The following is a 57,211-nucleotide window of genomic DNA, read 5'->3' on the forward strand; positions in this document are numbered from 1 at the left end:
AAGATTTGAGCGAGCAAAAGAAAGAAAAAACCTCCCAAGACTCACAAATAATAGAAGAGTTAGGATATCCAGCAGAAGTGATACAATTAATAGGCAGAACTGGGGTAGCTGGAGAAGTTACTCAGGTTAGAGTTAGAATTCTTGAAGGCAAAGATAAAGGTAGGATAATAACAAGAAATGTAATGGGCGCAGTAAGAATAGGAGATATAATAATTTTAAGAGAAACGGAAAGAGAGGCGAGAAAATTAACAAGAAAGAGGTAAAAATAAGTAATGAATTTTTACTTTTTATACATTATTCTATTATCAATTATTATTGCAACTATTATTAGTACTTTCATCACATATATTTTAAATAAAAGTTATTTTAATAAATTATCAAAAAACTTTATAATAATACCAAAAAAGTCCAAGATAAAAAAATCAAGAAAAAGATATTTAGTTTTTGAAATAGCTACATCGAAACAAATAGACCCTGGTTTATTAGAAAATGCCATTAGGGAAAAATATAAAGAGTTATTTGGAGCAACAAATCTTGCAGATTCCTATTTAAAATTAATATATTTTAATAACGTGACAAATAGAGGTATAATAAGAATCAAACACATATATGTTGACTATCTTCTGTCTTCGTTATCTCTATTAAGAAAAATAGATAATAATGATATATTAATAATACCAATAAAGACGAGCGGTACTATTAACAAAGCAAAAAAGTTACTCTCTTAGCCTTTACCTGCCGTTGCAACTATTTTTATGACATCATTTTCATTTAATAAATAACCTGCACCTATTCTTTGTTTATTCTTAGCATTTATTGCATAAAGAAAAGTTTTAGCTAAATCGCTATGAATTTTACTAGCTAAATCTTTTGCTGTAGAACCTTTGCGTATTAATATTACATCTGGCAAAATCCTATTCTTTTTATCTGTATATTTATTTATGTCCTCAACAGGATATACTGGTATCAATTTTAAAGAATTAAATAAGGCCTCGTTTATTGCTTGTACTACCCCTGTTCCTTTATACTTTTCCATAATATTCTGTTTAATTAATTCTAACGCACTTTTAGTTTTACTATCAATTTCTGTCTGGTTTATCTTAAAATCTTGATCTCCTGGTATATACTCTATAGCCTTCTTTTTTCTTAGCTTTCTTAACAATAATTCAGCTGCTGCGCTAGCTGGAATTACAGGATATTCCTTAAAAGTATTTTTAATTTTCTCAAAATTTTTTTCACTACCAGGTATGTCAATTTTGTTCGCAACTATTACCATAGGTTTAGTAAGTCTTCTAATTTCTTTTAACAGATTTTTTAAGTCTTGTTTATTTATTTTAAATAGCTCATTAGAAGATATCTTTAAGTGATCCAAAGCAACTTCTATTTGCTCTTTTAAAATTCCAAAGCCAGATAACCTTTGCGAAAATTCTTCCAGTGGATCTTTTATCGCACCAATAGCATACTGCTTTAAAAACTTATCCCAGTCTTTTTCTACAGATTGATATATCCATTCATCAATTTCATCCACAACAAATTTTATTTCATCTACAGGATCATATGTTCCAGGTCTTGACACTACTCCTTCAGGACTTGTTGAACCACTTGAATCAACAATTAATAGAAAAACATCTGCTCTTCTTAAATCATCAAGAAATTTATTTCCTAAACCCCTGCCTTGATGGGCTCCAGGAACTAAACCAGCCACGTCCATCATTTTTACTGGTATAAGCCTCTCCCCATTTTCACATACGCTATTAGATGCATCGCATTTAGGTAAACCTAGCTCTATATGTACGCATTTTCTTCTCGCATATCCAATACCTACATTTGGTTCTATTGTAACAAAGGGTCTATTTTCTATAGGAACCTCAATTTCTGTTGCAGCACTAAAGAAAGTTGATTTCCCGACATTAGTCTTACCAACAACCCCTATTAACGAATCAGTTGGCTCCAAACCTTTCATCCTATTTATAAATATTTTATAAATATTTTAAATCTCATCTTTTAGTAAAGATGATTTTGCTTTTTTGCTCAAAAGAATAAATATTCCATTGCAGTAAATTATAAAAATCTTAGTATTATTATATTTCCTTTATCTTATTAGTTCTTGCCATTATTGTATCTAAGTTTTGGGCTTTACCTTCCTTGCAAACAATATAAGAAAGGGAGCCATTTGCTACTATAATTCTAACTGTTACATTACCATCTTTAAATGAAACCTCATTTTCCATAATTTCAGGTTGATAACCATATAATTTAAGGGAATTAATAATAGAATCTAAACTTATGTTTTCCTTTTTTTCTTGGCTAAAGTTAAAAGATTCTGAAAGTTTTTTTGCATATTCGGCAACATTACTGCAGCTGTCCTTATACTCATTATATAATTTTTCTAAAATTGTCTTTAAAACATCTTCTATGTGGAGAGACCTTGTATAAGAAACTAAATCACCCCATTCTTCACTTTGTAAATAATTAATTATTTTCTGGGGATCTCCACCATAGATGCTAAATTTATACTTCGTCTCAGCATAACCTATTTTCTTTTTAATTTCTTCTATAATATTTGATGATATTTTACTAGAATAATCTGAAACAACATTATTAACTATATTCCTCATAAAATCTTTGCTTGGCTTGCACTCATTATTACTCAACTATTCCTCTCCTCCACTTGCTCTACTGTTCCAATTATAGTATTTCCTTTGATTGATTCTATTCTTACATTGACTTTATCTCCAGGATACACTTCGCCTTTAACAAAAACCTTGTAATTTTTGTATAAAGCTAAACCTCTACCGTTTTCGTCCATATTCCCTATAGTTACCTTTATTAAATCTCCTTGGTTTAGCATTATTTTTTCGTTTGTATCCCTGTATGTAGGATATGAACTAAGTCTGTGAAAATCTGTTCTATACAGATCTTCTTTCTCTGATTGTTTACGTCTCCTGTTCACCATATACACCCATAGTTTCCAAATGTAAATGTTAAGTCTATCGCTTATATATTCTTTTTCTTACTTTTTTATAGAAATTTCATGTTCTATTATTATATAATAAAAACCTTAATAAAAGAATTTAATTAAGTTTCAAGCATGATACAATAGGTGAAAGGATTGAAACTGTTTGAGTTCGAAGCGAAAGAAATAATAAAAAATTATGGTTTTGAGGTACCTCAAAGCGTTTTAATAAAAAAAGGTGATGATATAGAAAAAAAGATTAAGGAGGCAAATATAGAGCCTCCATTAGTTGTTAAAGCCCAAGTATTAGTTGCAGGAAGAGGCAAATCAGGAGGGATTAAATTAGTTAAATCAATCGATGAAGCTGTAAAAACTGCTCAAATATTATTTGAAACTCCTATAAAAGGAATAAAACCATCTTTCATTTTAATAGAAAAAGCTATACCTCATGAAAATGAGCTATACGTTGGCATAGTTATTGACAGATCATTAAGAATGCCTTTAGTATTAGCATCAAAATATGGAGGAGTTGATATAGAAGAAATTGCAAGAACTAAACCTGAAAGCATAATAAGATATCCAATTAATACAGTTATAGGATTAAGAAGCTATGAAGCAAGAATCATAGGTAAGAGTATTGGAGTTACAGGCAAGGCATTAAATAGTTTTGAAAAATTCTTGACGACTCTCTACAAAGCCTTTATAGAATATGATGCGGAATTAGCCGAGAGTAATCCATTAGCTTATCTAAACGATAAAGTTTTGCCACTAGACCTTAGAATAACAATAGATGATAATTCATTATTTAGACATGAAAACTATGCAAAGACTGAGGAAGAAAGACTTGGAGAAAATACTGAATATGAAATTAAAGCTCATGAACTTGATCTAGCTTTCGTTGAACTTGATGGAGACATAGGAGTTTTAGGTAATGGAGCAGGTCTTACAATGACAACTATGGATCTGATCTACGAATATGGCGGGAAACCTGCAAACTTCTTGGATATGGGTGGAGGAGCAGATGCAGAGCACGTAAAGACCTGTGTCAAATTCTTGCTTGATTATCCAAAGGCTAAAAAAATATTCATAAACATGTTTGGAGGAATAACAAGGGCTGATGAGGTAGCAAAAGGTGTAGTAATGGCATTAAATGAGTCAAAAGTTAAAAAACCTATAGTAATTAGATTAACTGGTACCAATGAGGAGCAAGGAAGAGAAATATTAAAGAAAGCTGGTATAGAAGCTTTTAATGATCCAATAGAAGCTGTTAAAGTTGTAGTTAGTAAATAAGGGTGATAAAAAATGGGTATATTAGTTAATGAAAATACAAGATTAATTGTACAAGGAATAACTGGAAATGAGGGTTCATTCCACACTAAACTTATGCTGGACTATGGAACAAAAATAGTTGCAGGTGTTACTCCTGGAAAAGGAGGTATGAATGTACACGGAGTACCAGTTTACGATACAGTAGTAGAAGCTGTTAAAGAACATCCAGAAGCAAATTCCTCAATAATATTTGTACCAGCTAAATTCGCAGCAGATGCTGTTTATGAATCAGTAGATGCAGGCCTAAAACTAGTTGTAGTTATAACTGAGCATATTCCTGTTCATGATTCGCTTGAATTCATAAATTATGCAAAGTCCAAGGGAGTTAATGTAATTGGACCTAATTGCCCAGGCGCAATAACTCCAGGGAAGGCTAAGGTTGGTATAATGCCAGCTCATGTATTTACTCCAGGTCCAGTAGGTATTGCTTCTAGAAGCGGAACACTAACATATGAAGTCAGCTATGCGTTATCAAGAGCCGGTATTGGGCAATCAACAGTTATTGGAATTGGAGGAGATCCAGTCATAGGGTTAACTTTCACAGAGGTTATGGAATACTATGAAAAAGACCCTCAAACCAAAGCGTTAATAATAGTAGGTGAAATTGGAGGAGACGCAGAAGAAAGAGCTGCCAAGATGGTTGAAGAAAAGAGATTCACTAAGCCTGTAGTGGCATTTATTGCAGGTAGAACTGCTCCAGAAGGCAAAAGAATGGGGCATGCAGGAGCTATAATAATGCTTGGCTCTGGAACATATAAAGACAAAGTTGAGAGACTTGAAAGCGTTGGTATAAAAGTCGCTAAGACTCCTTTCGAACTACCAAAATTAGTTAGCGATGCCATGAAATCTCTCTAATCTTTTCTTCCCTAATAAGCTAGTTTTCTTAAGTTATAATAAAAAATTAGATTCCGCTTCTCCTTTTTTTAGATTGTGCTTCTTCACTAGTCCTGCTTGCAATTATTTCATATAAAACTGATTTTTTCCCTGGTATAGGCCTTAAAAGCCTTCCAAGCCTTTGTATGAACTGTCTCCTCGAACCAGTTCCAGAAACAAATATACCAACATTTGCATCAGGTATGTCAAGACCTTCATCTCCAACTGTTGTGATTACTAATATACCTGATTTAGAACTCTTAAAATTATATAAGGTTTCTATTCTGTTTTTTTCATCTATGCCTCCATGAATTAAATATGCATTTAATTTACTAGCAAGTTCTTCGGCCTGATCCCTATACTGAGTAAATATTATTATTTTAGAGCCTTTACTTAATTCATTTTTGGCAATTTCAATAACTTTTTCTATTTTAGAACTGCTCTTTTGTATGATTTGTTGCATTTGTGATTTTATTTTCAATGCCCTTATTGCATTCGTTTCTCCCCTTCTGGCTGCTTCTAATATCTCATTGAAGCTTCTACCCTTGCTATAATTAATGTATAGCTTTCTTAGCTCATCATATTTATTCATATCTTCTTTATTTAGCTCGACTCTTATTCTCCTTATAATAAAAGGCGCTAAATAACCCTCTTCTGATAATTCACTTGGAGATTTTTGATAAATTATGCCCCCAATTAAAGGAAATATTTCTTCATGTTTTCCATCTTCTCTTACTGCAGTTGCAGAAAGTCCCATTCTATATGGAGAGGGCATTTTTGTAGCTATTGCCTTAAATTTCTCAGCTGGTAAATGATGAGCTTCATCAAATATTAATAGCATGAACTTTTTAGAAAATATATCAATATTTCTAAAAGCGCTTTGATACGTTGTAATAGTTATTGGAAGAATTGTTTTTTCATCACCATAAAATGAACCTATCATGCCTCCTGCATCGGTGAACTTCTTTATAGAATCTTCCCATTGCCTTATGTGTTCTTTTGTATAAACAACAATAAGGGTAGGTACATTTAGCTTTGTCATAGCATTTATAGCTACAATAGTTTTCCCAGAGCCTGTAGGTAAAACTATTACCCCTTTACTCTTATTAGATTCCCATGCCTTTACTGCCTCCTCTTGATAATCTCTCAATTCCCCATTGAACTTTAATTGCCTAGGTAATTTATTATCAATAAATATACCTGTTTTATCGTCAACTATCAATCCTTTAGAAATTAAATGTTCCTTCAAATCAAAATATAAAAAAGGCTCAAACTGATAATATTTGTGGGTACTATTATATTTTCCTCTAAATTGAAAATCTTCTAAATAGGGCTTTAAAAAAAGCTTAGACTTTAATATAATAAATTTTCCATCATATTCTAATTTAACTCCTATTGAATCTTTAAAAAAATTTTCTATATTAATTATATCGTTCTTATCTATTACATCTTCGAGTTCTTTTAATTTCTCAATAACATCTATTGGAGTATATTTGTTATTTTTCATCTTTTCTTCGTTTATCTCAAATATAGATATTCCTTCTTTCCTCGTTATAAAATCAGAAAAATTTAGCAACTCCTTATACACGTCTTTGCTTAGCCAAGAATTAACTTTGAAACGTAGACTCATTAAGTTCTTCACCTTGCTCTGAAAATCTGTAAGCTATTATTTCTTTTGAATTTATTTTTGCTTTTTCCATAATTTTATATATTCTTAATAACGGAATAGCAGGAATTATAAGCTTAACGCATTTTCCTTGAACTATTATTTTATACACCTCCGGCTCATCTGCAAGTTTTATCAAAAAATCTTTCTCTTCCTCTTCACAAGATTCTATAACACCATACATTATATGAAGGCAATCAATCCCATTGAAAAGCTTTAAATAAAATGAAATTTTATTGTAATAGAGCAATACATCTACATAATCATTTTCTCTGTTTTTGCTGACGCTATTAATTTCTTGTATATCATCATTGTTACCAAAAAATTCCTCAATGCAGGGCCCAGCTCCAGGCGTGGGTTCGAAATCATTTATATCCTCTTCACTTAAAACCCTCTTCATTGCTAGGCCCCAATATTGTATTTAAAATAAACCCAATAAATCTTTCCTAGCATACTTTAGAGCCAGGGTTTACAGGCTCTAAGGGTGTTAATATAACAGGTTTTTGATCTTCTCCGCATGGAACGGCGAGTATCATACCCTGGCTTTCTAGACCTCCCATAACCTTTGGCTTAAGGTTAGCAACCACTATAACTAACTTACCAACAAGCTCTTCAGGCTTGTACCATTTTTGTAAGCCTGCTAGTATTTGTCTCTGTTCAGTTCCAAGATCAACCATCAATTTAAGAAGTTTCCTACTATTTGGTACCAATTCTACGCTTAATATTTTACCAACTCTTAAATCTATCTTAGAAAATTCACTATAATCTACTGCCTCCCCCAAAATTTACACCCCTTAAAATTTTATAATTAAATAAATTTATTGCTTTTGCTCTTTATCTTCCTCTATTTTTGTTTCCTTATACCATTCTTTCTTTCCCAAATAAGGTTGCCTCATAGTTAACCCTATTCTAAATAAGCCAGATCTTTTGGATGCTTTGCTTATTTGTGTTATCCTAACATTAACTATGTCTCCTGCTTCAATAAGCCTACCGGTCTCTTTTCCCTTAAACCCTCTTCTTTCCTGTATATATTCTACATCTTCATCCATTATTTGGCTTCTATGAACAAAACCATCTATTGGGCCCAAACTAACGAAAAGACCGAAATCTCTTGCGTCTCTAACCACTCCTTTAGCTACTTCTAACTGCATGGGTTCATAGGATATTAATGTATATTTAACAGGAAAATAAACATTTGGATCTTCGGATAACAGAATTCCATCACCTTCTATTTCAGCATCTAATACGGCAATAATTATTCCTAAATCGGGGTCTGCTTGACCTTCAAGCTCATTTCTTAAAGTATTTATTACAGCTTTCTTTAGATTTTCTGTAAAGGCAATATCGGGTGGCACTCCAACCCATTCGTGCAACGTGTATTGAACATACATACTTTTCTCCCTATCAGTTGGTATATTACTTAAATTATAAATTTATAAAAATTACGCAGGAAACAAAAATTACAAACATTGTAATCATTATTAACCTGGGATTAACAATAAAAGTTATTGTTGCTTAAATTATAAATTATTAAATCTATAGCACATAAAAGAAATATATTTAATGCTTGCAATAATAAACAAACCTAAATTAAAAATTAAATATTCCTGCAAACAACAATTCATTTTTGTGATAAGTATGTATACAGAAAAAATGGTTAGAGTAAGTGGATTGAAAATAAATTATTATGATGATGGAGATGGATATCCTGTTTTACTTGTACCTGGAATAAGATATAATGCAAAAACATGGATAGATGTAGGAACTTATGATACAATATACAATGAAGGATTTAAAGTAATATCAATAGATCCACCAGGCCAAGGAAAATCAGATAAAGGTATATATGATGAAGACAGTGAATATAAATTCATTAACGATTTTATGAACTCTATAGGACTAAAAGACGCTGTAATCATAGGAGCAAGCTCTGGAGGATACGCAGCTGCTGGAGTGGGAGCAAATTATCCTGAAAAAATTAAAGGGGCTGTAATCATAGGAGGGGTTAGAATAATTAATTATAAGGATAAGCTAAAAAATATGGAAGGGAAGCCAATATTACTAATATGGGGAACTAAAGACGACATAGCACCAATAAGTAACGCACAATTAATTTTAGATAATGTAAAAAGCTCGAGGCTGGTATATCTAGGAACACAACATGCATGCTATTTAGAAAAACCGAAAGAGTTTAACGAAATAATAAGGGATTACCTAAGAAATGAAATAAAACCAATAATATAAATAAGCTTTATAACATATTAATTCATAGATCAAAAATGATTTGGAAAAACCCAAAAATAGAATACATAGGAGATATAGCTATAATTAAAGTACCATTTAATGATGTAAATGAAGAAGAGCTCAAAAAATTAGCTAACGAAATTTTAGAGAAAAATAAATTCGTTAAAAGTGTCTGGCATGCAGCAACTCCTGTAATGGGGGAATTGAAAATACGCAATTATAAATATCTTGCAGGAGAAAAAAGGTCTGAAACTATATACAAAGAGCATAACTGCATGTTTAAGGTTGATATAAAAAAGGTATTCATTACACCAAGGCTAAGTTATGAACATCTAAGGATAGCAAATCTTGTAAAGGAAGGAGAAAGAATAATAAACATGTTTGCAGGTGCAGGTTTATTTTCAATTATAATTGCAAAAAAATCAAATCCCAAGGTTGTTCACAGTATAGACATAAATCCCGATGCATATAAATATATGATAGAAAACATCGAACTTAACAAAGTTAAAGATATCGTTGTTCCTTATCTAGGTGATGCAAAGGAAATTATAGAAGAAAAATTACTAAATTCTTCTGACAGAGTACTAATGCCTTTACCAGATAAAGCTTTGGATTATGTCAAATATGCAATATCATCAATAGATAAAATGGGGTATATTCACTTGTATTTACACGTAAGCGCAAGAAAAGATGAATATCTAAGTAAAGCAGAAGAATTAACAAAAAAAGAACTAGAAAAGCATAATATAACATATAAAATAATCAACTCAAAAGAGGTCAGGCCTGTTGGACCAAGATTATACCAGGTGGTAGTAGATGTCTATGTTGAAAAAAATTGACGAAATATTAAAACAAGAAAGAATAATAGGATATTTAGACCCACATGCTGAAGAATTCATATTAGAATTAAATGGAGAAAAATTTGGTACATCTAGCAGCTGCCTAGGTAGAATAACTATAATAGAAGGTAAATGGCCATGGGAAAGAGATAAATCAAGAGTTGTTTATAAGTCTCATGAAAAAATATCTATATATAATATAGCTAATGTAATATCAAGGCCATTTAATGATCTATGGCTCAAAGTTACAGGGCCTATAATACATATAAGAACAGAAAGAATTGATTGCGCTTTAAACATATTAAACATAGCAAGAATTTCTGGGTTTAAACACAGTGGAATAATATCTAGCTCAGACAATGTTTTTACTGTTGAGTTAATGAGTGCTGTACAAATAACTATGCCATTAAAAATAAATGATACTTTTGTTTTTAGCAAAGAATCATTAAATGAAATAATAAACAAAGCCAACGATGCTTTAGATGAAGGGCATAGAAGGTTGAGAAAATTAACAAATATGGTTAAAGAAGATCTTATTTGTTAGAATTTTCCTTAACATTTCTCTTATAAACAAGAACTGGATGCTTACCTCCACAATCTTGAGGGCAAAGACCTTTCTTCTTCATTATATCACACCTATAAGGACTTATATTTTCTACGCTTAAGAAACCTTTAGCAATCTTTCTTGACAAATTAGGAGAAATACCTAATGAATTAGCTATTACATTACTTAACTCATCTTCATCGATTCCTATTGATATTAAGAAGGCTATATATTGGTAAAGGCTTTCATCTTCTATTTTACCTTTATCAATTAAATTTTTAAAACTTTTCATGCAAGGTGGGAAAGCATCATAATTAATTTTACCTAATGGGATCTTGTTTTCTGCTAATTTTAAATATCTTAACACTTCATTTGAAAAAAATGAGAATTCTTCTCCAACCTCTAAATCTTTTGCAATGTTTTTAATTTTTACTTCTACACCAACCTCTAGAAGGCCTTTAAGGATTTTCATATCTAAATAAACTTTCCCATCTAATAAAAAAGAATTTACTAATCTGAACTGGTTTTCTTGAGCATTAATTGCTATCTTTAAATAATCATTAATTCTAACATAATAAGGTAAAGTTCTATATATAATCTTTCCATTATTATTAATTAACCAAGGCATCTTTATTAGCTCTTTCTCTATTTTTAATCCCATAAATTCACCTAAAGCTATTAGGTTTTCTTCATTATCAGACTCAATAAAATAGCTAGCTCTATTTGATTCAGCCTTAGCATATATATCCAAAGCGATCATAGAATTTGTTGCTTTTACTGCAGCTAGAGAAAGGTAAAATGAATAAACTTCATCGTCTGTTGAATCGCCATTCTTTAGAGGACTGACTTTTTTTGTTATTGCTTCCTCTAACCTTTTCCTTGCTAATTTAACTATTTTGCTGTTTTCAAGTAAAGATTCTATATTAATCCTATAGCCATAGTTGATTTTACTATAATCATCTAAAGATATGGCAAATGGATACTTACTGTAAGTTAGCAAACTTCTCCCCAATTATAGATAACTGATAGCGACAAATATTAATAAGAGATTTGGTTCATATAATAGCGGTGAGAATAGGTGGCTTCCTATAAGGATCTATCAGAAAGAATAGCAGATTGGGCAGTTAACCTTTCATATAAAAATATTCCAAATAATGTAATAGAAGAAGCAAAGAAAAGAATTTTAGATACTTTTGGTGTCGCTATAGGAGCATTTAATGAAGAGCCTGTTACTATAGCTAGATGGGTAGCCGAGTCTTCTTCAAGTTCAAGGCTTTCTGCCACAATATGGGGCACTGATAGAACAGGTCCAGCAGATCATGTTGATTTCGCTAATGGTTGCGCTTCTAGATTCTTTGATTTCATGGACACATACCTCTCTAAGGAAGCATTACATCCCAGCGATAACCTACCAGCAATTATAGCAGCAGCAGAAATTGCAAAAGCAGATGGCAAAAAAATATTAGAAGGTATGGTCGCAGCATATGAAGTTACAGCAAGGCTCGCAGATGCATATAGTGTAAGAAGCAAAGGATGGGACCACGTTGTGTATATAGCTATAGCATCATCGGTTGGGGCAGGAAAAGTACTTGGATTGGATAGAGATCAAATGTTGCAAGCTATAAACCTTGCTACAGTAAATTCTTTAGCTTTAAGGCAAACAAGAGCTGGAGAGCTTAGCATGTGGAAAGGATGTGCCGCGGCAAATGCATCTAGAAATGGATTATTTGCCGCTATATTAGCGTATAGAGGTATGAGGGGACCATCGCCAATATTTAGTGGGGAATATGGATTTTTCAAAGTAGCATTAAATGGAGATAAGTTTGATATACCAAAAATGGGAGGAGAGGAAAACGAGCCATTTAAACTGCTAGAAACCAGCATAAAATATTGGCCTGTTGAATATCATGCAATGAGCGCAGTAGATGCTGCTCTAAAAATTAGAGAAAAAACAGGTTCATTAAAGCCTGATGATATAAAAGAAGTTAATGTTAAGACTTTCCAAGTCTCATATAACATAATCGCTAAGGATCCAGAAAAATGGGATCCTAAAACTAGAGAAACTGCAGACCACAGCCTGCCATATATAGTTGCTGCTGCCCTACTTGATGGTAAAGTTTGGCTTGATACTTTCTATGAAAACAGATATCTAGCCGATGATGTAAGACAAGTTTTAAAGAAAATGAAAGTAGAAGTTGATCCAGAACATGATAAGTTATATCCAACAGGAATTAAAAACACAATATCAATAAAGCTATCAGATGGAAGAACCATAGAAGAAAGCAGCACATATCCACCTGGTCACTTTAAGAATCCATTAAGCAGAGAAGGAGTTGTAGATAAGTTCTTAAAGGTAACTGAAGGGAAATTATATAAAAGAAATGCAAAGCAGTTCATAGATACTGTATGGAGTATAGAAAAGTGTATGAATATAAGTAAAGCATTAGCCCTTTTAAAAACAAAGTAATAAATTATTTCTTTTTTGTTTCTTTCTTCTGTTGTTTAACAGGAATGGTTTCTGATGGTTTAGGCTTTAAGAAATATGCTCCCCCTACAACACCTATTACAAGACCTATTATGAAGAGCCCTATAGAAACTTCACCGCTTTTATGTAATCTATAGGAATAGCTTCCAGCTAATTGATTTGTTTCATTATATCTAACCTGCCAATAACTTACTAAGCCTTGCAACTCCCCAACTTTTGTAGTCAAGGAATTCACGCTCTGGTTTAATGAGGTTATTTCACTTAAATAGGAATTTACCACTTTATTATAGTTAATCAGATTTGTTATATTACCACTTATATTATATACTTGAGAAACCATATCTAATGAGTCTGTTAAACTTATCAGTTCTGGATTAAATTGAGAATCATATAAGTTAAAACTTATTTCATAACTGTTTCCTCTAGCTAAGCTAATATTTTTGATATCAATTATAGTATATGCAACACCATTACTTGCTGGCGTTCCATTGAGATATCCTTTTAAAAATTGTACGCTTGCATAAGTTGGAGTAACAAAGTTAAGTCCAACCATTGATTTATAGCTGTTGTTTGAACTTGACAACATTAATACTTTTAAAAAGTTTCCAGTATAGCTATTTGAAGCATTTCCAATAAAATATTTAGGTATTCCATTTACCAATTCTGACCCAATAAAAGACCAATTATTTCCTAAATAAATACCTCCTATACCTAAATAAAGATCTTTAATATATGAATTGTTGCTTGTTGCATTTACAATTATGTTATAACTTATATATGGATAATAAGTACTTACTGTAACAAACTCATAAATTGATATGTTTCCTGAATTTGTTGGAGTAAATAATATTTTAACATAGTTTGCTCCTTTATTTATTAAAGTCGCTTTCCATTGTTGATTATATAGACTTCCCGGCAGAGTCTGATTAATAGACAGCACCATTGATGGGACTTCTAAGCTGTTTAATTGAACTGTTTGCGGAACTAATGTATTATAACTAACTATTGATGCTCCTTTAGTTAAATTAAAGGTTACTTGATAGTATTGGTTTTGTATATTTACACTTGTATTTGATATGCTGTAAACAAGAGAAGCTCCCTGAGCTATGTCTATTATATACATTGAAGATACTAATAGCAAAGCAATCAATATCAATGCCTTCCTATTCATACCTTTAGCCCTCCTTCTAAGAGATTTTTAATTACTAATTTAAGCTTAATTGAGTGAAAGGGGAGTAAATTGTGCAATAAAACGTTTAAAGCTGAAGTTTTCAGCGGAAAAAATGAAGGAGAATTTTTTGTTAGCATTTACTCAAAAAACATTAAAAAGGCATTAGGGTTTACCCCTTTTCCTGGAACATTAAATGCAAGGTTAATATCTGATGTTGAAGAGTTCAATAACTGTCTGTCAAAATCTAAAGCCATTATTATTGATCCTCCCAACATTCCTAATACTAAATATGCTAGAGTAATCGCATATCCCATTTTGTTATTTAATTCATTAAACGCCTATATCTTAAGACCCGAAATAACTATTTATAAAAAAGATGTAGTAGAAATCATATTTGAAAGAAGGTTAAGAGATGTATTAAATATTGACGATGGTTCTATAATAGATATTAATGTAATATTGGAATAAATATTTTAAGCGGAACTGTATTTAAGTTTATTGGTGAATAAGCTTGGATTTTGATTTATCGCAAGATGAAAAATTATTCAAGGAATCTGTTCACGAATTTCTATCCAAAGAGCTTAATCCTATATGGATAAAGATGGATAGCGAGAAGAAGATACCAACAGATGTTATTCATAAGATGGGAGAACAAGGACTTTTTGGTATAGCAGTTCCTGAAGAATATGGTGGCCAAGGGGGAAGCTTCTTATTAGCTGCACTAGCTGTAGAAGAGGTTGCCTACAATGATCCAGCTGTTGCAACAGCTGTTTTTACTTTATTAAACAATAGCTGGCCTTATATTTTGTATTTGTATGGTAAAGAAGAAGCAAAGCAAGAAATACTTCCTTTAGTAGGAAGAGGTAGAGGATTTTTTGGAATAGCTTCTACAGAAACAAGCGGAGGAAGCGATGTTGCTGGAGAAAAAACAACTGCTAAAAGAGAGGGAAATATATATAAAATTAATGGAGAAAAAATTTACATAAGTGGAGTCAGAGAAGCTTTAGAACAATTGGAATTAGGAAGCTGGTTCTTAATTGCAAGGACAGGAAGGCAAGAGGACAAACACAGAGGATTATCCAGCTTTGCCTTTATAGGAAACAAAAATGGTAAAATAACTCAAGGTTTAGAATATTCTATATTAAACACTATAGGAAGGCATGCAATTTCTACGGGTTTGCTTCATTTTAGTGATGCAATAACTGATTCGAATCATTTAATAGGAGAAGAAAATAAGGGTTACTACTTGGCAATGCAAGGATTTTCTATAGCAAGAGTTTTAGTTAGTGCAGCAAATATAGGTGCTGCCCAATGGGCATTAGAACAAGGAGTCAAGTATGCAAGAGATAGGAGAATGTTTGATGACAAACCGATAGCCTCTTTCCAAGGTGTTAGCTTTCCAATAGCAGAAGTAGCATCAAAAATTGAGGCCACAAGATTATTAATATATAAATCAGCTCAACTTGCCGACAAAATATTCATTAAAAAAGAGCCAGGATTTAAACCACAAGATCTAAATTACTGGGCCTCCTCTTCAAAAATTATGGCCATAGAAACCGCATTTCAAGCGATAGAAACTACAATGAAAACCTACGGAGGTTATGCTTATACAGAAGAAGCAAATGTGTTTAGAAACCTATTGGGAGTTCTTTCCTATCTGGTAGGTGCTGAAGGCTCTCAAAACATAATGCGTTATATAGTTGCGAGGGAGTTAATTGGAAGAGAATATGTTAAAGGAGATTAATCAAAATTATTTTTGTTTACAATAATTTATTAATTCTCCAATTAATTCCGCGCAATTATTTACTTTTTCTTTTGCATAGATTGAGCTATGGTTTGACGCATCAAGTAAAGCATTTATTGTAGAGCATAACATGTCTTTCATTGATATTTTAAACAAATCCAAATCTCTTTCTTTTATTTTTAAATCTCTTGTTTGAACAAAAGGTAAAAAATCATCTAAAGAATACGTTCTTAGAAATATACCATCAGAGTTTATAATAAGTTTTCTATTGCTACCTAAATCTATTTGAGCTTCATATTCTCCTGCTGGAGGAGCCAAGCATGATATAAGCTCCATCTTTGATTTTTCTTCACAGCTACATTTCGACATATTAACCCTCTTATCTTATTATAGCAAAAAAATAAAAACAGTAGTACTTATAAAACCCAATTGCTTAAGAACTATAAGGAAAAGGTGAAAAAAGGTGCCAGCATCACAATTAATAAACAGGTTAGAATCAATATCGAAATCTATGTCAAGAAAAGGGAGCCTAAGCGCTATAGGTTCGACTTCTCTTGTAAATATATTAACATTAGTTAACAAAATGAATGAAATAAGTAAATATGTGGAATGTCTAAGCTCAAATAAAAACTCTTGTACGAAAACAAATAAAGGTGTTCTATGCACAAGTGATTGCTCTAATACATTTAAGCTTGATAATGATGTTGAGACGAAATTATGGAAAATGGGAAGCAATGCTTTTGGATTTGCATTATCACCAGATTATATAGAGTTAGGAATTAAAGACACGAAAATAGAAGTAACTCAAGATAAAATAAATATAAAAATAGAAAATAGCTCGATATCAGTTCCCCTTGACGAAAAAAGTATAATAGAAAATAGCTCGATTATAATTAATGCAGCGAATAGAATTGATGAAGTTATTAGACACGCATTTAATGGCATATCAAGTTGTGCAAGAAACTCTGGAATAAAATGTTAATTAAATAATACCAATATTTCTTGCATATAATAATATTAATATTGTCTTAGCATCCTCAATATTGCCATTATTTATTAATTCTAAAGCCTTATCTGCTTTAATTCTAAAAGTTTCAATTATTTCTGTCTCATCAAGATTTTGCTTTTCCTGTTTAGGATCAATTGCAACAAAGAAATACATATATTCAGTAGAATATCCTGGAGAAAGATAGGCTTTTGTAATCAATTTTAAATTATCAGCAATTAAACCCGTTTCTTCTTTTAATTCCCTTATAGCTACTTCTTCAGGGGTTTCATCTTTTTCAGCCGTTCCAGCTGGAACTTCAATAATATATTTGTTTATAGCAGGTCTGTATTGCTTTAATAAAACTACTTCTTTTGTATCGCTAAAGACTGGTAATATTGAAACAGTAATTGGCATAAATCTGACTTTAAATAAAAACATCTTCCTATTGTTAGGAAGAATTAAATCCTCAGATTCTACTATTATTTTGTTTCTAAAGTTATAAATTTCGTTTCTAGCCATATTATTATCCCCCAGAAATTTTAGATTTTTCTATTTATTAATAACTTTGCTTTAACTATAAACAATTAAGCCATTGTTAACCGGGGGGTTAACAATAAAAAACAAATTAAAATAAAATTCTACTTTTTAGTTCTTCCCAACTTTTCGTGAGCAGACGCTAATTCTCCCGCTGCCTGTGCAGCCAACAAGTTAAGCTCTCCTGCTAAAGCAGTTGAAGCAATAATTTCTGCTAGCTTTAATGCATTAGACCCCTGAGGATTTCCGCCTCCTGCTATACCTAATAATTGTAATGCTTCTTTCTGAGTAGGAAGCCATGTACCCCCTCCTACAGTCCCTACTTCCAAGCTAGTTAATGTAACTGAAATATACAAGTCCTCTCCTCTTGTTTCAGTCCAAACGTAACCTAAGCTGCTTTCTACTACTTGAGCTAAATCCTGACCTGTAGCAAGAAATATAGCAGCAATAATATTAGCAAATTGCGCATTATAACTTAAACTACCAGAAACAGCGTTACCTAACAAATTCTTTGACTTATTTATGTAATCGATTTCATAAGAAGTTAACCTCATCACATCCTTAAGGATTTCTTTTTTTATGATCGATTCTGCTATAACATACTTACCTCTCCCTAACAACTTATCTAAATAACTAGGCTTTTTATCAACACACAAATTACCGCTTAAGCTAACGCATTTATGAGGCCCTTCATAGCTATCGTCTATATACTTGCATATTCTATCGCTAGCTATAGTTGCCATATTCATTCCCATGGCATCTGCTGTATTAAAAACAAATCTAGGCCAAACCATATTGCCTACAACAAAAACTTGCATATCCTTAAGTTCTCCATGGCTAGTAACTTGTTTTGTTAATTCTTTAAATTGTGAAAAGTTAGATTTTAACCATAAAGACAGTTTACTTGCTTCTTCTACATTAGGAGTCCATATTAATGGTGCTCGGGCCATTCCATCATATAAAATTTTTGTCTTTACACCTCCACTTAATGTTAACGTCTTTACACCTCTATTAACTCCTGCAACTAAAGCCCCTTCAGTTGTAGCCATAGGTACAAAAAATTCTCCTTTTGCATAATCTCCATTAATCTTTAAAGGACCTACAATACCTATAGGTACCTGAACTGCACCAATCGGATTCTCAATATTATGTCCAACTAAATCTTCAAAATCTAGTAAAGTAGATGCTATGGCAGATAGTTTTACATTATACTTCCTTTCTAAATAAAGTCTCCTAACTAGAGCTGCTAAATTGGAACTTTTTAATGTTTGATCTAGTCTGCTTATACTTATTTCTCCTTTTTCAAGTTTTTCTAATATCTCGTCTACATTCATTTACTTTTGCACCAATACAGGTCTGAACTTTAGCACATAATAAATTAGACCTGCGTCCCTATCTTCTTGCGTTTTTCTTAAAGTAGCTTCAACTTCCATATCTTTTTTCAATGAATTAGCGTTAACTATATCTGTTAATTCAGCAGTTATTTTAGTAACTCCTAAATCTATTAATCCATAATATATAGGCGATTGATGTCTCGCCCCTTCCGGTATTGCGTATATTGTTGTATAGGATATTAATTTCCCTCTCCTTGGTAATTCTACTAATTCTAGTTCCCTGCTTCCACAATATGGACATGCATTTTTTGGCGGGTAATGAACCTTGCCACAGCTCTTACATTTAGCTCCATTTAATTTATATATTATCTCTTTTTTCCTCCAAAATCTAGATATAGATAAATCCATTGACATAGCCTACACCCCCTCAACTAAGGCTACATAAGAACTAGAACCTAATCCATTAAGAGAAACTACTAAACCCTTCTTAGCATTATTGGCTTTAACCCCTGGGAACTTGTTAGCTACTTGCAATGATGATTCTGCAATTTGATAAACACCGGTTGCACCTAATGGATGCCCTCTTGCCTTTAATCCTCCACTTGGATTTGCCAGAGGTCCCTTTCCTCCTGGAGAGAAATAACCTGTAGAAACTAGTTCAGCAGCCTTTCCACGATTAGCCAATCCAAGCGTTTCCAATATAATCATAGCAGTTATTGTAAAGGAATCGTGGATTTCTATAAAATCTAAATTAGATGTATCTGCTATATTTGATATCCTTCTAAAGGCCTCTGATAAAGAATCAAATAATAATGGATCTTCAGATAATTCTATAGAACCGTAACCAGTTGATGACTCTATTGCAGAAATTTTAGCTAAAGGCGAACTTGACATATCTTTATTAGATAAAACGATCGCTGCTGCTCCATCTCCTAATGGATATGAATCTAATAGTGTAATAGGATCTGCTAATATTTGTGATTTTGCTACCTTATCAGGCTTTATTGCAAAATTTAGCATAGCATATGGATTTTCCTTTGCGTTAGAATGCATCAATGCGGGCCAATAAGACATTAATTCTCTATCTACATTATATGTATCCATATATAGTCTCATTAATATAGCAGCATCACCTGCAAAACCTATGTTATAGAACGATTTTGTATCACCATCATATAGCATTTGTAATTGCTTGTAAACTTTAGAGCTTACAAACTCATTTAATTTTTCAGCACCTATTACCAAGACTTTATCAGCTTGATGAGATTCTAATAATGATTTTGCAACTGAGATAGCTGCTAAACCACTTGCTTCTCCAGCTTCAACGTTTAGGGCCTTTATTCCTCTTAAGCCTAAAGATGTTGCCAAATAACTGGCAGTATCTAATTGATTATCCTGAAGAGACGATAGACTACTTGAAAATACAAGGTAATCTATACCATCAACTCCTCCTGCTTGTTCTATTGCAGCAAATGCTGCATTTGCCGCTAAATCTTTTAAGCTATAATCATAATGCCTATCTATCTTAGTCATTCCAACTCCTTCAACATAAACTACCATTTATATCACCTCATTTAATTACATGAATTATAGACCTGCTTTTTGCGTATGAAGCATAATCTATCAAAACCTTTCTATTTAAATAATCTTCAACCGTTGGAGCCAAGGGTTTTCTATTTTCAACTTCATCCGTGACTGTAATAAGATACGCATCACTACCGGCTCCGCTGCCAAAAGGAGCTAAGAGAATCTTTTGGCCTGGCTTTGCTTTATCTAAAACTCTTGCTAAACCCATTAATGCGCTTGCATTATAAGTATTTCCAATCATTGGAGTTACTAAACCATCTTTCATTTGATCCATATTGAACCCTAGGTCCTGACCAACCTTAACAGGGAATTTTCCATTTGGTTGGTGAAATATAGCATAATCAAAATCACTTGGTTTTAGTCCATTTCTTTCCAACAATGCTTTAACAGCATTTTCTATATGGTAAAAATATGCAGGTTCTCCAGTAAATCCTTCACCGTGCAATGGATATGGTTGTGATGCTCTTCTCCAAAAATCTGGTGTATCTGTAACAAATGTAACAGAATCTTCAATTATTGCAGATGCATTGCTTGTTCTACCTATAACAAACGCTGCAGCCCCACTTGCAGCAGTAAATTCTAACACATCTCCAGGATTTGCTTGGGCAGTATCACTTCCTATAGCTAAACCATAATCAATTAGTCCTGATGCTGCCATACCTATTAATGATCTCATACCTTCGCTAGCAGCCCTGCAAGCAAATTCGAGATCACTGGCCATAGTGAAAGGCGTAATTCCTAATGCCTCACCAATTATTGTTGCGCTAGGTTTAACAGCATATGGTTTTGATTCTGTACCAAAAAATATGGCGCTTATTTTTTTAGGCTCTATTTTAGATCTCTTAATAGCATTATAAGCTGCTTCATATCCCATAGTTAGTGAGTCTTCATCAGGACCTGCAATTGCCTTAGATTCAACTGCTAATCCTTTATATTGATCTGGATGCCATCCCCAAATTTTTGCAATATCTGACAATGGGAGCCTATAAATTGGTATATAGGCGCCCCAACCATGTATTCCAGCTTTTGGAGTTGCCAAATTATCAACACCTTATTTGTTTTTAGGTTATGTTACCCCTATAAAAATCTTCGCCAAATGACTAACCAATTATAGACAAAAGACGAATTAGCATCTATATTAATTTACGGAAAGAACTATTTTAAGAAATTCGTAACATTCTTTAATCAATATTATTTTAACTTCCTTTGCAAACTCTAAATTATTTTTACCAATATTTAAGCTTATGTTTTATAAAAATGTGATTTAATTGTCTTTATAAACTACATTTTAAACAGAACAAAAGCATAAAGTTATTAAGCAGATAGATGTTCTTAGAAATAAATGCTGGATGGGCCCGTAGCTCAGCCAGGTAGAGCGGCGGGCTCTAATCCCGGCGGGCCCGCCACACCCATTAAGGGCTCCACAATTTTCTTGCATCCTATAGAAAAACGTTATTACAGCAATCAAAGTGATATTGTTCCCACCAATTTTATAGAAATCCTTTAATAATACGTTTAAAGGTGTTTAATCATTAACCATAAAAATTTCTCATTTATACCAATAACATTTAATAGCTTAGAATTAAAATATCAGTCATAGAAAATATGAGGTGAAGATGTATGCCTGAAAAATTCCCACCTGTTAAGGTAAAGGATCCATCGTCTGGTAAGGAAGTTGAGTTATCTCCCGTAAAGGTTTGGACACTAGCTCCAAAAAGCAGAAAGGGAGTTAAAATAGGGCTTTTCAAGAGCCCTGAAACAGGTAAGTTCTTCAGGGCAAAGGTACCTGAAAACTACCCGTAAATCTAAAGCAAAAAGATTTTAAATTTTTTTATAATTATTTTTATGTATTTAAATTAAGAAATTAAAATCACTTAATAATGTTATAGATAAAAATTAAAAATTTACTTTTCGGCTGCTTGAGGACCTTTTCCTAATACGGCATTCATAACGTTAGTTATAACTTGAGCTAGATGTTGAGGCTTTGTATAATATTTATCGTATTGATATCTTTGACCTTTATATGAAATTTCTACCTGTTCATCGGAATCCCTAACAATCATGAAGTCAGCACCTTCCTTAGTTAATGCAAACGAATTTTTGCCTCTCGACTCTATTTTAAAGCCGTTTTTTGTTACCTCACTCCTTATAGCATCTTTTACTTGATCCAAATAGTCGCTCATACCTCTATCACCTACTTCTAAAGTTTAAAAGGTACCCTTTAAATAAATTTATTAATGGTAACAATATTTTTCCTTAACGGTGGGCATTTAGTGATTGAAACAAAATAATTAATATTTAGTGAATAAATTCAAAAAATATAAATGCATATAAATAGGATTTATTAATATTCTTTTACCAATAAATCTTTATTTTCACTTAACAATATATATAAGTGGGTGGAATAAGTTGCCCTCTATAGATAAAATAAAGACAATTTTGGTAATAGGAGCAGGTACTATGGGTCATGGAATAACTGAATTAGCAGCTATTGCAGGATATAAAGTTTACATTGCTGATATAAATAACGAAATTATTAAAAGTGGTTTAGAAAAAATCAAATGGAGCCTATCAAAATTACATGAAAAGGGTAGCCTAAAAGAAAGCGTTGATTCTGTTATGTCAAGAATTATACCTGTTGTTAATACGGACTCTCAAGGAAACTTCACAAAAGATTTTGAAAATGCGATAAAAGATTCAGACATGTTTATTGAGGCCATTCCAGAAAGGCTAGATCTAAAGCAAAATTTATTTAAATTTATAGATAAAAATAGGAAAGCCGATACAATAATGGCAACAAATACGAGCAGTCTTCCTATTACAGAGATAGCTGCAGCAACATCTGCACCTGAGCTTGTTGTAGGAATGCATTTCTTTAATCCACCACCATTAATGCCTTTAGTCGAAATAATAAAGGGAGAAAAGACATCTGATGAAACGGTTTCTGTTACATACCAAATAGCTAAGAATTTTGGAAAGCAGCCTGTTATAGTTAAGAAAGATGTGCCAGGGTTCATTGCTAACAGGGTATTAGCAAGATTTTTGAACACAGCTTGTTGGCTAGCATATAAAGGCTTTTATTCAACATTAGAAATAGATTCTGCTGTAAGATACGGTCTAAACTTCCCTATGGGTGCTTTTGAGCTAGCAGACTATAGCGGCATAGATGTCTTCTATTTTGTTAACAAAGCGATGATAGAAAGAGGCTTTAAGATGAAACACTGTCCTTTATTCGAACAAAAGTTTAATGCAAAAGAACTAGGAATGAAAACCGGAAAAGGATTTTATGAATATCCAAAACCCGGAGCTTATGTTAGACCTCAAATACCAAAAGAACTAGCAAACAAAGTAGACCCTGTTTTACTTTTGGCCCCAGCTGTTAATGAAGGCGCATGGCTATTAGAAAATGATGTTGCAACAAAAGAAGATATAGATAAAGCTGTTATGTTAGGCTTAGGATGGCCTAAGGGATTATTTGAATTTGCAGATGATTTTGGTATAGATAAAATAAATACAGCATTAAAGCAACTAAAAGACCTGCTTGGAGATCAAGATTTTGAACCTACAAAAATGCTAAAAGATATGGAATCAAAAAACGAGCTAGGAAGAAAAACCGGAAAAGGATTTTATGAATATAAAAAAATAGAAGAGGTAAGTAAAAAAACAATATTAATAAAATATGAAAAACCAATTGCTTGGATAGTTTTAAACAGACCAAATAGACTAAATGCCATATCTCCTGACATGATAAAGGAGCTTGGAGAAGCCCTGGATGAATTGGAATTAAACGACGATATAAGAGTTTTAATAATAACAGGTGCTGGAAGGGCTTTTAGTGCAGGTGCTGACGTAACGGCATTTGCGGGTATAACACCAATGCAAGCCGCCATATTTTCTAAGAAATTCCAGGAATTAACATTAAAGATGGAATTTTACGCCAAGCCCATTATCATAGCAATTAATGGATATGCATTGGGCGGAGGTCTTGAGCTATCGATGAGCGGAGATATAAGAATAGCGTCAGAAAATGCATTACTTGGCCAGCCGGAGATAAACTTAGGATTTATACCTGGAGCTGGTGGAACGCAAAGGCTTCCTAGGTTAGTTGGAAGAGGCCAATCAAAACTATTAATTTTCACTGGAGACAACATATCAGCAAAAGATGCATACGCATTAAAGCTCATTGATAAAGTAGTTCCTCCTGAAAGATTAGAACAAGAAGCAAGAGATTTAGCTCTAAAAATTTCAGAAAAGCCACCATTAGCATTAATGGCTGCAAAGCTTGCCATAGAACAAGGACTCGAAAGCAACATATGGGCTGGATTAAACTTAGAGGCAAACCTATTTGGTTTATTATTTAGTACTGAAGACGTTGCTGAAGGAGTTACTGCATTCTTAGAAAAGAAGAAACCTTCATTCAAAGGTAAATAAATTTTATTGCCAGAATTAATGTAAATAAATTTTTAATCCTTTTTCTAATCTTAATAATATTGAAGCCGGGTCGTCTAGCGGCCCAGGATGCGGGGCCTTGGATGGCTTTCAGGTAGCCAAAGGAACCCCCGTGACCGGGGTTCGAATCCCCGCCCGGCTACCATTTTAAACGTATATTATTTCTAACCCTAGTTCTCTTATAATAGAATCTATTCTCTTTCTAATTTCAGACTTTATTCCTTTCTTTTCAATTATTGCAGCTTTAATCCTAGGGTTACTTTTCTCAACACATTGTTTCAATAGATCAAAATCTAAATAATCCACATAATGCTTAGAAATTATGTGGCCAAAACAATATTTATCATTTAATTCCATTTCAGTAAACTTTTTAGGATAATGAGTTGATCCTATTCCTATTGAAGGTATACAGTCATAATCTATATCCACATTACTTATAGTATCTATTATTGTTTGAGCTAAAGAATTAATTGCCTTTATGTCATTCCATTCTTTTTCTGTACTACCTATTTCTATAAATAAAAGAGGTTTGATTAATGATGTTGGACCATGATGGGTAGCCTCTAAAGTGAAAGAATACTCTTTTAATTCAAGAGAGTTTTTATAATAATTTCTAAATATTTGCTTAGTTATAGCTGGATTAACGTAAGATAACTGTTTAGGTTTTCCTCCATATAAGGCATCACTTAGGTTGCCTGTGTGATGCACGCTAAGTGTTTTTGTGTTGCTAGTTGATTGATGCTTTGAAACGACTATAATAAAATCAGCATTCTCATCTGGTGTTTGATCTAAGAAATCAAAATTTATTGTATCTTCATTAAATCCCCCTAACATTATGCCGTTTATATTATAGCATGATATAGCCTTTTCACAATAACTAATGCCGCCTCCTCTTTCTACAAGCTTTTCAGCAACGTTTTTTCCTACCGGATCGTTTATTGAATAAGCAATTGCGTATCTTAACATATTTAACTCCCATTGAATTGTACATAAATTATTTAATAAATTTGATTTAGTAAATTTAATAGAAAATTATAATTCCTTAAATTAACTTAAAAATAGGGGAGAAAATGATATCCTCAGCAGAACTAGAAGTTGTATATGAGGACCCAAGCTTATTACTTAGAGGTTTTGAAGCAATAAAAAATTATATTGATGGGCTAAAATGTATTACAACAGCCTCTCCTGCATGGGCTATTGCCTCTTGTGATAACCTATTCATTAAAGCCAAAATTGATATAGAAGAAAACTTAAACTTACAAACAATAGCTAAAGCTTCAATAAGTATAAAATTAGAAGGTGACTCTAATGGTATGGTAAGAATCGTTTCTGATCTAACAAAAATAGTAAAAGATTCTGGAGGAGGAATTATGCTAAAATCTTAATTATTAATAGCAAAACTTTAATTTCTTCTAATTTATGATTTAATTGGTGAATGTTAAGTGCAAAAAATAGTTATTATTGGTGCTGGAGCAGGAGGCATGGCAGTAGCTTCTAGAGCTAAAAGACTAAACAATAAGCTAAGTGTAACCGTTTTGGAGAAAACAAATTATGCAAGCTTTGCTTTATGTGGTATCCCATATTACATTGGAAATATAGTTAAAGAACTTGACGATCTTCTGTTTTACCCACCAGAAGAATTTACTAAAAGAGGTATAGATCTTAGGTTTAACAAAGAAGTTACAGAAGTTGATGCTGGAAATAAGACTCTAAAATTCAGAGATTTAAAGTCAGGAAAAGAAGAAACATTAGAATGGGATAAATTAGTTATAGCAACTGGAGCAAGATCTAAAGCAGATAAAATATGGCCAGAAATAAAAAACGCAAAAAACGTTTTTTACATAACCCATTTAGACTCAGGAGAAATTATAAGAAATTACGCTTTAAAATTAGGAAGAGGCAAAAAGGCTGTAATAATAGGATCAGGCTATGTTGGATTGGAATTAATAGAAAATTTAACTAATCTCGGCCTAAAAGTAACTGTTATAGAAGCTCTTAATCAAATACTTCCTAAAATGTTAGATCCTGATTTAGCAAGTATTGTTGAAGACTATTTGAAATCTAAAGGAATTGAAATAGTGAAGAGCTCCCCTGTAGAATCTTTTGAAATAAATAATGATGGTGAAGCTGTTAAAGTTAGAACAAGCAGTGGTTCTTTTGATGGCGATATGTTTATTATAGGTGTTGGGATAGAGCCTAATAATGATATAGCAAAGCAACTTAAATTAAACCTAGGAAGCAGTGGAGGTATAATTGTTAATGAGAAGCTATTAACAAGCAACCCCGATATCTATGCAGTTGGAGACGTAACTGAACATCTAGACTTAATTACTGGAAAGTTCGTTTGGAGACCATTCGCACAAATAGCAAACAAGATGGGTTATATAGCCGGAAGCAATATAGGAGGTTTGGACGCAATATTTAGAGGAAGTGTTGGTAGTTCTGCATTAAAGACTTTTGATATGGTAGCAGCTAGAACTGGATTATCTAAATCGGAAGCAGAAAAGCTTGGTTATAAAGTTATTGAAGCCTCTCTAAACGCCGGGATTAGAGCCCATTATATTCCTGGCGGAGAAAATAAAATGTATCTTAAAGTAGTCTCTGACGATAAGACAGGCAAGTTATTAGGTGCACAAGCGATTGGTCCAGGAGAATCTGTTTTCTGGCGTATTAATGTAGTTGCGTCTCTTTTAACAGTTAAAGGAACTATATGGGATCTATTTAATAGCGATATCGGCTATCAACCTACCTTGAGTCCTGCCTGGGATCCATTAATAATAGCCTCAAGACTTCTTATGAGAAATTTGGGAGAAAAACCTATCTAATTAAGGTTTTCTAATTAATCTTTTTTATAGAAAAGTATATTTACCCTGCAAGATTCTTTAATAGTAAATAATAATTAGAGGATGATAAATATTGCCTAATATAAAAGAACTAATGATGGCTGCCCAAGGTATTATTAAAGCAGATGCTATCATTACTAATGCTAATTTAATTAGCGTGACAACTAGTGAAATAATTGAAAATGCATCAATAACAACGTACAAAGGAATAATAACAAGGATTCTAAACAAGGAAGAGGACATAAACAATTATATAGGTTATAGAACAAAAATTATAGATGCAAAAAATAATTATGTAATGCCTGGATTTATAGAAAGTCATATACATATCGAATCTAGCTTATTAAATGTTAGAGAATTTGGAAAACTTGAGGTTATGCACGGAGTAACAACTGTAATTGCTGATCCTCATGAAATAGGTAACGTTTTGGGAAATGAAGGAGTTAATCTGTTTATTGAAGAAAGCAAACATGCTCTCCCAAGAATTTATTTTGAGGTTCCAAGTTGCGTACCCGCTATAGATATTAATAAGGGTTTAGATAGTGGAGCAAAAATAATTAATAATAATGATATAAGAGAATTGATGAAATCAGAAAAAATTATCGGACTAGGAGAAGTAATGGACTTTGAAAGCGTTTTACAAGGAGAAAAAGAAATGCTAGAAAGAATAGAAATAGCAAAAAATAACAACAAGGTCATCGAAGGACATGCCCCACTTCTTAATAAAGAAAAATTAGATAGCTATCTTATAGCAGGCATTAGCAGCGATCATGAATCTTCTATATTAGAAGAGGCCTTAGAGAAAGTAAGAAAAGGTATGTACATATTTATGAGAGAAGGCAGTGCCTGGAAAAATTTGAGTGAACTTTCAAAACTTATAACTAGCTATAAAATTGATAGCAGAAGGCTTATTCTTGTTGCAGACGATATAAATGTTGTTGATCTGGTAGAATATGGACATTTAGATTATTTGATAAACAAAGCCATAGAATTGGGAATAGATCCTATTAAAGCAATTCAGATGGTTACGATAAATCCTGCAGAGCACCTTCGAATTGATGATAAAATAGGTATAATAGCTCCTGGTAGATACGCTGATTTAGTTTTCTCTGAAAATTTAAATAAAATAAATATAAACACTACAATTATTGAAGGAGAAGTTGTATATAGATATGGTAAAATAGTTAAAAATATTGATGATAACTTCATTTATCCAAAATATGCAAGTAATACAATTAATTTAAACAAATTTAACGAGGAAGACCTTTTAATTAAGATAAATGATAATTTAAAAGAAGTAAACGCGAATATAATAAAAGCTATCCCAGGAAGCGCTTTAACTGAAAAAACAGTTGAAGAACTACCAGTTAAAAAAGGGTTTATAGATTCTGATGAAGAAAGAAACATAATGCACATAGCAGTCATAGATAGACATCATGCATCAGGCAATATAGGGAAAGGTTTTGTTAAAAATTTAGGAATTGAGAGAGGAGCAATAGCTCAAACAATAGCCCATGATACGCATAATTTAATTATAGCAGGCTACGATGTAAAAGATATGATAACAGCATCGAAATACGTTATAGAATCTAATGGCGGTATTGCATATGTTGATAAAGGAAAACTCATTTCAATTGTTAAGCTTCCTATTGCGGGATTAATAAATAACTCAAGTTATGGAGAGGTTTATAGAGAAGTAAAACAATTAGAAGAATCTTTAAGCGTAGCAGGGGGTTCACTTAATAGCATTTTCATGACATTAGGCCTTATATCATTACCCGTTATACCTGAATTAAGAATAACAGATAAAGGCCTTGTTGATGTTATGAAAGGAAAAATAATTGATCCAATTAGCAGGGCTCAATAGTAGCTGGAGGCTTTGTTGATGTTATGAAGGAAACTGCTGTAATTTTTTTAACTTCATTTGTTATTCTATGAGATATATCATCAACAACATCATTACTAGGTAAATAATAATCGGCTGTCATGCCATCGTTACTTGTTACAAGCCTTACATTAATTATATATCCTTCTTCCCTTTCATCTCCTTTTACCCCAACCCAAGATTCCGATATAGACACAACTGATTGCCATAAGCTATTGTATATTCCTCTTGACTTTAATTCATCAGATACTATCTTGTCAGCTTTTCTTAACAAGTCTAACTTTTCGTTTGTGAACTTACCTATAATCCTCACTGCCAATCCTGGACCTGGAAATGGATGTCTACTAAGTATTTCTTTAGGAATCCCTAATATGCTTCCCAATTCTCTAATCTCATCCTTATATAATCCCTTTAGGGGTTCTATTAGTTGAACATCAAACCATTTAGGGATGCCGCCTACATTATGATGCGATTTAATTTTTTGTGAGTGTTTAGTTTTCCCACTTTCTATTACATCTGGATAGGTAGTACCTTGTATTAGATAAGATGCTGCTTCTTCTGTTATTATTTTGTTAAGTTTTTCTGCAAACAATTCTCCTATTATTTTCCTCCTTTCTTCACAGCTCTCTACTCCTTCAAGCCTTGTTATAAAATCATTTGATGCATTTATATAAATCGGATTTATACCGATCTTATTTAAATTTTTGATTGCCTCATCAACTTCATTTTCTCTAAACAATCCATGATCTATTAAAACAGAAATAACATTTTTAGAACCTATGGCCTTCATAACAATATAGGTTGCGACTGTAGAATCTATACCTCCACTTACAGCAGAAACAACCTTTCCACCTTTATACATAGATTTTATATCATATAATTCGTTAGCATAGTAATTTGATACTTTTTCATTTATAGAAATTTCATTAATAGCAAATCCTGATAATCGAGCAAAGTTTTTCAAAATTAATTCTCCTTTTCTTGTATGACTAACCTCTGGGTGGAATTGAACACCAAATACATTCACATTTGGTATTTTAATTGCAGAAATGCAACCTCTTTCAGATACAGCATTTACCTCTGCATCGCCTGCTTCATTAACACAATCTCCGTGACTCATCCAAACTTCTTCTATATTATCAAGATTATAAAGCAACTCATTTCTTTTCTTTAAATATATTTTTGTTCTGCCATATTCAGGATTATTAATGATTTTTCCACCAAACATTAATGAAAGCAATTGGTGACCGAAACAAATGCCCAATAATGGTTTTCCCATATTTATTATATTATAAACATTTTCTTCTATTTCTTTTATATCATCTCTTAAAGCGCTTAGAGGACTTCCAGAAACTATAACGGCTTTAGCGTTATAAACATTTTGATCGAATTCAGGAGTTAAGATGGAATTTACACTCATATATGTTAATCTCTTATGAATCAAATGAGTATATTGTGACCCTAAGTCGACTATTGCTATATAATCCATTTGAAACCATCTCTTCTGAGCTTATCTAAATTAAAATTTTTCAGACAATATATAATTTTCTCTACCAATAAAACCAAAGTAAGGTCTAATAGGGAACTTAATAAAAACTAATTACATTTTTAAAATAAATAATATTTATTGAATGTATAGCAATAAGCATAGACGACCATAATTTATAATGTTTGTCAATAGAGTGTTTGACTAATAATTTTTGCCCTTTAGACGTTTATATTTTCTTCTTTTTAACTAATGCTACAACTAATACAATTATTACTAAACCGATTGTTATAAAAGGCAAATAATTTATTATTTTTATGGACTGTAGTAAGGTTGATAATGATAACTTGGCATGTGCTAATGGTATGAAAGTAATAATTCTGGTTGTATTTCCTGTTACTACTATTATTCCTGTTGAAGGTACAGAAAAATAATCATTAACCTGATTTATAATATATAGGTGACTTCCTTTTGAGACTTTTAATACTATTCGAGAAGAATTAGAAAAATTTGTCACGTTATCCAATGTAACATACCATGTAGTATCTTTAGGCAAACCTATTTCTTCAAATGTAATATTATATGTTTTGTATTCACTTTCTTGCGGATACTTTAAAGGTAAGAAATCTGTATTGTTAACCCAAATACTATAGACATTATCGCATATATCTGCTTTCACATCATGCATTTCCTTTTATCTCAGATAAAATAATTCCCTATATTTTATGATATTTATTAATTTAAACTATTACGGTTTTGTCAAATTTAAAAAATACGTTTTCTTATTAGATACTATGTGAACCGGATTGTTAAAATCGTTAAAAGTAACTGTTAAAGTAGCTGTTCTGCAAATAACTGATATATTATAATACTTATTATTAGGTAAAATTAATTTAAATGTATAATTTTTAACCTGTGCAATATATGTACTATTATTGTTATAAAATATTATTTCAAATGGATTATTACATAGTTCGACTACACCAGTTACGTTTACTTCTTTAATGGGTTTATTAAACTCGTAGTAAGCAACAAAGATAAATATTATTAATAAAACGACTCCAATTATAATAGCAATTCTAATAGAGATTCTCATCCAGAATCACCAAATTTAATTATGTCTGTTACTAACATACAGGGCAATAATTGCAACAACAGGTAGCGCAATCACTGTCAGTAGCGCATGGTTTTGAATTATCTATGCTTTCTCTTAAAAACTTAGGAATTTTTGCAACAGAATTGCTATGCATTTATATTAACACCGTCTTGGAATGTAATAGGTAACGATAATAAATATTGTTCATGAAAAATATATAACATAGAAATCTAAGCAGATAGACATCTTAAAAACCAAATATACATATTATATTAATTATTTTTAAAATTTAAAAACTTCTAGATAATTAAAAAGGAAAACGTGAAAAAATTGATCTATTTTATTAAATTGCTATTTAGCAAAAGGTTATGCGATTAATAAACAACAATATACATATTAAATGCTTTTTATCATTTTTTAAACCAAATTAATAAGGGGAGTAAACATGAACATAGAAGAATTCATAACGTTTAATGATGTAGTAATAGTTCCAGGAAGATCACCAATTGAACCTTCAAAAGTAAATATTTTAGGAAAAATTACAAAAAATATTGCTTTAACGATTCCTGTAATTTCTAGCCCAATGGATACTGTAACGGATTGGAAAATGGCAACAACACTAGCAAGGCTAGGTGCTATTGGAATAATACATAGAAATATGTCAAGAGAAGAACAAGCAATTCAAGTATCAAAAGTAAAGGAACAAAAGCCTGATATATGGGAAGAAATACCAAAAGTAGATCCAGACTCTAAAATAGAAAATATTTTATCCAGAAGTGAAGATTCTTTTGCTATAGTAAGTAATAACGGTATTGAAGGTATTATATTAAAGATAGGAGCAAATTATTCTCTCCAATCAAAGAAAATAGATTATTTAGCTAAGCTATTGTCAATGATAAACGTTTCTCCAACACTAGATGAAAACCATAAGCTTAGAGTTGGAGCAGGTATTTCTCCTTTTGACTTAGAGAGAGCAAAGATACTGGATAAAGCAGGAGCTGATGTGCTGGTAGTAGATGTAGCTCATTTGCATAATGAAAACGCTTTAAACAGCTTAGCAAAGATCTCAAAAAACGTTAGCGCTGAAATAGTTGCAGGAAACTTGGGAACTTCGGTTGGGGTTAAAGATACTTTATCAAAAGTTGAAAACGTATCGGGCCTTAGAATGGGGATATCAAGCGGTAGCATTTGTTTAACTGGAGAAGTTACAGGAGCATCAGTGCCAACTTTAACAGCAACTATTAACGCGAGAAAGGCCTTAGAGGAATTAGGTTTGTTCGGAAAAATTCCAATAATTGCTGATGGGGGCATTAAAAATGCCGGAGATGCCGCTAAGGCTATCATAGCTGGTGCAAGCAGCATAATGGTTGGCAGATATTTGGCATGCACAGAAGAATCACCTGGAATTAAAATAAGGATTGGTGATAAGCTATATAAACAATACCGTGGCATGGCAAGTAGAGGAGCCATGGAAAAAAGATACGCGGAGGATAGATATTCTAAGCCAAGCAAAGCAATAGAAGAAGGTGTTGAAGGAATTATAGAATATTGTGGAAGCGTAGTCAATGCACTAAGTGAAATGGCCTTGGGACTCCAAGCCTCTTTAGGCTATGCTGGTGCAAAAAATATTGTTGAGGCATGGAATGCTGGACTTGCAAAAATAACAAGCCTTGGTGCTAAAGAAGTAGGAATTCATGATATAGAAACTTAAGCGGGCTGTATATTAGTTTTTCTCTATATTAGCAAATCCTTTATATTTTATAAGGGCTGGACGTAAATTAGAAAGCGGAGAAAAAGAAAATAGCTAATATCTGATAAGAGTATATAACCTATTAAATATTGCCAAAGGTGGAAAAAATGATAAGAGAAAGCAAATTGGAAATACTGTGCCCTAGATGTAAAGTTCCTATGGATTATCTATCTGAAACAGAAAAAGCATCAAACAGTAATGGGAAATCAATAAAAATAACGAGATATTACAAATGCCCAGTATGCGGGAGGAGAATAATAGATGAAACCTTAATAATAAGGGATGATGGGACTAATACAATCATAGAATCACACACTAATGGAGCAAGAAAATTATTGGAAAAACAAAGAGTACCTTTAACAAAATAAATTTTTTATTTTATTTTATCAATAAATTTTTTACAATCCAGATTGGGATCAATATGATTCTTTGCTATTTTTGAGATCCTATCTGCTATGTAAATAGGTATTGGTAGTTTAGAATTCCCTGACATTATTTTTGCTATATTAAAACTTGTTTCCAAAGATATCTTATTACCTGGACTTATATAAATTTTCTTATTTTTAATTAGTAAAATTTTCGAAACAAGTTTTTCTCCTATTTTTAGGTAAATATCACCATTCTTTATTGTCTCTTCTCCTACAAGCCTTTTCTTAGCTATACCTATAGTAGGTGTATTAAATACAACCCCTATATGAGTAGCAATACCAGCAAACCTTGGATGTGCATATCCATGTCCATCTACAAATAATACATAGGGTTTTACTTTTTTTAATATGTTTAGTAATGATGGAACTAACAAATACATCTCTCTAAAAGCTAAAAGTCCTGGAATATAAGGAATACAAACCTTCCTTATAGTTATATCGCAATCTATAATATCATATTGAGGATATTTTATAGCAACTGCAACTCCTATACCTAAACCATTGTTAAGATACGAAGCGTCTAAACCTACTAAAACTTTACCTTCTATTTCATTTATGTCTACATAATCCCGTAAATCGACTTTTTTGCTTATAATATTTTGAACCTTAATTGCTATTTCCTTATTAAAGCTAGCTTTAATTTGCTCACAATCACTATAAAGCATTGAATTCATTTTATAAAAATTATTGTTTTTCTTCAACCACTTTTAATTTATACGATTTTTCTACTGGTTTTTCATCTGTTTTTATTATAAGCAGATCTATCCCGTCTCCAGATGAGGAATCTCTTTCCATAGTTGTCTTTAATGCATTTACAGCAATTTTTTCAGCTTCTTCAACCGATAAATTTTCATTATAAGTTGATTCTAATACGCCAAGCGCTGTGGTTCCACCACTGCCTACAGCCATATATTTGTCTTCTGTTATAGAACCTAGAGTATCTAATGTATAAATCTTAGGCTTTCCATCTCTATCAATTCCTCCAATTAATGCTTCTATTAGGAAAGGAAGCATTTTATATGAGTATAATATGTTTGAAAAGAGCTTAGATATGGCATATAAGCTCATAGAAACTTCGTTTGTTGTCTCATAATAGTTTATCTCTGCATTCATTATCCTTATCAACCCGCTAACATCAGCATAAAGTCCTGTTAGAGCTATACCAGCTTTGTTGTTAAATAAATAAACTTTCTTTGCATTTCTGCTCATTATAAAACTACCATAAGACATCCTTTTATCAGTTGCTAAAACAATTCCATCTTTTGCCCTTATCCCTACAGCAGTGCCTTGTTCGTATGATATTGCCATTTTTTACCAACCTCAATTTATTTCTGTTCGGAAACCTTTAAAGGCGTTTTGCATATACTTGCTACATTCTATAACTTTTTCTTTTAATGTTAAAAACCATTTTTAATTAACAATTTTACTTTTCTTCAGAAACTTTTATATGTTCTGTTGGTATTGTTACGACTATCTTTGAGTCACCTTCTAATAAGGTTATATCAGCTTCTCCTCTTGTTGAATAAATTTCTACAACACGACCTTTCATCCCTTTAAATGGACCTCCTATAATTTCTACTAGCTGACCTTTAGTTAATGATGGTAAAACAGTTAATGGCTTTAAGAGCTTAACAACTTCTTGAAGATTTATTGCTATAGGCCTTTTTCTTTTTACATTCTTTATTCCTCTTATTAAATAAAATAGATCTTTTATATCCCCTATTTCAACTATCACAGTACCCTTTAAATCTTCGGAATAAACTATACTTCTTACATCTAATTTTAATGTTTGCGCTCTTTCTGCGAAAATTAGGGCTATTTTTTCTTCATATCCCCCTACTACTGATATTGCATAAATCTTGGATTCTTTCTTTTCTGAAGAAGACAAATAATATCACCTTAAGCCACCAATAATACATATATCAAATGTATTATATATCCTATAGCTCCTACTATAACAAAACCTAATAAACTCAACCTTGTCAATAAATTAAACTCTTCTTCGTCGGGCTTTCTTGATAGCAGCAATATCCTTTTCCATGACGACAAGTATTCTTTTATTTTGTCTAGCCCTGCCATCTTTAATCCTCCGTTTTATAAAATAGAGCAGGGTCTTATATACTAATATATTGAATTTATATTTTGATTAAACGTGAAAAATACAAATAAGAACTATTATTTAAAACAACCTTAACGGATTTTCATAGTTTAATGCGAAATATAAAGTAATTAAAACTCCTCCTAATATTGCATTTAAATCTTCTCTATTCCTTTTTAATACTTTGTCTTTAGATAATAGCTTATTTAATATATTTGGATCATTAATGTCTAAATCTAAAAAATCGCTTATTTTATACAAATCTTTTCCTATGTAAATATACGATTTTACAGATGCTTGTACTGCATTTTTAGAGTTAAGCATCAATTTAGATAGCTTTAGCAAATTACTATAGTCCTTTATATTTATCATAAAACCGGCATCTATCTTTGATAAGATCTCAAATATATCTCCTAAGGTCATGTTTTCATATTCAATGTATTCTTTATTAATATTAGCCTTTTCCAACAAATTTATGTAATTTGATAGACCTAAATCTTCTAAAGCCTCAACAAACTCCACAGTATCGCTTGGTTTTCCTTTATATAACAATTTTGATAAATATGGTCCTACGTTATTAATTACATTCTGTCTTAAAGCTTCTGAATAACCGTCTATTGATGATAAAACAACAGCAGCCGCTACAATACCTGGTATCGGTCTCTCATTTATAGCCTCAAAGGCTTTTTTATATGCTGTTGATATTAGATGCCCTAAACCTAATGAGCTCAGGTCAATATTTCCTAAAGCAAGCTCCTTGCCTCTTTTGTGTGATTCATCTATAATATCAAATATCTCAATCGCTTCTATGACCCTTTCTTCAAACTCTATTTCAGGCATAAACCTATGAATCGAACCAGGCTTTATAGGCGAAGTTAAGGTTAACATTAAAGCCCTTTTTATATCCCTTATCATTAAGTCTTCCCTGATTTTTGTATCTATTATGCTTTATAAATGTATACCATAGTTTTCTAAAGACAATACACCTTTCTCTCTTAATAAACCTCATGTTATATTTATTATAATTGTTGGGAACCTATAGTTCCACTTTGTTGTGTTTTTTGTGATTCAACAGTATATGATCTTATAGCCTGGCCAAAAGCCTTTACTATAGGAGAGATTGTGTTCATAAATGCCAAAAAGTCTTGATCAACTAATAATTTTAAAATATCAGAAATACTACCATTACTTTTTGATATCTTTTCTAAATTTGCTGATAAACTTTTCATAAAATTTTCAAAAAACTTTGAAACTGCGTCTAGAAAATTTAAATTAAATACTTGCTTTAATATATTGAGAATTTTTAATCCTAATTCTTTAATATAATTTAAAATTTTATTAAAATAATTTATTAAATCGCTTACTTTAAAAGAGTTCATTATACTGTTTAGTAAGTTGCTTACAATGTCTGATAGATAATTTGAGAAATCTATAAGTGAATTTAAAACATTTTTTTGCATTGTAATGAGGCTTTTCATTTTTTCTTGCATAGCTGGATCTTGAGATAAGAAATCTAACGATGGTATAGAGTTAGTTATAGCCCTAAGCGTATTCATGCTAGGTATCAACAAAGAATTAGTTAAATCTAACACAACTTGTGTTATTTTGCTTATTAAAGTATTTATGTTATTTATTAAATCATTAAATGTTATGGTTTGATTTGTTTCTAAATTGCTCATCTGATTCACCATATAAATATTATGAAGCCAAGAATTAATAAGTTTCTTGGTTTAGCAAATTACCAAGTTAAAGTAAAGATTAGCAAGATAAAAAAACATAAAGCCTTAAAAATATTAGGATATAAAACTTTGCTTTATGGTTTTGCACCTTAATAATAAAAATAAAATGTTTTATAAAAATTTAATGCTTATACAAACCTATTAAAATACCTATTATAAATCCTAAGAGAATTGGTCCAACAGTAAATAATCCTAGAGTTAACATGAGGTTTCTAACTACAGGCTCTAAATTAACAGCTTCTGTTTGTAAAGTAGATAAAGTATTACTTAGGCTACCTCCAAAGCTCCATGCATTTAATATAACGCCTATTATTACTATAATAATAAATGCTATTATATATTTTAAAATTTTTACTGAAACATATCCTAGCCCTAAACCTAATACAAATTCAATTAATATAGTGGCTAGCTCGTAAGGATTGTGCAACGCATTTATAAACATTTGAGATAGCGAGGCATTAGTTATAGTTATTGTTGAAAGTATATCAATTATCACCAGTTTCACCATGTTAGTTTTGAATGTAAAAAGTTATAAGGGTATATACCTAATAATTATCTAAAATGAATTCATTATTTTATTTAATGTCTCTCATTGTTAACTCCCCAGTTAACAAAAATCTAAATATTTCTATTTTGCCAAAGTTTTTTTATCATAAAAAAGATATAATTATATTAATATTAAAAATTATAATTAAACAATCAGTCTAGGTACTCCATCTAGAAATTACTACTTTACTATCAGTAAAGAACAGAATATGATCTAACCCTCCTTGAGGATGTAAGTCACCGAAGAATGATTGTTTCATCCCAGCAAATGGATAAAATGCTATTGGAGCCGCTACGCCTATATTTATACCTATATTTCCTGCTTCTACCCTATCAACAAATTCTCTTGCATAGTACCCTGATTTAGTGTAAATAGATGATGCATTACCATAACGACTCCTATTTATTATTTCTAAAGCCTCATCGAAGTTATTTGTGGTTATTATAGATGCTACTGGGCCGAAGATTTCTTCCTTAGCTATTGTCATATCAGGGTTCACAAAATCAAATATTGTTGGAGCTAAGAAGAAACCGTTTGGATATTTTTCGTTTTTATAATTTCTCCCATCAAGTATCAATTTAGCACCTTCATCTATTCCAATTTGTATATATTTAACTACTCTTTCTTTATGCTCTCTTCTAATTAACGGACCCATGTCTACATCTTTTTCCATTCCATACCCTATTTTCAATTTTTTGGCGTGGTCAACAAATGAATTAACGACTTTATCATGATTCTCTTTAAAAGTGACTAAAACTGAACCAGCTAAACATCTTTCTCCAGCATTACCAAAGAATGATCCAATTATATTGGGCATAAGGTTCTCTATATCAGCATCAGGCATTACAAGAATGAAATTTTTAGCTGATGCGCCTGCCTGTACTCTTTTCTTCCTGCTAGTTCCAGTTTTGTAAACATATTCTGCTACAGGTGTAGATCCCACAAAGCTTATTCCGGCTATTTTGTTATTTTCTAAAATATAATCTACTACCTCTTTTCCTCCATTTACAAGTTGAACTACATTTTCTGGAAAGCCAGCTTTTTTTATGAGTTCCATTGACTTCTCCATACTCATGGGAGTCTTTTCAGAGGGTTTTATTATTACAGTATTTCCCATAGCAACAGCATAAGGCATAAACCAGAATGGGATCATTAATGGAAAATTAAATGGTGATATTATTGCAAAAACACCTATTGGGACGCGTACTAATTCTTCGTCAACTTCGTATGCAATGTTTCTGTTATTTTCACCCATTATATGGTAACTAACTGCTGCAGCAGATTCAACATTTTGTATTGCCCTTATTATATCACCTTTAGCTTCTTGAAAAGTTTTACCGTGCTCGTTTGTTGTTATTTCAGCAAGCTCATCTATGCTATCCCACATCAAATTTTCCAATTTAAATAAAATTTTAATTCTATCAGGTATAGGAACTTTCTCCCATTTCTTTTGTGCATCATAAGCTAAATCAACAGCTTTATCAACTTCTTCTTTTTTCCCTTCAGCTACTTTTGCTATTACCTCTCCTATTGCAGGGTTATATACATCGTATTTTGGTTCCCCTAAGGGATCTACATACTCTCCACCAATAAAGTTCTTTATCATCCTCATAATTTTTCCACCTCTTTATCAGCGACTTCCAAACTCTCATCAATAACGTTTAACCCTCTCAATAGCTCATCTTTGTCTATTATAAGAGGAGGAGCAATTATGAAATGAGAAACCCATGCATTAATATAAACTCCATTCTCCATAGCCTTTTTTGCAACTCTTTCAGTCATTAATGGTTTACCTTGTATCTTATCAACATATGTATTAAAAGGTGTTTTCTTTTCTCTATTCTTTACTATTTCTATTGCCCCAAATAAACCAATGCTTCTAACATCTCCAACTGAAATATGCTTATCTTTGATTTCTTCTAATCTCTTTTTTAATAATTTACCTAACTCCCTAGCATTTTCTATCAAGCGCCTTTCTTTGTATTCCCTTATTGCAGCATATGCAGCTGCTAATGCTACTGGATGTGCTTCATAAGTCATTCCATGGGCAAAGTAAGAATCCTCAAAATAGTCTGAAATCTCTTTACTAGTTGCAACCAAAGAAAGTGGAACATGAGCTCCCGTTATTCCTTTAGCAGTTGTAAGTATATCTGGTTTAATATTCCAATTATCTACAGCGAACCATTCTCCAGTTCTTCCCCATCCTGACATTACCTCATCAGCAACAAATACAACGTCGTTTTCCTTAGCTATTTCTCTCACTCTTTGCAAATACCCTTCAGGAGGCACGATTACTCCATTAGTGCCAGTAACAGGCTCCAAAACTATACCTCCAACATTTCCTTCATTCTTTATCATGTATTCTAAATAATCTGCACATGCTAAATTACATTCAGGATACTTTAATTTGAAAGGACATCTATAACAATAGGGAGGAGGACCATGTAAAACGTGCGAGGAAGAATAAACGTTATCAACTGCTCCCCTTCTAAAATCTCCTGTCAATGAAATGCTACCCATGGTTGCTCCATGATATGAATTGTAGTTTGAAATTATCTTTATTTTTCCATCCTTTTTATGGAAAAGTCTGATTATTTTAATTGCAGTTTCATTGGCATCAGTTCCTGAAGTTCCAAAAAAGTACTTAGTAAGATTATCTGGCAATACTGATTTTAATTCAGATGAAACCTTTGCTCTAATTTCCGTTGCATATCCAGGTTGTACATATTCTAAAGTATTTAGTTGATCATAAACTGCCTTAGCGATCCTTTTATTAGCATGCCCTAAGTTTGAGCACATTAATTGAGATGAAAAATCGAGATATTTTTTACCTTCAGAGTCCTCAAAATAACAATCGTACGCTTTTGTTATGACTAAAGGATTCCAACCAGTTTGTTTTCTCCAGGTACCATATGTAAGGTCAGTAACAGTCTTTTTTACATCAAAACTTTTTTCTGTGGACATTTTAACACACTAATAAGTATACAAAATTTTAAACTATATAAAACTTTGTCTTTTTACACTTTTATTTTGTAAAAACTAATTCTATTTGCGATAAGGCACATTAGTTTTATAAATTTAGAAAAATTTAAATAATTTTCATATATATTATAAATATTGGGGGGCTATTGGAAAAAACTAATACTGAATTCGAAGAAAATTATGACTTCGAAGAAATTTTAATATCTTATGTTACATCATTTAAAATCAAGAAAAAATTAATTAAAAATAGGAAAAAATATCTTGAAAAAAACTCCCCTAGGTTAGAACTTCCTAATAAGGAGTTTGAAGACATTCCAGTAAAGCCTCCAATATATGTCGACCAGAATTTAAAAGAGAAATTAGAAAGCTCTATATTATTAAAAACTTTTCTCTATCACCTTTTTAATTCAATTCAAGGAATTTTCTTTGAAAATGCATTTATAGAAATAACATATATAGATAATGCTAAAATTAATAGGTTTTCTTCTGTTGACATATCAAAAGGTAAAGATTCTAAAATACAAGGAGACCTGCTATTAGAAGGATCATTAATTAACGTTATTTTATACACAGTAGATGTTATAACAATTTTTTTGATTTTTGAAAATGAGTCTAAAGGAATATACGATATAAGAACGTTTGCTCATCTCCAGCACCCTAGACACCTATACATTCAATATCAAAAAGAAAATAAAGAAGAAACAAATCAAATATCAAACAATTTAATAGAACTTACCCTTATGGAGCTTACTTTTAAATTAGTTTATGATAGGCTAGGAGAAAATAAAGAAGAAATGGAAAGGTATCTTAAAGATAATTATAGAGGAAGAACTTACACCTCGTTTTACGGAAAAGTTTGTAATAATAAATTAGATTCAATACATAAATTTATTCCAATGATAGTTGAAGGATATACTAATTTCTATATTAAAGACCCCGAAAAATATGTGGAGAAATACGACCAATCTCAAACAAATGATACTGAGATATTTTTGACCGATAAGACTTTCGTTGTATATGGAATTTGTAAAGCCGATAGCCATAAAATGAGGAGCGATAGCAAAGATTTTATCTCATTTGGGTCTTTAATAGGACTATTAGTTACATATATTAATCTTTATCAACATGAACATTTTGAGGTCATTAGTAGAATCAAATATAAGAATATATCAAATAGAGAAATTTTTCAAAGGCTAGATTATATCTTATCTTCAGCATCCATATTATATGATCCCAATTTTATAGAAACACCTTTTTTAAAGAGATTAGTTAGATATTTATTTAAAGAGTATAATTATTACGAATTTTATGAATCTCTAACAGCTACCATGAATAATTTATTTTTCTCAAGAACGCAAAAATTATTAATATATTTAACAATAGCTGTAATTTTAACAGGCACACTGTCTATATTAATAATACTAAGATAAAATCAATTATACAAGTGTGTTAATGTACTAATCTTTCCCGTCGATCTTGTCCTCAAGGCATGATAATATTATGGGTGTTTTAAAAGCGAACCCATATCTTGTTATTAATTATTTCATTTATTATTTGGATAAAATATGCGGCGGCCGGGATTTGAACCCGGGACCTCTGGCGTGGCGGGCCCGCGTCCTAATCCAGGCTAGACTACCGCCGCTCTCACTAACTATAACAACTTATTAGGGTTTTTAAGTTAAACCTTTACATCACATATTAATAAAAATTTTAAACAAATATAGATAACTGCGAAATTTGACTAAGAAATTGGTGGAAAGCATGATAAAATTCAAATGGGTTTACAACAACGATGAGATAAATTTTGGACCATCTTCCTTAGATAACTTAAGAAATTACCTAAATAATGTTAAAAAAGTAATAATTGCAACAGGTAAGACCTCTGCAAAAGCAAGCGGTGCATTAGATGATGCAATAAAAATATTAAAAGAATTTAATATACAATATGCAATATTCGATAATGTATCTCCTAATCCATTGTCATCCCAAGCAGATGAACTTGCAAAAATTATTGTTTCTTATAGTGCTGATATAATAATAGCTATTGGTGGGGGTAGCGTTATAGATACAGCAAAGTTAGGTTCGGCAGTAGCTGCTAACGGTGGAAAAACAATAGATTACCTATATAATAAAAGAAAGGTAGAAAAAATAATACCTGTATACGCAGTTAATTTAACGCATGGAACTGGAACTGAAGCTAATAGATATGCTAACACAACAGATACAGAAAGAGGGGATAAACTTGGTAATGCCATTTGCTATCCAAAAGCTTCTTTCGACGATCCAAAATATACATTAAGCATGCCAAAGGAAGAAGTTTTATGCACAACTTTTGATGCTTTCTATCATGCATATGAGTCAACTACCACCTCAGGCAGTTCTCCTTTAGTACAAATGCTATCAGAAGAAGCTGCGAAACAAATTAAAGAAAATTTACCTCTTGCTATACAAAACTTAAATGATGTAAATCCAAGATATTATCTTCTCTATGCCTCAATGATAGCTGGAGTCTCCATAGATTTAAATCCAACAAATATAATTCATGCATTAGAAAACATAATGAGCGGTTTAGTACCATCATTACCTCATGGATGCGGGCTAGCTATTATAGGACCATTATTAGCTCCATTGATACACAAGTCTTCACCAAATGAATCAACAAAAATATTAAAAACATTAAATCCTGATATTAAACCAAATTCTGATCCTTCTATTGTAACTAAAATATTGACAGAATTTCAAAGTTCCGTAGGCTTTAATAAAAAGCTTAGCGATTATGGTTTTGGGCATGATATGTTAAGAGAATCTATAAGAAGGGCATTTTCTAATCCAGTTGTTGCCGATAGGCTAAGAAATAGGCTTTATGGAGTTAATATAGATGAAAAAGTCCTAATTAATATGTTAGAAAATTCCATTTAATTCTTAAGCTCACAAATTTAAACTGCGAATTTTACGATACTTTTTGTAAAGACTTAAGAGGTGCCGTTGGTGGCGAGAAGAAGGAGAAAGAAATCATTAAAGCCAAAAAGGCCAAGACATCCAAGTAGGTATTTCCAATGTCCAAGATGCGGATCTATGACCTTAACTATAGACTTTGTTAAAATAAAAGGAAATGAAGAAGAAAAAATGGCAATAGCAAAATGTGGAAACTGCCATCTATACTGCGAGCTTAAGGTTCCTAAAGTTTTAGACAGAGTAGATGTTTATAATAAAATAGTTGATTTAAGCTATGATAATAAATTAAATGAGTGCGAAAAAACACAAGAAGAAATTGAGACTGAAGAAACAAGTGAGACTGAAGAGGAGGCAGATGCTAAACAATGATATATTTAGATATTATATGGGTGGAATATTGAAGGATAGAGTATTTAAAAAATTATTAGAAGAAAAGAAAAATAAAATACATCTAACATTAATAGATCCAGATAAAACTTCACCTGAAATGGCAAGATTAATATCTTTGAGCGCATATAAAGCTGGATCTAGCGCAATTTTAATTGGTGGCTCTTTGGGAGTTTATGAGCCTCATTTAACAGAACTTGTAAAATCTTGCAAAGAATCTGGTTTACCAGTAATATTATTTCCAGGTAACATTAATGGTTTAACGGCATCTGCAGATGCAGTTTTATTTATGCTTTTGTTGAATAGTGATGATCCTTATTATGTAGGTGGAGTGCAAGCTCAAGCGGCACCTATAATATTAAGAATGGGACTTGAAACAATACCAACAGCATATATAATAATAGGTCATGGAGGTGCTGCAGGATATATAGGAAAAGCAAGACCAATTCCTTATGAAAGAGGCGATATAGCAGCTGCCTATTCTCTAGCAGGAGCAATGCTAGGAGCTAAAGTAATTTATTTAGAAGCGGGTAGCGGAGCTCCTTATCCAATACCACCTCAAACCATATCTTTAGTTAGAAGGGCTTTAGACCAAATAGAATATAACGGTTTATTAATAGTTGGCGGAGGTATAAATAGTCCTGAGGCAGCCAGAGAAGCTATAAAGGCTGGAGCTGATGGAATAGTTAATGGTACCATCGTTGAAAAAGATCCAAATTCTATATACCATATGATAAAAGCGGTTAAGAATGAAAACTGATACGAAACAAATTAAAAGGCCCGCAAATATAATATAAGCGGTGAAAGGATGTCAACAAAACCCAAGAAAAGATCTTCAAAGAAAAAACAAACATCGCCTATGACATCTGCTGGATTAATAGCATTCTATGAAGACTATGATAGCAAAATAGAAATATCGCCTATGACATTGATAATAATATCAGTTGCTATAGCAATTATAGTAATCTTTGCCAGATTAATCTAAACCTACAAAAATATAATTTGTTCTTGCTTTTCTTAAGAGCTATCAGAGTTATTTTGCGAATGAATTCAATTAAAACACTATTAAAAGTTCCTTCATACTACATGTATTAAACAGATTTCATAGCCATTAAGGATAGATAAACTTGCTTTACATTAAAACCTATAATTGTTAAGAAATCTCATGTTTCACTAAAATTTCTCTTAAATAGCTGCTATAATCCATCTCCATAATTTCTTCTATTATTTTATTTAAATCACTTATGCTTATCTTACCTGATAAATCTCTAAATCTGTTAGATTTTATAGCTATTTTAAGAGCATATATGTGAGAACATCCTTTGTAAGTTCTTTTTTCTATCTGCATCCTAAATCCTTTACAACTGCAATATAAAGGTGAACCCTTTGAAGATAATATTAAGTGATCTCCATGCTTTCCCATGTAAACCCATAACTCAGGATATTTACTTATTAAAATAAATCTGTTAGATAAACCAATTTCATTAACCCTTTTTGACCAATTGCTAGGTATCTCTATAAAAGAATTTTCATTAATTTCATATATCGTTTGATTTTCTTTTGAGTTCGATAACATCATAACCACAGCTTTCTCTTCCTATAACTATGTAATCGGCCAAATTCAAAAATATTCCTGTTTCAACAACTCCTGGAATTGATCTAAGCATATCATCATAATATTTTGGTTTATCCATAGGTCCTGTATATACGTCTATAATAAAGCCGCCCCAATCGCTTATTATAGGTCCATCCTTTGCTTGACATTGCCTAATTTCATATTTTATATTTTTCTTTTTTAAAATATTTGAAATATATGGATAAGCCTTTGGCACAACTTCTATTGGTACAGGTCTTTTTTCTCCAAGCTTATTTACCAATTTTTCTTCGCTAACGACAAATATATTAATACTCCCTGAATATGCTAAAATTTTTTCACCTAATAAAGCAGCTCCTCTACCTTTAATCATCTCCCCTTGTCTTGTAACTTCATCTGCACCATCTATATAGATATAGCTATCTTTCTGATTATACTCAATTGCTTCTAAGCCCAAAGAAGATAAAAACAATGAGGTGGAGCTACTTGAACTTATCAACTTCTTGTTCATTAACAAATCAACTGATTCCTTTATAAATGCCTGTGTTGTGGAACCCGTTCCAAGTCCTACAATTTTATAATTTGATATAAATTTCTTAACTAATTCCAAAGCGCCTTTAGCTGCTTCTCTCTTTGCATCACATTGCATTGTTCTTTCCCTTTTATTTCATAGATAATATGCTTAAATTTTAACATTTTCTATATAATAAATAACGTCTAAACTTTTTCCTTTGAAACTAAGTTATTAAAAATAATGAAATAAATAATGTTGATAATAACTTAAATTTGAATTTTCTATTAAGAGAAAATATATTATTTCATATAAATATTGTTCAATAGAAAATTCAAATTTAAATATAATATCTTCTTTTCTCTTAGTAATTATATGGTGATAAGAATGCAAGATGAAGGTCCACCTGTTATCACAATTTGTCCTGGTCTTCAGCCTAAAGTATATCCTAAAGATAATGTAAGCAAAGCCATACAAGTAATGGTAGAAACTGGTATAGGTGCGGTAGCTGTTACTGATGAGCAAGGAAAAATTATAGGGATTTTTACTGAAAGGGATTTGTTAAATAAAGTATTAGTTAAAGACAAAAAAACTGATGAAATAATTATTGGAGATGTTATGACTAGAAATCCAATTGTTGGCAATCCTTCATGGAGCGTTTTAAAAGCTATAAAAACTATGGCTTATTATGGTTTTAGACATCTGCCAATAGTAGATGATACAGGAAATTATTTGTGCATGGTATCTATAAGAGAGCTCGAAAAGTTTATAACACAAATAGATATTGGAGTTGAGCCTAGTGAAATTATTGGTGGGGATTGATTTTAATTATTGGTGAATTGTTTGAAAAAAATATTAATAACAAATGATGATGGAGTATATAGCAAAGGGTTAAAGTTACTTTACGAATCTGTAAAAGAATTAGGAGACGCTAAAATAGTTGCACCTGAAACACCAAAAAGCTCAACAGGTTTAGGAATTACATTGCACAAACCTTTAAGGCTTTATCCTATGGAAATCAATGGATTAAACATTTTCGCTACAAACGGTACACCTTCAGATATTATATATCTTGCCTTAAAAGAAATTTTTGATAAAATAGATTTAGTAGTTTCAGGAGTAAATATTGGAGATAATACAAGCGTTCAAGTTATTCTATCTAGTGGAACCGTTGGAGCAGCTGCTCAAGCAGCTATAGTAGGAATTCCGTCAATTGCTTTTTCTGCCGATGTAAAAGAGGAAATGGAAATAACTAGAGAAGATTATTATAGATATATAAATATAATAAATAAAACAATTTCTAAATATGTATTAGATAACGGATTTCCCAAAGGTGTTCATCTCTTAAATGTAAATTATCCATCTATTATTAATAGCAGTACTAAGGTAAAAATTGCTAAACCTGCTAATATTAAATTTACTCAGAAGATAAGTACAAATAAAGATCCTGCAGGAAGAAAATATTATTGGCTATATGGTTCCACTGTGAGACCTAAAAACGATACTGATGTTTATGCAGTGCACGTAGAAAAGGCTATTGCGATAACTCCTATTTACTTGGGTCTATTCCCTTATAGATTAAATAAAGACACCTTGCTCAAATTAAATGATCTAACAAATTTAATAACAAAGGAAATTAGAAGTTAACTTGAAATTATTAATAAACTTTAATTTTTAAAATTTTAGATTATTCCCATACTTTTCTAGATATTCGCACCCCTTAATCAAAATATCAGTCGACCCTTTTAGGTCTCCAGAAAACTTATCCTTTTCTTTAAACCTAACTATCACAGGTTTATAATTAATTCTGGCTTCAACTAATGATGCCAATTTTTCTTCAGGAATTGGTTGATCTGGCCCTAAGACTATAACATCTGGTTTTATTGTTTCTATAGGTTTTATAATGTCCTTTTCATCCCCTAACATGGCTCTATAAACATATTTAATTGAGGAAACCATTTCTAATCTTGTATTTTCATCTAATATAGTTGGTCTACCTTTGTTTTTATATGCATTAATATCCCTGGCTATTACAACGTAAACCTTTCCAAATTGAGAGGCAAATTTTAATAAATGGATGTGACCAGGATGCAATATATCAAAAGTGCCAGCAACAAATACTTTTGCTTCCTTTAATGGGTTCTCAGGCCATTTTATATCTATTAAATTTAAGAACTTTAATGAATCTATAAGTCCTTCAGAATAAGAAATAGATATTAGCGCGTCATCTAATTTATCAATTTTTAAAAAATATTTTGCATCATCTAAATACGCTTTTACATTAACCAGCAAATGTGATATATCAAAACCCCTTTCTGTTATTGATTTCTTTTTTAATTCTAGATCAGACAAAGCATTTTCAACGTTGTTTATATATTTTTCTATTCTGAACTTGATATCATCCATTGTTTTTCCTCCTTCCTTCATAAATAGTTTTTTCTAGGTCTAAATAATTTAGCCTTTTTTGAAATTTATATATCAAACAAAATCCTTAAATAGATTCCCAACAAGAAATTAATATAATTATTAGAATTTAATAACAAAGATAACATAAAAATTCCATAAACTTCATTTACTTTTTGAACTATTAATTAATGCGTTATATTCTAAAGCTAAATCCCTTCTTACTATATCACCCTTAGGCTTTAATTCTTTCCAAGCCATTGCCCTAAACCTATAAATCCTTGTTCTGTTATCAAGCCAACAGTCAGGCCATAAACCAGCCTTTAAGCATGTCTCGGACAAAAATGTTTCTTTATCCCATAGATTTTCGACAGGTACTTGGGGTAATAATAAACCTCTATGATATCCTCTTTCTGCAACTAGACCATCTCTACCTATGACTACAAAGCTAATCCTCCCTTCTTTATCCAATGGTGCTTCTTCAAGTTTTGATAAAACAGAAACCTCAAAAGTAACTGTATCTAGTTCATATTCGTCCATAGGGTTAAATCTTGGATCATTAAATGCTGATTCTACAGATACTTCTATAACAGTTTTAGCTAAAGGTTTTATTGGCTCAATAAATCCTATACATCCCCTCAGGCTATGCTGTTCTTCTGAATAATATGTCTCTATAGTTGTAAATGCAGCTCCAGGTCTATACAAAATTTTAGGTAAATTTTCTGGCACTTTCATTAGCTCTTTATTTTTGAAATAATATTCAACGCTTTGCCTTGCTAATTTTACTAAAATTTTTCCTATATCATCATTAATTTCGTCTGGATCAACTGGCTTATTTAGATTTTCCTCACTCATTGTTAATCCCATAATATTATTTATCTAAGAAAGTTAATATAGAATATTTATTTTTATTTGTTTTTTAATAAGATAAAGTATATTTTACGTTAATTAAATTTTTAAATAACCTATAATCCTGGATTTACCAGATTTGGCATTAACATCAGCAACCATAATTCTTTTAAACTCAGGCATAGGTTTTGTTAATTCTACTTTTGCCTTATCATCAAATTTTAATTGACCCATTAAAATAACTCCTCCAGAGATAAAATGATATTGACCGTTTTCTTTAATTTCACTCCACGGGTATTTTACGAATTCCCCCTCAAATGACTTTAACCATTTTTTGTCTTCAGGAATTAATGCATAAGTATCTTTTACATCATCTGCCTTAACATTTTTTAAAGCTAAACCTACCCTAACCCCTGGTCCAACACTCTCTTGATCTTCATCTAATACTTGTATACTCTTTACTTCAACGGGTTGCATTGACGGGAGAGCTATCATCTTATCATGAACCTTCAAATCCATAAATGTAAAGCCCAGCATAACAGCACCAACACCTTTAACTGTAAAAACTCTATCTATATACACAAAATCTTCTTTTCTTGATTCTGGTTCTTGGTACTTTATTTCATTTTCATAATCGGAGCTTACTTTAACATTTATATTAGATGATTCTATAAGCTTCTTAATTAAATTTATGTTATTATGAATCGCTATAGAATCAATACCAGATGAATTTGCTGCTAATAACAATTCTCCATCTTTCCAATCTAAATTGTCATTTAGCAATATTATTATCTTATTTGATAAAGAGATTGCAACTAATGTGTTTATAATAGATAAAGGATATTGTGTTGGGACTATAGTAGATAAAATGTAATCATTTTGCTTTCTATAATATATATTTAAATCACCCTTGTCCTGAAGTTTGCCCATTTTTTCTGCAGCTTGCTTTGTTTTATCTTCACTTGGTGAAACTATTGATATTATGCCTCCTCTCACGCTTATCCGCCTAATTTAACCCTACTTTGATCATAATTATATCTTTATTATACCCTATGCATAATTATTTCCTTAATAGAAAAATATACTATTATATAAAATCTTCAATTTTTATTAACTAATGTAGGAGGAAAATTGATGCAAAAGCTAATAGACGCGTACGGAAGACCTCTAGAAAATCTAAGAATTGCTGTAACTAGGGAATGTAACTACAATTGTATATTTTGCCATTTGGAAGGGGATCCTATAGGCAAGCCTCAAAAAATAGGAACGATGCCTCCAGAATTAACACCCTATGATTATTCTATAATAGCTGAGGCTGCAACAAAGATAGGCATAAATGGATTTAAGATAACGGGGGGCGAGCCTTTAGTTAGAAATGATATAGTAGATATAATTGATAATATAAGAAAATATTCTGAAAACTCGGATATATCTATGACTACAAATGGTTACTTGCTTGATATATATGCTAAAAAACTAAAGGATACAGGATTAAATAGAGTAAACATATCAATACATTCTCTAAATAGAGAAACTTATTATAAAATAACAGGCGTTGATGGTTTAGAAAAAGCACTAAATGGACTTGAGGCCGCTATAGAAAATGGACTAAAAGTTAAGATAAATACATCAATAGTAAATGGATTAAACGATAGAGAAGTAATGGATTTAGTAGAGTTTGCTGCAAGTAAAGGGGTAACACTACAGCTTATAGAACTCCAACCGATCAATTCCGGTTCAAAACAATTTAGTAGTTTACATTACCCTCTCTCATTAATAGAAAACCTCCTAATTAAGAAAGGAGCAAACGTAATTTTAAGGAAACTGCATAATAGACCTATTTATAAGCTGCCTAACGGAGCAATAGTCGAAGTTGTAAAATCTTATAATAATCCCTTGTTTTGCGCTGGCTGTATGAGGGTGAGACTATTAGCTGATGGCACATTAATTCCTTGCATTAATTGGAGAAAACCAGGAGTAAATCTCTTACCTAAAATTAGAAATAAACCTAGGGATATTGCAATTAAAAATACAATAAATGCCTTTATTGAAGTAAACACTCTTAGAAAACCTTATGTATTGTATAATCTAAACACAAACCAATATGTTAGTAATGGCAGAAACCTTAGGTTAAAGATACCCAAAAAATTAAGTTAAAAATTTATTCTATTGAATTTATATTCTCAGGTTTCATAGAGCCTGATAATAAAAGCAACACACTTAAAACTAAAAGAGATGAGACAAACAGATTCCAACCATATATTGCTGATAATATTATTGTTATTCCTGATAAAAATCCTCCCCCCATTGCAAGACCAGCATCTGTTGTAAAGGGACAAACTTCGTTTTGCTGCCTGAAATAAAAAGACATTATAGACACAACTACAGATGAAGATATTAATCCTACTAAGGGAGATGTGAATAAAGAGATTAATGGAATAGCTACCATAACAAATGCATGCAATTTTTTAGTTATAAAACCCATAGACACAGTCGATAAAAGAAGAAATACAAAGAAAAGAATTTTTTCAAACAATAAAGGAAGTTGCATAAAATAGATAAAAGAAGTGGCAAGAAGCGATGAAGGTATTATTGCTTTGAAATCATTTAATGTAACATAAATTAAAGATAATGCTAGTAAAATTAGAGAAATAATCTTTAACTGTGTAAATATAAAAACTATAGATATTAAAGATAATGTGACATAAACAAAATAATATTTCCTTTTTAAAAATACTATTGGTTCAATTATTGATATCAAAAATATAGCAGAAGATATCATAATATAATGCATAAATATTATAGAAAGAGTAAATAGTAGAGCTGATATTGAATAAAAAACGCATACATAGAACCAAACGCCTTTACATAAATTACTCATTTAATTCACCTTATAAAAATCTTGCTAAAATGAAAAATGTTGCTATAACTGAATTGGCGAACTTAAATACTGATAGAGCGTTATCCTTTGATGGAGATCCTATAAACTTCTTTATTTTTAATAGTGCTATCAAAACAAATATTGTTGATAATGATGCAGCTATTAAACCCCTTCCTTCCAATAAATAGAAAAGCCATACCAATACATCTAAAGAAATTATAGAAAATATAACTAAACTTCCAAAGGTCTTTTCATTAGACACTACTGGAAGCATTGGAATAGATGCGTTCTTATAATCATCTATATGATAATAAACTATAAACCAAATATGCATAGGAATCCATGCTAATACTATTAATGCAAGCAAAATACCTCCTATACCGAGACTACCTGTTGCTGCAGCCCAACCACCTAAAGACGGCATTGCACCTGCCACTCCTCCAAACAAGATATTTGAAGCTGTTGTTCTCTTTGTCAACTCAGTATAACCTATTATATCAAACAAAAGACCCATAATTATAGCAAATACAACATATTTGTTTATAAAATCAGCTGCTATGATACCAATGAGTATAAGCAATATGATTCCCAATATAGCTTCTCCTTTTGATAATTGTCTAGATGGTAAAGGTCTCTTTCTTGTTCTTTTCATTATAGAATCTATATCAATCTCCAAGTACATATTAAGAGCTGTTACCCCTCCTATACCTCCTATACCCACGGGTATCAATAAAAGGAGATTTCTTATGTTAATTGGCGTACCTGCAGCAAAATACGCACCAAAAACTGTAACAAGCAATAGCCCAAGCTGCGCTGGTTTGGTCATTTCTAACAGAGCCTTTAATTTTTTAATAAAGCTCATTATTAGTCCCTCAATTTAACTTATTTATATTTAGCTTATATAGTTGGACTTATACTTATTAAATTCCAATTAATAGTATATTTTGTTTCTAATATTTATCCACATATAAAAATTTAAACCAATTTCACAGTTTAAATATTAGGTGATACTCTTTTGTCATCAAAAGATGAAAATCAGCAAAAAGTAGAAAATAAACCTGTGGATAGTAAGCCTAAAGATAGTAAAACACCTAAATATATAGGTATAACATTAATAGCAATTGGAGTTGCATTACTAATCTTTGTATTTTATGAGGCCTATCTCTCTTTTTTAAACCCAGGTTTTATAAGCAATTTGAATTCTTTAACTTCATCAAATACTATTCCAATATCTTTTACTGCTGAAGCTCTAGTAATATTATTAATTAAAGTCGCATTCTTAGGTATAGCTTTAGCTGCAGGCTCTACTATATTATCAAAAGGAGTAGAGTTAATTAAATAATGGGGATCTGATTGAAACTTGGCATATTAGCAACTGTTGCTGGTTTAATTTTGTTAGGGCTTGCTGCCTATCCATTATACGGATTTGTTACCGGATTTTTAAAAAATCCTTTAAATATAACAGAAACCCAAACTAATTGTAATGGTACTATTGGAATACTATTTAATATAAAGTATAATAATGAAGTTGAAGTAGATAATGCCACAATAGATTTGAAATTAATATATAGCAATGGAAAATCAGTTAATAATATACTATTTTCTGGGAATTTATTTCAGAATGAAACTGTTTACAAATGTATTCCAGCATACTATTTTGAAAACGCAGTTCAATATGAATTTAGTATAACGGGGAAAATAGGAGGATTATATAACTTTAACTTAACAGAAGTGAACAAAATTGGATAAAGAAAAAATATATTGGATAGTAAAACAAGTATTCTTAGGAATTTTAGAAGGAATATTTTATTCAATAATTTATGTTTATTTCTTACCATATCTATTAACTCTATTATCATCGTCTTTAAGCAGTCAAATTCCTCTCTTAGCATTACCTTTTTCATCTGAAATATACATATACATAGGATTATTTGTTGGATTAGATGTTGTTGCTAGAATAATGAAAGGTACAATATATAATCCATTGCTAAGGGCCTCCTCTTCTTTATTAGGATTACTTATAGTTTTAAGCTATTTTAACGGAGGTGTATTAAGTGTTGGACCTATATCAACAAATGGTGGACAAGTCTACATGACTTTAGATCTATCCCTAATACTATTAATTTACGTAGCATTTATTATAGCTCCTGGAATTATAATTCCCTTTATAGAATACTTTGTTGAGAATAAACGTTAAAAATTTTTAAGATTAAATAAAATAAATACTATTATGTGATTGAATTGGAGAACCCAAAAGAAGATTTAAATGAACTAATAAAGCATATATTGATAAAATCCGATTTATCAATTTATGTTAAAGATTATATAAAAAAGCTTAAAATTGATAGAATGGCTAATAAGAAATTTATATTAATATCTTTCGGAAAAGGAGCATCATCAATGGTTAACGGAGCAATCGAGATGCTAAACGATAAAATTGAGGGAGGAGTCGTTGTTATACCTAAAGGAACAAAAAGGCCTAAAGGAAACTTAGAAGTTATAGAATCAAGCCATCCTATCCCAGATGAAAATAGCATTAAGGCTGCAGATTCAATTATAGAGTGGACTAAAATCAGGGGAAACGTAGGGTTTCTATTTTTAATATCAGGTGGAGGTTCTTCTCTTGTCGAAAAACCCTTAAGACCTATAACTTTAGATGATCTGAAAGAATTAAATAAAATACTTTTAAATTCAGGAGCAAGCATTTCTGAGATAAATACTGTTAGAAAACATGTTTCTCAAATAAAAGGAGGAAGGCTTGCAACATTTGTATATCCAAAAAAGGCTTATGGTCTATATGCCAGTGATGTTCCAGGAGATATATTAGATCAAATAGCCTCAGGGCCAACAGTTCCAGACACTACAACATTTAATGATGCATTTAATGTGATAATAAATTATAATTTAAAAGAATCTATACCTAAATCAGTTTTAAAAGTATTAATTGATGGAGTCAATAGAAAAATAAGAGATACGCCAAAGCCTAACGATAAAATATTTAAAAAAATTAAGAATGAAATAATAGCAAAAAATGAATCAATATTGAAACATATATCAAAACTATTGAAAGGCAAAGGATACAAAACTATTATACTGACATCGAGAATTGAAGGAGAGTCTAAAGATGTTGGGTATGCTTTAGCCTCAATAACATTAGATTCAATAAATAAAGGTCTTCCATTAAGACCTCCAATCGCATTAATCCTAGGAGGAGAAACAAGCGTTACAGTAAAAGGAAAAGGCATTGGAGGGAGAAATATGGAATTAGCTCTAGCTTGGGGGTTAAAGGTTAATGAGCAAATTTCATACAAAAGAGCGGCGATATTAGCTTTTGCAACCGATGGTATTGATGGCCCAACCGATTCTGCAGGGACCTTATTATCTAGTGAAGATATAAATTACATAAAATCTCTTGGAATAGATATTAAAAAAGAATTAAAAGATAATAATAGCTATTATGTTTTAAATAAAGCAGGCCTGCTAATAAAAACAGGACCTACAGGATCTAATTTAAACAATATAATAGTTGTTGCAATAAAATAAAAATTTTATTTATTTTATTTATTCTTTAGCCCTCTTAATGGCACTCATGATTTCCGCCTTAGCTTTATCTACTCCTTCCCAACCTGTTACCTTAACCCATTTACCAGGCTCTAATTCCTTATAATGTTCAAAGAAATGAGATATTTTCTTTTTTAGGAAATCAGGAATGTCCTTAACATCACTCCAAGAACCATAAATTGGGTCAAGTTTTTCTTTAGGAACTGCTATAATTTTAGCATCAGGACCTTCTTCATCTTGCATTACTAATATTCCAATTGGCTTTGCTTCTATTATTGTTCCAGGCATTACTGGTTCTCTGCTAATTAGTAATAGATCTATAGGATCTCCGTCTTCAGATTTTGTTCCGGGGATGAAACCATAATTGAATGGATAAGACATACTTGTATATAAGAATCTATCAACTTTTACTAAACAACTTTCTTCATCTAACTCATATTTAACACTACTATTCATAGGAATTTCTATAAACA

At 31.5% G+C, this 57,211-nt stretch carries 68 protein-coding genes and 2 tRNA genes (1 of these 70 running past the window's edge); 31 read left to right on the forward strand and 39 right to left on the reverse strand.

Annotated elements, in window-relative coordinates:
- Positions 1-5: 5 nt before the first annotated feature.
- A complete protein-coding gene (locus tag Q0C16_RS06355) occupies positions 6-263 on the forward strand; it encodes a 30S ribosomal protein S28e (RefSeq protein WP_367117922.1) in 258 nt (85 codons plus the stop codon).
- Positions 264-272: 9 nt separating this feature from the next.
- A complete protein-coding gene (locus tag Q0C16_RS06360) occupies positions 273-728 on the forward strand; it encodes an Rpp14/Pop5 family protein (protein WP_292320560.1) in 456 nt (151 codons plus the stop codon).
- On the opposite strand, the gene Q0C16_RS06365 is transcribed toward Q0C16_RS06360, so the two are convergent.
- From Q0C16_RS06365 to Q0C16_RS06375, 3 genes are all read right to left on the reverse strand, one after another.
- Positions 725-1,954, reverse strand: a complete 1,230-nt coding sequence (locus tag Q0C16_RS06365; protein ID WP_292320561.1) for a redox-regulated ATPase YchF — start codon at positions 1,952-1,954, stop codon at positions 725-727. The genes Q0C16_RS06360 and Q0C16_RS06365 overlap by 4 nt on opposite strands.
- Before the next feature lie 127 nt (positions 1,955-2,081).
- Positions 2,082-2,654, reverse strand: a complete 573-nt coding sequence (locus Q0C16_RS06370) for a hypothetical protein (protein WP_292320562.1) — start codon at positions 2,652-2,654, stop codon at positions 2,082-2,084.
- Positions 2,651-2,953 carry a TRAM domain-containing protein gene (locus Q0C16_RS06375; RefSeq protein WP_292320564.1) on the reverse strand — a complete coding sequence of 101 codons (303 nt, stop codon included), beginning with the start codon at positions 2,951-2,953 and terminating at the stop codon, positions 2,651-2,653. Before Q0C16_RS06375 ends, Q0C16_RS06370 begins: the two co-directional genes overlap by 4 nt.
- Before the next feature lie 150 nt (positions 2,954-3,103).
- On the opposite strand from Q0C16_RS06375, the gene sucC reads away from it, so the two are divergent.
- The gene (gene sucC / locus Q0C16_RS06380) at positions 3,104-4,246 is read left to right on the forward strand and encodes an ADP-forming succinate--CoA ligase subunit beta (protein ID WP_292320566.1); all 1,143 of its coding nucleotides are present in this window, start codon (positions 3,104-3,106) and stop codon (positions 4,244-4,246) included.
- A 12-nt stretch (positions 4,247-4,258) separates the two neighbouring features.
- Positions 4,259-5,140, forward strand: coding sequence for a succinate--CoA ligase subunit alpha (sucD, locus tag Q0C16_RS06385; protein WP_292320568.1), 882 nt, complete (start codon positions 4,259-4,261; stop codon positions 5,138-5,140).
- A 46-nt stretch (positions 5,141-5,186) separates the two neighbouring features.
- Here sucD and Q0C16_RS06390 read toward each other — a convergent pair whose 3' ends face one another.
- The 4 genes from Q0C16_RS06390 to Q0C16_RS06405 are packed head-to-tail and all read right to left on the reverse strand — an operon-like array spanning position 5,187 to position 8,215.
- On the reverse strand, positions 5,187-6,788 hold the full coding sequence (locus Q0C16_RS06390) for a DEAD/DEAH box helicase (protein ID WP_292320572.1): 1,602 nt from the start codon (positions 6,786-6,788) through the stop codon (positions 5,187-5,189).
- The gene (locus Q0C16_RS06395) at positions 6,766-7,224 is read right to left on the reverse strand and encodes a hypothetical protein (RefSeq protein ID WP_292320574.1); all 459 of its coding nucleotides are present in this window, start codon (positions 7,222-7,224) and stop codon (positions 6,766-6,768) included. The genes Q0C16_RS06390 and Q0C16_RS06395 overlap by 23 nt, the downstream gene beginning before the upstream one ends.
- Before the next feature lie 46 nt (positions 7,225-7,270).
- Positions 7,271-7,606: a methionine--tRNA ligase subunit beta gene (metG, locus tag Q0C16_RS06400; protein ID WP_292320575.1), complete on the reverse strand. Its 336-nt coding sequence runs from the start codon at positions 7,604-7,606 to the stop codon at positions 7,271-7,273.
- Between the two features lie 36 nt (positions 7,607-7,642).
- The gene (locus Q0C16_RS06405; RefSeq protein ID WP_292320578.1) at positions 7,643-8,215 is read right to left on the reverse strand and encodes a DNA-directed RNA polymerase; all 573 of its coding nucleotides are present in this window, start codon (positions 8,213-8,215) and stop codon (positions 7,643-7,645) included.
- Positions 8,216-8,462: 247 nt separating this feature from the next.
- Between Q0C16_RS06405 and Q0C16_RS06410 the strand changes: the two genes are divergently transcribed.
- From Q0C16_RS06410 to Q0C16_RS06420, 3 genes are read left to right on the forward strand one after another with little or no spacing between them, the layout of a single operon-like run.
- Positions 8,463-9,068: an alpha/beta hydrolase gene (locus tag Q0C16_RS06410; RefSeq protein ID WP_292320580.1), complete on the forward strand. Its 606-nt coding sequence runs from the start codon at positions 8,463-8,465 to the stop codon at positions 9,066-9,068.
- Positions 9,069-9,088: 20 nt separating this feature from the next.
- Positions 9,089-9,907, forward strand: coding sequence for a class I SAM-dependent methyltransferase family protein (locus tag Q0C16_RS06415; protein WP_292320724.1), 819 nt, complete (start codon positions 9,089-9,091; stop codon positions 9,905-9,907).
- Entirely contained in the window at positions 9,885-10,451 is a 567-nt protein-coding gene (locus Q0C16_RS06420) for a hypothetical protein (protein ID WP_292320582.1), read from the forward strand. Before Q0C16_RS06415 ends, Q0C16_RS06420 begins: the two co-directional genes overlap by 23 nt.
- Here Q0C16_RS06420 and Q0C16_RS06425 read toward each other — a convergent pair.
- Entirely contained in the window at positions 10,441-11,451 is a 1,011-nt protein-coding gene (locus Q0C16_RS06425) for a hypothetical protein (protein WP_292320583.1), read from the reverse strand. The two genes, Q0C16_RS06420 and Q0C16_RS06425, sit on opposite strands and share 11 nt — an antisense overlap.
- A gap of 78 nt (positions 11,452-11,529) precedes the next feature.
- Here Q0C16_RS06425 and Q0C16_RS06430 point away from each other — a divergent pair, with 78 nt between their 5' ends.
- Positions 11,530-12,918, forward strand: coding sequence for an MmgE/PrpD family protein (locus Q0C16_RS06430; protein ID WP_292320584.1), 1,389 nt, complete (start codon positions 11,530-11,532; stop codon positions 12,916-12,918).
- Between the two features lie 4 nt (positions 12,919-12,922).
- Here the strand turns inward: Q0C16_RS06430 and Q0C16_RS06435 are convergent, their stop codons facing one another.
- Positions 12,923-14,107, reverse strand: coding sequence for a hypothetical protein (locus Q0C16_RS06435; RefSeq protein WP_292320585.1), 1,185 nt, complete (start codon positions 14,105-14,107; stop codon positions 12,923-12,925).
- Between the two features lie 69 nt (positions 14,108-14,176).
- Between Q0C16_RS06435 and Q0C16_RS06440 the strand changes: the two genes are divergently transcribed.
- Together Q0C16_RS06440 and Q0C16_RS06445 are read left to right on the forward strand one after the other, a co-directional pair.
- The gene (locus tag Q0C16_RS06440; protein ID WP_292320587.1) at positions 14,177-14,575 is read left to right on the forward strand and encodes a CTP-dependent riboflavin kinase; all 399 of its coding nucleotides are present in this window, start codon (positions 14,177-14,179) and stop codon (positions 14,573-14,575) included.
- Between the two features lie 43 nt (positions 14,576-14,618).
- Positions 14,619-15,851, forward strand: coding sequence for an acyl-CoA dehydrogenase family protein (locus Q0C16_RS06445; protein ID WP_292320589.1), 1,233 nt, complete (start codon positions 14,619-14,621; stop codon positions 15,849-15,851).
- A 6-nt stretch (positions 15,852-15,857) separates the two neighbouring features.
- Here Q0C16_RS06445 and Q0C16_RS06450 read toward each other — a convergent pair whose 3' ends face one another.
- Positions 15,858-16,220 carry a hypothetical protein gene (locus tag Q0C16_RS06450; RefSeq protein ID WP_292320591.1) on the reverse strand — a complete coding sequence of 121 codons (363 nt, stop codon included), beginning with the start codon at positions 16,218-16,220 and terminating at the stop codon, positions 15,858-15,860.
- A gap of 94 nt (positions 16,221-16,314) precedes the next feature.
- Between Q0C16_RS06450 and Q0C16_RS06455 the strand changes: the two genes are divergently transcribed.
- Complete coding sequence (locus tag Q0C16_RS06455; protein ID WP_292320593.1) at positions 16,315-16,833, forward strand: hypothetical protein; 519 nt, start codon at positions 16,315-16,317, stop codon at positions 16,831-16,833.
- Here Q0C16_RS06455 and Q0C16_RS06460 read toward each other — a convergent pair whose 3' ends face one another.
- The 5 genes from Q0C16_RS06460 to Q0C16_RS06480 form a co-directional block, all read right to left on the reverse strand.
- Entirely contained in the window at positions 16,834-17,358 is a 525-nt protein-coding gene (locus Q0C16_RS06460) for an NUDIX hydrolase (protein ID WP_292320595.1), read from the reverse strand.
- 119 nt (positions 17,359-17,477) lie between these two features.
- Positions 17,478-18,707: a hydroxymethylglutaryl-CoA reductase gene (locus Q0C16_RS06465; RefSeq protein WP_292320596.1), complete on the reverse strand. Its 1,230-nt coding sequence runs from the start codon at positions 18,705-18,707 to the stop codon at positions 17,478-17,480.
- Positions 18,708-19,121, reverse strand: a complete 414-nt coding sequence (locus Q0C16_RS06470; RefSeq protein ID WP_292320598.1) for a Zn-ribbon domain-containing OB-fold protein — start codon at positions 19,119-19,121, stop codon at positions 18,708-18,710.
- 3 nt (positions 19,122-19,124) lie between these two features.
- Positions 19,125-20,267 carry a thiolase family protein gene (locus tag Q0C16_RS06475; protein ID WP_292320600.1) on the reverse strand — a complete coding sequence of 381 codons (1,143 nt, stop codon included), beginning with the start codon at positions 20,265-20,267 and terminating at the stop codon, positions 19,125-19,127.
- A 10-nt stretch (positions 20,268-20,277) separates the two neighbouring features.
- Positions 20,278-21,333, reverse strand: coding sequence for a hydroxymethylglutaryl-CoA synthase (locus tag Q0C16_RS06480; RefSeq protein ID WP_292320602.1), 1,056 nt, complete (start codon positions 21,331-21,333; stop codon positions 20,278-20,280).
- Positions 21,334-21,914: 581 nt separating this feature from the next.
- On the opposite strand from Q0C16_RS06480, the gene Q0C16_RS06485 reads away from it, so the two are divergent.
- A complete protein-coding gene (locus Q0C16_RS06485) occupies positions 21,915-22,097 on the forward strand; it encodes a chromatin protein Cren7 (RefSeq protein ID WP_292320604.1) in 183 nt (60 codons plus the stop codon).
- Between the two features lie 101 nt (positions 22,098-22,198).
- On the opposite strand, the gene Q0C16_RS06490 is transcribed toward Q0C16_RS06485, so the two are convergent.
- Complete coding sequence (locus tag Q0C16_RS06490; RefSeq protein WP_292320606.1) at positions 22,199-22,477, reverse strand: hypothetical protein; 279 nt, start codon at positions 22,475-22,477, stop codon at positions 22,199-22,201.
- A gap of 226 nt (positions 22,478-22,703) precedes the next feature.
- Between Q0C16_RS06490 and Q0C16_RS06495 the strand changes: the two genes are divergently transcribed.
- Both Q0C16_RS06495 and Q0C16_RS06500 read left to right on the forward strand, forming a co-directional pair.
- A complete protein-coding gene (locus Q0C16_RS06495) occupies positions 22,704-24,725 on the forward strand; it encodes a 3-hydroxyacyl-CoA dehydrogenase/enoyl-CoA hydratase family protein (RefSeq protein ID WP_292320607.1) in 2,022 nt (673 codons plus the stop codon).
- A 63-nt stretch (positions 24,726-24,788) separates the two neighbouring features.
- Positions 24,789-24,888 (forward strand) — tRNA-Gln (locus Q0C16_RS06500).
- 2 nt (positions 24,889-24,890) lie between these two features.
- On the opposite strand, the gene Q0C16_RS06505 is transcribed toward Q0C16_RS06500, so the two are convergent.
- Entirely contained in the window at positions 24,891-25,709 is an 819-nt protein-coding gene (locus Q0C16_RS06505; protein ID WP_292320608.1) for a D-aminoacyl-tRNA deacylase, read from the reverse strand.
- Positions 25,710-25,813: 104 nt separating this feature from the next.
- Between Q0C16_RS06505 and Q0C16_RS06510 the strand changes: the two genes are divergently transcribed.
- From Q0C16_RS06510 to ade, 3 genes are all read left to right on the forward strand, one after another.
- On the forward strand, positions 25,814-26,128 hold the full coding sequence (locus Q0C16_RS06510) for a hypothetical protein (RefSeq protein ID WP_292320610.1): 315 nt from the start codon (positions 25,814-25,816) through the stop codon (positions 26,126-26,128).
- 57 nt (positions 26,129-26,185) lie between these two features.
- A complete protein-coding gene (locus tag Q0C16_RS06515) occupies positions 26,186-27,568 on the forward strand; it encodes an FAD-dependent oxidoreductase (RefSeq protein ID WP_292320612.1) in 1,383 nt (460 codons plus the stop codon).
- A 91-nt stretch (positions 27,569-27,659) separates the two neighbouring features.
- The gene (gene ade / locus Q0C16_RS06520; protein ID WP_292320614.1) at positions 27,660-29,453 is read left to right on the forward strand and encodes an adenine deaminase; all 1,794 of its coding nucleotides are present in this window, start codon (positions 27,660-27,662) and stop codon (positions 29,451-29,453) included.
- Here ade and guaA read toward each other — a convergent pair.
- The 4 genes from guaA to Q0C16_RS06540 form a co-directional block, all read right to left on the reverse strand.
- Complete coding sequence (guaA, locus tag Q0C16_RS06525; RefSeq protein WP_292320616.1) at positions 29,437-30,960, reverse strand: glutamine-hydrolyzing GMP synthase; 1,524 nt, start codon at positions 30,958-30,960, stop codon at positions 29,437-29,439. The genes ade and guaA overlap by 17 nt on opposite strands.
- A gap of 226 nt (positions 30,961-31,186) precedes the next feature.
- Entirely contained in the window at positions 31,187-31,645 is a 459-nt protein-coding gene (locus tag Q0C16_RS06530) for a hypothetical protein (protein ID WP_292320618.1), read from the reverse strand.
- A 60-nt stretch (positions 31,646-31,705) separates the two neighbouring features.
- Positions 31,706-32,053 carry a hypothetical protein gene (locus tag Q0C16_RS06535; RefSeq protein ID WP_292320619.1) on the reverse strand — a complete coding sequence of 116 codons (348 nt, stop codon included), beginning with the start codon at positions 32,051-32,053 and terminating at the stop codon, positions 31,706-31,708.
- A gap of 31 nt (positions 32,054-32,084) precedes the next feature.
- On the reverse strand, positions 32,085-32,207 hold the full coding sequence (locus tag Q0C16_RS06540) for a hypothetical protein (protein WP_292320621.1): 123 nt from the start codon (positions 32,205-32,207) through the stop codon (positions 32,085-32,087).
- 291 nt (positions 32,208-32,498) lie between these two features.
- On the opposite strand from Q0C16_RS06540, the gene Q0C16_RS06545 reads away from it, so the two are divergent.
- A complete protein-coding gene (locus Q0C16_RS06545; RefSeq protein ID WP_292320623.1) occupies positions 32,499-33,764 on the forward strand; it encodes an IMP dehydrogenase in 1,266 nt (421 codons plus the stop codon).
- A 146-nt stretch (positions 33,765-33,910) separates the two neighbouring features.
- Positions 33,911-34,171, forward strand: coding sequence for a hypothetical protein (locus Q0C16_RS06550; protein WP_292320625.1), 261 nt, complete (start codon positions 33,911-33,913; stop codon positions 34,169-34,171).
- Between the two features lie 5 nt (positions 34,172-34,176).
- Here Q0C16_RS06550 and Q0C16_RS06555 read toward each other — a convergent pair whose 3' ends face one another.
- The 9 genes from Q0C16_RS06555 to Q0C16_RS06595 all read right to left on the reverse strand — a co-directional run bounded on the left by Q0C16_RS06555 (position 34,177) and on the right by Q0C16_RS06595 (position 41,579).
- The gene (locus Q0C16_RS06555) at positions 34,177-34,905 is read right to left on the reverse strand and encodes an endonuclease V (protein ID WP_292320626.1); all 729 of its coding nucleotides are present in this window, start codon (positions 34,903-34,905) and stop codon (positions 34,177-34,179) included.
- A 10-nt stretch (positions 34,906-34,915) separates the two neighbouring features.
- Entirely contained in the window at positions 34,916-35,539 is a 624-nt protein-coding gene (gene psmB / locus Q0C16_RS06560; RefSeq protein WP_292320627.1) for an archaeal proteasome endopeptidase complex subunit beta, read from the reverse strand.
- Positions 35,540-35,654: 115 nt separating this feature from the next.
- Complete coding sequence (locus Q0C16_RS06565; RefSeq protein ID WP_292320629.1) at positions 35,655-36,119, reverse strand: transcription elongation factor Spt5; 465 nt, start codon at positions 36,117-36,119, stop codon at positions 35,655-35,657.
- Between the two features lie 11 nt (positions 36,120-36,130).
- Positions 36,131-36,310: a protein translocase SEC61 complex subunit gamma gene (locus Q0C16_RS06570; protein ID WP_292320630.1), complete on the reverse strand. Its 180-nt coding sequence runs from the start codon at positions 36,308-36,310 to the stop codon at positions 36,131-36,133.
- 100 nt (positions 36,311-36,410) lie between these two features.
- On the reverse strand, positions 36,411-37,244 hold the full coding sequence (locus tag Q0C16_RS06575) for a hypothetical protein (protein WP_292320631.1): 834 nt from the start codon (positions 37,242-37,244) through the stop codon (positions 36,411-36,413).
- Positions 37,245-37,348: 104 nt separating this feature from the next.
- On the reverse strand, positions 37,349-38,008 hold the full coding sequence (locus Q0C16_RS06580; protein ID WP_292320632.1) for a hypothetical protein: 660 nt from the start codon (positions 38,006-38,008) through the stop codon (positions 37,349-37,351).
- Between the two features lie 181 nt (positions 38,009-38,189).
- Complete coding sequence (locus Q0C16_RS06585; protein ID WP_292320633.1) at positions 38,190-38,564, reverse strand: hypothetical protein; 375 nt, start codon at positions 38,562-38,564, stop codon at positions 38,190-38,192.
- Positions 38,565-38,772: 208 nt separating this feature from the next.
- Positions 38,773-40,227 (reverse strand): CoA-acylating methylmalonate-semialdehyde dehydrogenase, encoded by a 1,455-nt coding sequence (locus Q0C16_RS06590; protein WP_292320634.1) that lies wholly within the window; start codon positions 40,225-40,227, stop codon positions 38,773-38,775.
- Positions 40,224-41,579 carry an aspartate aminotransferase family protein gene (locus Q0C16_RS06595; protein WP_292320635.1) on the reverse strand — a complete coding sequence of 452 codons (1,356 nt, stop codon included), beginning with the start codon at positions 41,577-41,579 and terminating at the stop codon, positions 40,224-40,226. The genes Q0C16_RS06590 and Q0C16_RS06595 overlap by 4 nt, the downstream gene beginning before the upstream one ends.
- A gap of 164 nt (positions 41,580-41,743) precedes the next feature.
- On the opposite strand from Q0C16_RS06595, the gene Q0C16_RS06600 reads away from it, so the two are divergent.
- Positions 41,744-43,027: a hypothetical protein gene (locus tag Q0C16_RS06600; RefSeq protein WP_292320638.1), complete on the forward strand. Its 1,284-nt coding sequence runs from the start codon at positions 41,744-41,746 to the stop codon at positions 43,025-43,027.
- Positions 43,028-43,163: 136 nt separating this feature from the next.
- Here Q0C16_RS06600 and Q0C16_RS06605 read toward each other — a convergent pair.
- A tRNA-Gly gene (locus tag Q0C16_RS06605) sits at positions 43,164-43,239 on the reverse strand.
- A gap of 119 nt (positions 43,240-43,358) precedes the next feature.
- Between Q0C16_RS06605 and Q0C16_RS06610 the strand changes: the two genes are divergently transcribed.
- The 4 genes from Q0C16_RS06610 to Q0C16_RS06625 all read left to right on the forward strand — a co-directional run bounded on the left by Q0C16_RS06610 (position 43,359) and on the right by Q0C16_RS06625 (position 45,924).
- Positions 43,359-44,516 (forward strand): iron-containing alcohol dehydrogenase, encoded by a 1,158-nt coding sequence (locus tag Q0C16_RS06610; protein ID WP_292320639.1) that lies wholly within the window; start codon positions 43,359-43,361, stop codon positions 44,514-44,516.
- Positions 44,517-44,585: 69 nt separating this feature from the next.
- A complete protein-coding gene (locus Q0C16_RS06615; RefSeq protein ID WP_292320641.1) occupies positions 44,586-44,921 on the forward strand; it encodes a hypothetical protein in 336 nt (111 codons plus the stop codon).
- Positions 44,922-44,949: 28 nt separating this feature from the next.
- Positions 44,950-45,699, forward strand: a complete 750-nt coding sequence (locus Q0C16_RS06620) for a geranylgeranylglyceryl/heptaprenylglyceryl phosphate synthase (RefSeq protein ID WP_292320642.1) — start codon at positions 44,950-44,952, stop codon at positions 45,697-45,699.
- A gap of 48 nt (positions 45,700-45,747) precedes the next feature.
- Positions 45,748-45,924, forward strand: coding sequence for a preprotein translocase subunit Sec61beta (locus tag Q0C16_RS06625; protein WP_292320644.1), 177 nt, complete (start codon positions 45,748-45,750; stop codon positions 45,922-45,924).
- 168 nt (positions 45,925-46,092) lie between these two features.
- Here the strand turns inward: Q0C16_RS06625 and Q0C16_RS06630 are convergent, their stop codons facing one another.
- Positions 46,093-46,515, reverse strand: coding sequence for a hypothetical protein (locus Q0C16_RS06630; RefSeq protein ID WP_292320647.1), 423 nt, complete (start codon positions 46,513-46,515; stop codon positions 46,093-46,095).
- Positions 46,478-47,182: a ribose 5-phosphate isomerase A gene (gene rpiA / locus Q0C16_RS06635; protein WP_292320649.1), complete on the reverse strand. Its 705-nt coding sequence runs from the start codon at positions 47,180-47,182 to the stop codon at positions 46,478-46,480. Before rpiA ends, Q0C16_RS06630 begins: the two co-directional genes overlap by 38 nt.
- A 249-nt stretch (positions 47,183-47,431) precedes the next feature.
- Between rpiA and Q0C16_RS06640 the strand changes: the two genes are divergently transcribed.
- Positions 47,432-47,866 carry a CBS domain-containing protein gene (locus tag Q0C16_RS06640; protein ID WP_292320651.1) on the forward strand — a complete coding sequence of 145 codons (435 nt, stop codon included), beginning with the start codon at positions 47,432-47,434 and terminating at the stop codon, positions 47,864-47,866.
- Positions 47,867-47,887: 21 nt separating this feature from the next.
- On the forward strand, positions 47,888-48,691 hold the full coding sequence (gene surE, locus Q0C16_RS06645; RefSeq protein ID WP_292320653.1) for a 5'/3'-nucleotidase SurE: 804 nt from the start codon (positions 47,888-47,890) through the stop codon (positions 48,689-48,691).
- A 27-nt stretch (positions 48,692-48,718) separates the two neighbouring features.
- Here surE and Q0C16_RS06650 read toward each other — a convergent pair whose 3' ends face one another.
- From Q0C16_RS06650 to Q0C16_RS06660, 3 genes are all read right to left on the reverse strand, one after another.
- Complete coding sequence (locus Q0C16_RS06650) at positions 48,719-49,471, reverse strand: DUF357 domain-containing protein (protein WP_292320654.1); 753 nt, start codon at positions 49,469-49,471, stop codon at positions 48,719-48,721.
- Positions 49,472-49,612: 141 nt separating this feature from the next.
- Complete coding sequence (amrA, locus tag Q0C16_RS06655) at positions 49,613-50,314, reverse strand: AmmeMemoRadiSam system protein A (protein ID WP_292320656.1); 702 nt, start codon at positions 50,312-50,314, stop codon at positions 49,613-49,615.
- A gap of 81 nt (positions 50,315-50,395) precedes the next feature.
- Entirely contained in the window at positions 50,396-51,292 is an 897-nt protein-coding gene (locus Q0C16_RS06660) for a hypothetical protein (RefSeq protein ID WP_292320659.1), read from the reverse strand.
- Positions 51,293-51,430: 138 nt separating this feature from the next.
- On the opposite strand from Q0C16_RS06660, the gene moaA reads away from it, so the two are divergent.
- Positions 51,431-52,453 (forward strand): GTP 3',8-cyclase MoaA, encoded by a 1,023-nt coding sequence (gene moaA, locus Q0C16_RS06665; protein WP_292320660.1) that lies wholly within the window; start codon positions 51,431-51,433, stop codon positions 52,451-52,453.
- Positions 52,454-52,457: 4 nt separating this feature from the next.
- Here the strand turns inward: moaA and Q0C16_RS06670 are convergent, their stop codons facing one another.
- Both Q0C16_RS06670 and cyoE read right to left on the reverse strand, forming a co-directional pair.
- Positions 52,458-53,177, reverse strand: coding sequence for a hypothetical protein (locus Q0C16_RS06670; protein WP_292320661.1), 720 nt, complete (start codon positions 53,175-53,177; stop codon positions 52,458-52,460).
- 10 nt (positions 53,178-53,187) lie between these two features.
- Positions 53,188-54,039: a heme o synthase gene (cyoE, locus tag Q0C16_RS06675; protein WP_292320663.1), complete on the reverse strand. Its 852-nt coding sequence runs from the start codon at positions 54,037-54,039 to the stop codon at positions 53,188-53,190.
- Between the two features lie 153 nt (positions 54,040-54,192).
- Here cyoE and Q0C16_RS06680 point away from each other — a divergent pair, with 153 nt between their 5' ends.
- Genes Q0C16_RS06680 through Q0C16_RS06695 form a run of 4 tightly spaced genes read left to right on the forward strand, consistent with a single transcriptional unit; the run spans position 54,193 to position 56,720 of the window.
- On the forward strand, positions 54,193-54,519 hold the full coding sequence (locus Q0C16_RS06680) for a hypothetical protein (RefSeq protein WP_292320665.1): 327 nt from the start codon (positions 54,193-54,195) through the stop codon (positions 54,517-54,519).
- Between the two features lie 11 nt (positions 54,520-54,530).
- Positions 54,531-54,926, forward strand: a complete 396-nt coding sequence (locus Q0C16_RS06685) for a hypothetical protein (protein ID WP_292320667.1) — start codon at positions 54,531-54,533, stop codon at positions 54,924-54,926.
- On the forward strand, positions 54,919-55,374 hold the full coding sequence (locus Q0C16_RS06690; protein ID WP_292320669.1) for a hypothetical protein: 456 nt from the start codon (positions 54,919-54,921) through the stop codon (positions 55,372-55,374). The genes Q0C16_RS06685 and Q0C16_RS06690 overlap by 8 nt, the downstream gene beginning before the upstream one ends.
- 44 nt (positions 55,375-55,418) lie before the next feature.
- Entirely contained in the window at positions 55,419-56,720 is a 1,302-nt protein-coding gene (locus tag Q0C16_RS06695; RefSeq protein WP_292320671.1) for a glycerate kinase, read from the forward strand.
- An 18-nt stretch (positions 56,721-56,738) separates the two neighbouring features.
- Here Q0C16_RS06695 and ppa read toward each other — a convergent pair whose 3' ends face one another.
- Positions 56,739-57,211 carry the 3' portion of an inorganic diphosphatase gene (gene ppa, locus Q0C16_RS06700; RefSeq protein WP_292320673.1) on the reverse strand. It continues 52 nt past the right edge of the window, so the window shows 473 of its 525 coding nt (coding positions 53-525); the start codon falls outside the window, past its right edge; its stop codon occupies positions 56,739-56,741.

Origin of the sequence: Caldisphaera sp., from assembly GCF_023256325.1 — an archaeon.
Classification (GTDB): domain Archaea; phylum Thermoproteota; class Thermoprotei_A; order Sulfolobales; family Acidilobaceae; genus Caldisphaera.

What these genes read in the sequence shown, in the direction of transcription:
- guaA (WP_292320616.1), bottom strand. Translation starts at nt 30,960, where the DNA reads ATGGATTATATAGCAATAGTCGACTTAGGGTCACAATATACTCATTTG.
- Q0C16_RS06530 (WP_292320618.1), bottom strand. Translation starts at nt 31,645, where the DNA reads ATGCATGATGTGAAAGCAGATATATGCGATAATGTCTATAGTATTTGG.
- Q0C16_RS06650 (WP_292320654.1), bottom strand. Translation starts at nt 49,471, where the DNA reads ATGAAGGAAGGAGGAAAAACAATGGATGATATCAAGTTCAGAATAGAA.
- Q0C16_RS06625 (WP_292320644.1), top strand. Translation starts at nt 45,748, where the DNA reads ATGTCAACAAAACCCAAGAAAAGATCTTCAAAGAAAAAACAAACATCG.
- Q0C16_RS06410 (WP_292320580.1), top strand. Translation starts at nt 8,463, where the DNA reads ATGTATACAGAAAAAATGGTTAGAGTAAGTGGATTGAAAATAAATTAT.
- Q0C16_RS06360 (WP_292320560.1), top strand. Translation starts at nt 273, where the DNA reads ATGAATTTTTACTTTTTATACATTATTCTATTATCAATTATTATTGCA.
- Q0C16_RS06485 (WP_292320604.1), top strand. Translation starts at nt 21,915, where the DNA reads ATGCCTGAAAAATTCCCACCTGTTAAGGTAAAGGATCCATCGTCTGGT.
- Q0C16_RS06395 (WP_292320574.1), bottom strand. Translation starts at nt 7,224, where the DNA reads ATGAAGAGGGTTTTAAGTGAAGAGGATATAAATGATTTCGAACCCACG.
- rpiA (WP_292320649.1), bottom strand. Translation starts at nt 47,182, where the DNA reads ATGCAATGTGATGCAAAGAGAGAAGCAGCTAAAGGCGCTTTGGAATTA.
- Q0C16_RS06590 (WP_292320634.1), bottom strand. Translation starts at nt 40,227, where the DNA reads ATGAGGATGATAAAGAACTTTATTGGTGGAGAGTATGTAGATCCCTTA.
- Q0C16_RS06505 (WP_292320608.1), bottom strand. Translation starts at nt 25,709, where the DNA reads ATGTTAAGATACGCAATTGCTTATTCAATAAACGATCCGGTAGGAAAA.
- Q0C16_RS06420 (WP_292320582.1), top strand. Translation starts at nt 9,885, where the DNA reads ATGTCTATGTTGAAAAAAATTGACGAAATATTAAAACAAGAAAGAATA.
- Q0C16_RS06460 (WP_292320595.1), bottom strand. Translation starts at nt 17,358, where the DNA reads ATGGCTAGAAACGAAATTTATAACTTTAGAAACAAAATAATAGTAGAA.
- Q0C16_RS06535 (WP_292320619.1), bottom strand. Translation starts at nt 32,053, where the DNA reads ATGAGAATCTCTATTAGAATTGCTATTATAATTGGAGTCGTTTTATTA.
- Q0C16_RS06390 (WP_292320572.1), bottom strand. Translation starts at nt 6,788, where the DNA reads ATGAGTCTACGTTTCAAAGTTAATTCTTGGCTAAGCAAAGACGTGTAT.
- Q0C16_RS06640 (WP_292320651.1), top strand. Translation starts at nt 47,432, where the DNA reads ATGCAAGATGAAGGTCCACCTGTTATCACAATTTGTCCTGGTCTTCAG.
- Q0C16_RS06555 (WP_292320626.1), bottom strand. Translation starts at nt 34,905, where the DNA reads ATGAATTCAATGCTTTATAGTGATTGTGAGCAAATTAAAGCTAGCTTT.
- Q0C16_RS06435 (WP_292320585.1), bottom strand. Translation starts at nt 14,107, where the DNA reads ATGAATAGGAAGGCATTGATATTGATTGCTTTGCTATTAGTATCTTCA.
- moaA (WP_292320660.1), top strand. Translation starts at nt 51,431, where the DNA reads ATGCAAAAGCTAATAGACGCGTACGGAAGACCTCTAGAAAATCTAAGA.
- Q0C16_RS06580 (WP_292320632.1), bottom strand. Translation starts at nt 38,008, where the DNA reads ATGAGCAATTTAGAAACAAATCAAACCATAACATTTAATGATTTAATA.
- Q0C16_RS06610 (WP_292320639.1), top strand. Translation starts at nt 43,359, where the DNA reads ATGATAAAATTCAAATGGGTTTACAACAACGATGAGATAAATTTTGGA.
- sucD (WP_292320568.1), top strand. Translation starts at nt 4,259, where the DNA reads ATGGGTATATTAGTTAATGAAAATACAAGATTAATTGTACAAGGAATA.
- cyoE (WP_292320663.1), bottom strand. Translation starts at nt 54,039, where the DNA reads ATGAGCTTTATTAAAAAATTAAAGGCTCTGTTAGAAATGACCAAACCA.
- Q0C16_RS06550 (WP_292320625.1), top strand. Translation starts at nt 33,911, where the DNA reads ATGATAAGAGAAAGCAAATTGGAAATACTGTGCCCTAGATGTAAAGTT.
- Q0C16_RS06540 (WP_292320621.1), bottom strand. Translation starts at nt 32,207, where the DNA reads ATGCATAGCAATTCTGTTGCAAAAATTCCTAAGTTTTTAAGAGAAAGC.
- Q0C16_RS06575 (WP_292320631.1), bottom strand. Translation starts at nt 37,244, where the DNA reads ATGATAAGGGATATAAAAAGGGCTTTAATGTTAACCTTAACTTCGCCT.
- Q0C16_RS06670 (WP_292320661.1), bottom strand. Translation starts at nt 53,177, where the DNA reads ATGAGTAATTTATGTAAAGGCGTTTGGTTCTATGTATGCGTTTTTTAT.
- Q0C16_RS06490 (WP_292320606.1), bottom strand. Translation starts at nt 22,477, where the DNA reads ATGAGCGACTATTTGGATCAAGTAAAAGATGCTATAAGGAGTGAGGTA.
- Q0C16_RS06405 (WP_292320578.1), bottom strand. Translation starts at nt 8,215, where the DNA reads ATGTATGTTCAATACACGTTGCACGAATGGGTTGGAGTGCCACCCGAT.
- Q0C16_RS06630 (WP_292320647.1), bottom strand. Translation starts at nt 46,515, where the DNA reads ATGTTATCGAACTCAAAAGAAAATCAAACGATATATGAAATTAATGAA.
- amrA (WP_292320656.1), bottom strand. Translation starts at nt 50,314, where the DNA reads ATGGGATTAACAATGAGTGAGGAAAATCTAAATAAGCCAGTTGATCCA.
- Q0C16_RS06475 (WP_292320600.1), bottom strand. Translation starts at nt 20,267, where the DNA reads ATGGTAGTTTATGTTGAAGGAGTTGGAATGACTAAGATAGATAGGCAT.
- Q0C16_RS06510 (WP_292320610.1), top strand. Translation starts at nt 25,814, where the DNA reads ATGATATCCTCAGCAGAACTAGAAGTTGTATATGAGGACCCAAGCTTA.
- Q0C16_RS06450 (WP_292320591.1), bottom strand. Translation starts at nt 16,220, where the DNA reads ATGTCGAAATGTAGCTGTGAAGAAAAATCAAAGATGGAGCTTATATCA.
- Q0C16_RS06595 (WP_292320635.1), bottom strand. Translation starts at nt 41,579, where the DNA reads ATGTCCACAGAAAAAAGTTTTGATGTAAAAAAGACTGTTACTGACCTT.
- Q0C16_RS06545 (WP_292320623.1), top strand. Translation starts at nt 32,499, where the DNA reads ATGAACATAGAAGAATTCATAACGTTTAATGATGTAGTAATAGTTCCA.
- Q0C16_RS06570 (WP_292320630.1), bottom strand. Translation starts at nt 36,310, where the DNA reads ATGGCAGGGCTAGACAAAATAAAAGAATACTTGTCGTCATGGAAAAGG.
- psmB (WP_292320627.1), bottom strand. Translation starts at nt 35,539, where the DNA reads ATGGCAATATCATACGAACAAGGCACTGCTGTAGGGATAAGGGCAAAA.
- Q0C16_RS06470 (WP_292320598.1), bottom strand. Translation starts at nt 19,121, where the DNA reads ATGTCAATGGATTTATCTATATCTAGATTTTGGAGGAAAAAAGAGATA.
- Q0C16_RS06465 (WP_292320596.1), bottom strand. Translation starts at nt 18,707, where the DNA reads ATGAATGTAGACGAGATATTAGAAAAACTTGAAAAAGGAGAAATAAGT.